We start from the raw sequence: 57303 nt of genomic DNA on the forward strand, positions 1-57303 counted from the left end.
CGCCGTGGTGCGGCTGCTCGGCGGAGGTGCGCCGTGAGGGCGGGCACGGTCCTGGTGGCCCGCCCGGACGGGATGGGCGACGTCCTGCTGTCCGGTCCGGCGGTGCGGGCCGTGGCCCGGCACGCGGACCGGGTCGTCTACCTGGCCGGGCCGCGCGGGGCCGGTGCGGCCCGGATGCTGCCCGGCGTGGACCGGGTGATCACCTGCACGGTGCCGTGGATCGCGGCCGACCCGCCGCCGGTGGACCCGGTGCGGGTGCGGCGCCTGGTGCGCCTGCTCGCCGGCCTGGGCATCGACCGCGCGGTCCTGCCCACCTCCTTCCACCAGTCGCCGCTGCCCCTGGCGCTGGTGCTGCGCATGGCCGGGGTGCCGTGGATCGGGGCCATCAGCGAGGACTACCCCGGGAGCCTGCTCGACGTCCGCCACCGGGTGGAGGAGGGGCTGCCCGAGACGGAGCGGATGCTCTCCCTGGTCCGGGCCTGCGGGATGGAGCCGGCGCCGGGCGACGACGGGCTGCCCGCGGTGCGCGGGCCCCTGCCCGACACCCGGGGGCTCACCGGGCCGGACGGGTACACGGTGGTGCACACCGGCTCCGACGCCCCCGCCCGGGCGATCCCCGCGTCCAAGGCGGGGGAGATCGTGGCTGCGCTGCGCGCCCGCGGCGGCCGCGTCGTCCTGACCGGTTCGGCCGAGGAGGCCGACCGGGTGCCCCGGGCGCACGGGGACCCGGGCGTGGTGGTCCTGGCCGGGCGCACCCGCCTGCCGGAACTGGCCGGGGTGCTGTCCCGGGCGGCGGCCGCGGTGTGCGGGAACACGGGGCCGGCCCACCTGGCCGCGGCGGTGCGCACCCCCGTGGTGTCCCTGTTCTCGCCGGTGGTCCCCGCGGCCGTGTGGGCGCCGCGCGGTTCCCGGGTCCGGGTCCTGGGGGACCAGGGCGCCCGGTGCGCGGGCAGCCGGGCGCGGGTGTGCCCGGTGCCGGGCCACCCCTGTCTGTCCGGTGTCTCCCCCGAGAGCGTTCTGGCCGCCGTCGACGAGATACGGGAGGACCGATGACCGTGACCGATGGGGAGGAGCGGACCTCCCCGGCGGGGGAGCGCGCGCCGGTGCGCGGGCGCCGCATCCTGCTCTGGCACGTCCACGGGTCGTGGACCACCGCCTTCGTGCAGGGGGCGCACACCTTCCTGCTGCCGGTGACGCCGGACCGGGGCCCCGACGGCCGGGGGCGTGCGCGCACCTGGGACTGGCCCGACCGGGCCCGCGAGGTGCCCTGGGAGGAGGTGGGCGCGAGCGAGCCGGACCTGGTGGTGCTCCAGCGCCCCCACGAGGTCGGGCTGGCCGAGCGGCTGCTGGGCCGTGTCCCGGGGCGGGACGTGCCCGCGGTGTACGTGGAGCACAACACGCCGCGCGGGGACGTGCCGCTGACCCGGCACCCCCTCGCCGACCGCGACGACATCCCGGTCGTGCACGTCACCGGGTTCAACGCCCTGATGTGGGACTGCGGGCGGGCGCCGGTGCGCGTGGTGGAGCACGGGGTCCCCGACCCCGGCCACCGGCGGGTCGCCCGGGAGCCGCGTGCGGGGGTGGTCGTCAACGAGCCGCTGCGCCGCTGGCGGTTCACGGGCACCGACCTCCTCGCCGGCCTGGCCGAGGAGGTCCCCCTGGACCTGTTCGGGATGGGGGTGGAGGGCGTCCCCGAGCACCTGGGGACCCCGCAGGGGCGCATCCGCGTCCGCGAGGACCTGCCCCAGGCGCTGATGCACGACGAGCTGTCCCGGACCAGCGTCTACGTCCACACGTCGAGGTGGACCTCGCTGGGGCTGTCCCTCATCGAGGCCATGATGCTCGGCCTGCCGGTGGTCGCGCTCGGCGCCACCGAGGCCTACGAGGCGGTGCCGGCCGGGGCGGGGGCGGTCTCCACCGACCCCCGTTTCCTGGCGGAGGCGGCCCGGTCCTTCGTCGAGGACCCCGGGCTGGCCGAACGGGTCGGCGCGCAGGCCCGGCGGGCCGCGCTGCGCCGCTACGGACTCACCAGGTTCCTGGACGACTGGGACCGGTTGATCGAGGAGGTGACGGGATGAGGATCGCCATGGTCTCCGAGCACGCCAGCCCTCTGGCCGCGATCGGGGGCGAGGACGCGGGAGGGCAGAACGTCCATGTGGCCGAGCTGGCCCTGGCGCTGGCCGAACGCGGGCACGAGGTGGTCGTCCACACGCGCCGCACCGACGTCCACAGACCCGACACGGTGTCGGTGGGGCCGGGCCTACGGGTCGAGCACGTGCGGGCGGGGCCCGAGCAGCCGGTGCCCAAGGACGAACTCCTCCCCTACATGGGCGAGTTCGCGCGGCGGCTGCGCGCCTCCTGGCGCGTGGACCGCCCCGACGTGGTCCACGCCCACTTCTGGATGAGCGGGCAGGCCTCGCTGGAGGCGGCCGGGCGGCTCGGCCTGCCGGTGGTGGAGACCTTCCACGCCCTGGGGGTGGTCAAGGCGCGCCACCAGGGCACGGCCGACACCAGCCCGCGGGAGAGGATCCCGGTCGAGCGGGCGGTGGCCGCCCGCAGCGAGCTGGTCGTGGCGACCTCGGCGGAGGAGAGGCGCGAACTCCTGTCCTGGGGGATCGCCCCGGGGCGGGTCGCGGTGGTGCCGTGCGGGGTGGACACGCACAGGTTCACCCCCGCGGGCCCGGCCGCCCCGCGCCCGCGGGGCGAGCGCGTGCGCCTGCTCAGCCTGGGCCGCCTGGTGCCCCGCAAGGGGGTGGACACGGTGATCCGCGCCCTGGCGAGGGTCCCCGGCGCCGAGCTGCTGGTGGCGGGCGGGCCCGCGCCGGGGCGTCTGGACCGGGACCCGGAGGTGGGGCGGCTGCGCGGGATCGCCGCCCGGGAGGGGGTCGCCGACCGGGTGCGCTTTCTGGGTGCGGTGGACCGGTCGGAGGTGCCGGCGCTGCTGCGCTCGTGCGACATCGCCGTGAACCTGCCCTGGTACGAGCCGTTCGGGATGTCCACGGTCGAGGCCATGGCCTGCGGCGTCCCGGTGGTCGCCTCCCGGGTCGGCGGCCACCTCGACACCGTGGTCCACGGGGAGACCGGCCTGCTGACGCCCGAGCGCGACCCGCGCACGGCGGCCGACGCGATCGCCTGGCTCGCCTCGGACCCGCAGACCCGCGCGGAGTTCGGGGCGGCCGCCGCCGAGCGCGCCCGGTCCCTGTACTCGTGGGCCGAGGTGGCCCGGGGCAGCGAGGAGTGCTACCGCGGGCTGCTGGGTCCGCGCACGGTCCCGCTCCCCGGCAGGGAGCGGCCCGAGCCGATCGCCGCCGTCCGGCGGGGGGAGGGGGAGTGATGCACGGCCACCTGCGGTCCCTGGCGGCGGCGCTGGAGCTGACCGACGCCGGGCGCGTGGAGGAGTGGGGCGTCCTGGCCGCCGGCAGGCTCGGTGCGGGGCACCGCCTGTTCGGCTGCGGCAACGGGGGCAGCGCCGCCGAGGCCCAGCACCTGACGGCGGAGCTGACCGGGCGCTTCGAGGGGGAGCGGGAGCCGCTGTCGGCGATCGCCCTGCACGCGGAGACCTCCAGTGTGACCGCCATCGCCAACGACTACGGCTACCGGCGGGTGTACGAGCGCCAGCTGCGCGCCCACGCCCGCAGCGGGGACCTGCTGGTGTGCATGTCCACCAGCGGGAGCAGCGCCAACGTGCTGGCCGCCGCGGAGGCGGCCCGGGAGCTGGGGGTGCTGTGCTGGTCGCTGACCGGGCCCGGCCCCACGGTGCTGGAATCGCTCAGCGACGAGACCGTGGCGGTGCCCGCGCCCGACACGTCCACGGTGCAGGAGGTGCACCTGGCCCTGGTGCACGTGTTCTGTTCGGGGGTGGAGCGGGGGCTGAGGGAGCGTGCGGCGTCGGTGCCCTCGCCCCGGGAGGCGGCGGCCGCACGGGAGAGGGGGGCGACGTGAACTCCGCAGCGGGAACGATCGCGGTGCTGGGGGACGCCCTGCTCGACGTCGACCTGCGGGGGACCTCCCACCGGGACTGCCCCGACGCGCCCGCGCCGGTCGTGGAGGACGCGGCCGCGCGCCACCGGCCCGGGGGCGCCGCCCTGGCCGCCCACCGCGCGGCCCGCGGCGGGCGGGCCGTCACCCTGGTCACGGGGCTCGGGCGGGACGCCGCCGCCGAGACCCTGGCCGGGGTGCTGGGGGCGCGGGTGCGCCTGGTGGGCCTGCCCATGGCCGCCGGCACCCCCACCAAGACGAGGATCATGGCGGACGGCCGCACCGTCGCCCGGGTGGACGGCGGGGGCGGCCGGATCGACGGGGCGGTGGACCTGGACGCCGTCGCGGGTGCGCTGGCGGGCGCCGACGCCGTGCTGGTCTCGGACTACGGCCGGGGGCTGACGTCGCGCCCGGAGGTGCGCGACCTGCTGGCCGCGTGCGCGGAGCGGGTCCCGCTGGTGTGGGACCCCCACCCCCGGGGGGCGCCGCCCGTGCCGGGGGCATGGGTGGTGACGCCCAACGCCGCCGAGGCCGGTGTGGAGGACGGCGACCCCGGCGCGGCCCTGGAGCGGGCCGCCCACCTGGCCCGCACCTGGCGGGCCCGCTGCGTGGCCGTCACCCTGGGGGAGGACGGCGCGGTCCGGGCCGATCCGCGGGGGGAGGGCGAGCGGGTGCGCGCCGTCCCCGCGGCAGGGGGGTCCGACCCCTGCGGCGCGGGCGACGCCTTCGCGGCGGCCTGCGCGGCGGCCCTGGCCGACGGGCGGGGCGAGGCCGCCGCCGTCCGGGTGGGGGTGGCCGCGGCGTCGGAGTTCGTCGCCGGCGGCGGGGCGGGGGCGTTCGCCCCGGAGGGGGAGCGCGGCCCCGAGGCGCTCGGCGCGCTCACGGGGGCGGCCGGAGCCCTCTCCCGCCGCGGCGGGGAGCGCCTGGTGGCGACCGGGGGCTGCTTCGACATCCTGCACGCCGGGCACGTGGAGCTGCTCCGGTACGCCCGCCGCCTGGGGGACCGGCTCGTGGTCCTGCTCAACAGCGACGCCTCCGTGCGGGCCCTCAAGGGGGAGGGCCGCCCCGTGGTGGGGGAGGCGGACCGGGCCCGGCTGCTGGCGGCGCTGGACTGCGTCGACGGGGTCCGGATCTTCGACGACCCCACCCCGGTGCGGGAGCTGGCGCGCCTGCGGCCCGACGTGTGGGTCAAGGGCGGCGACTACGAGGCGTCCCGGATGCCGGAGACGCCGGTGGTGCGCTCCTGGGGCGGGGACGTGGTCACGGTCCCGCTCATCCCGGGGCGGTCCACCACAGGGATCATCACGCGCATACGCGGCCGGGAGGCCGTGTCGTGAACCGCGCCCGGACCGGGTGCGGAGGACAGGGAGAGGAGGGGGACATGGTCTCCTTGGGGAACACCGTCATCACCGGAGGCGCGTCCGGGCTGGGCGCGGCGACGGTCCGCGCCGTACAGGACGCGGGCGGCAAGCCGATCGTGCTCGACCGCCGCCATCCCGGCGGGGACGTGCCGTTCGAGCAGGTCGACGTGGCCGAGCGCGAAGAGGTGGAGCTGGCGGTCCGGCGGGTGGTCGAGCGGCACGGCCGCATCGACGCCGTCGTCAACGCCGCGGGCATCGACGCCTGCGGTTCGCTGACCGACGTGCCCGCGGCCGACTGGGAGAAGGTCCTGGCGGTCAACCTGCTCGGGACCGCCGCCGTCACCCGGGCCGCCCTGCCCCACCTGCGCGACTCCGGGGGGAGGGTGGTCAACTGCGCCTCGACCCTGGGGGTGCGCGCGGTGGGGGACGCCACCGCCTACTGCGCGTCCAAGTTCGGGGTGGTGGGGTTCACCCGCGCGCTGGCGGCGGAGACCGCCGGGCAGGTGGGGGTCACCCTGCTGATCCCCGGGGGCATGAACACCGCCTTCTTCGACGGCAGGCCCGAGCAGTACCGGCCCGGGCCCGACGCCGCCCTCAACGACCCCGAGCACGTCGCCGAGGCCGTCCTGTTCGCCCTCACCCGCCCGGCCGGGTGCGAGGTGCGCGAGATGGTCGTGTGCCCCGCGCAGGAGGTCTCCTGGCCCTGACCGGACGTCCCAGGCCCGACGGCACGAGGAGGGAGACGCACGTGGAGACGGTGACGCACTGGGGGAGGACGGTGGTGACCGGCGGGGCGGGGTTCCTCGGCGGCCACCTGTGCGAACGGCTGCTGGAGCAGGGGGCGGAGGTGGTGTGCCTGGACAACTTCGCGACCGGGCGCCCGGGCAACGTGGAGCACCTGTTCGGGCACCCCCGCTTCCGGCTGAAGGAGGCCGACCTCGTCCGGCCGGTCGAGGTCGAGGGGCCGGTGGACACCGTGTTCCACCTGGCCTCGGCGGCCTCGCCGCCCGACTACCTGCGCCTGCCGGTGGAGACGCTGGAGGCGGGCAGCCTGGGCACCCGCAACGCCCTGGCGCTGGCGGAGGAGGGCGGGGCCCGGTTCGTCCTGGCCTCCACCAGCGAGGTGTACGGCGACCCGCTGGAGTATCCGCAGCGGGAGACGTACTGGGGCAACGTGAACCCGGTCGGGCCCCGCAGCGTGTACGACGAGGCCAAGAGGTACGCGGAGTCGCTGGTCATGGCCCACGGCCGGGCCCGGGGGGCCGACGTGGGGATCGCGCGCATCTTCAACAGCTACGGCCCGCGGATGAGGGCCGACGACGGGCGGCTGGTGCCCACCTTCGTCAACCAGGCGCTGGAGGGCAGGCCGCTGACCGTCGCCGGGGACGGGCGGCAGACGCGGTCGCTGTGCTACGTGGACGACACCGTCCGCGGGCTCATGGCGCTGGGCGCCCGGCGCGGGGTGCGCGGGCCGGTCAACATCGGCAGCGACGAGGAGCTGAGCGTGATCTCGCTCGTGGGGCTGGTGGCCTCCCTGACCGGGACGCGGTCGGGGGTCGTGTTCGTCGAACGCCCCGAGGACGACCCGCGGTTCCGCCGGCCCGACATCCGGCTCGCCCGGGAGCTCCTGGGGTGGGAGCCCAGGACGCGGGTGCGCGAGGGGATGCGGCGCACCATCGACCACTTCGTGGAGCTGCGGAACCGCTCGGGGAGGGCGGTCGCGTCGAACCCGTGAGCACCGCGCCGGGCGGGGACCGCGGGGCCGACGGAGGGGGCCGGGCCGCGGAAGGCGGGCGGGGGCCGCGGGTGACGGTGGTGATCGCCACCCGCGACCGGGTGCGCGAGCTGTGCCGGACGCTGGCCCGGCTGGAGGGGCTGGAGCCCCGGCCCCCGGTCGTGGTCGTGGACAACGGGTCCTCGGACGGCACCGCGGCGGCGGTGCGGGAGCGGTTCCCCGGGGTCCGGGTCCTGCGCCGGGAGCGCAACCTGGGCTGCGCGGCCCGCAACGCGGGGGCGGCCCGGGCGCGCACGCCCTACGTCGCCTTCTGCGACGACGACTCGTGGTGGGAGCCGGGCTCCCTGGAGGCGGCCGCCGACGCGTTGGACGCCCATCCCGGGTGGGGGCTGGTGACCGCGGCCGTCCGGGTGGGGCCGCAGGGGCGCCCGGACCCGGTCACCGAGGCCCAGCTGCGCGCGCCCCTGCCCGGGGGCGGGGCCGAGCCGCGGGTCATGGGGTTCCTGGCCTGCGCCGCGGTGGTGCGGCGCAGCGCGTTCGAGGAGGCCGGCGGGTTCGAGCCGCTGCTGTTCTTCGGCGGCGAGGAGGAGCTGCTGGCCCTGGACCTGGCGGCGGCCGGGTGGGAGCTGCGGCTCCTCCCCGGGGCCGTGGTCCGCCACCACCCCTCCCCGCACCGCCCGCCGGGGCTGCGGCGGGCGGTCCTCCAGGAGCGCAACGCCCTGCTCACGGTGTGGCTGCGCCGCAGGCCCGCGGTCGTCCGGGACCGGACGCTGCGGGTCGCCGCCCGGTGCCCGGCCGACCGGGTCCGGCGGCGCGCGCTGGCGGCGGCGCTGTACCGGCTCCCTGCCGTGCTGGCCCGGCGCCGGCGCCTGCCCGCCCGGGTGGAGGAGGAGCTGGAGGCGGCCCAGCGCGCCGCGTGACACGGGGCCGGACACCAAGGGCCGCGCGCCTCGGGGCCCATGTGGGTTACGGGGACCACGGAGGTCACGAGGGACGTGGGGAGCCTGGGGCCACGGGGGCGCGTGGGCCTCGGGGGTCGGGGGCGTGGGGAGCCTGGGGGTTCACGGAGCCCATGGGGATCACGGGGGACGTGGGGAATCCGGGGACACGGGGAACGCGTGGAGCACGGGAGACACGGGGAGGGGCCGCGCCGGCGGGTGGCGCGGCCCCTTGTGGCGGGTCGGGGCGCGGGGTCAGGCCGGGACCGCGTCGGTGGGCCGGTCCCAGACGCGGTGCAGCCCGATGAGCCGGGAGAACTCGGCGGCGCAGGTGCCGTCGGCCTCCGGGGCCACGACCACGCCCAGCTCCTCCCGGGTCCGCTGCGCCGGGGTGACCGCGTGCTCGGGCAGCGGCGGCGCGATCCCCAGCTCCGCGCCCGCGCCCACCAGGGCCAGCGGCTTGTGGTGCTTGTAGGCCTCCAGCACGAAGTGGCGGGCCATGCCGTCCCCGGACAGGGCCGTGACGGCGTCGGCGCCGTCGGGCACCGCCACCGCGTCGTAGAGCACCGAGGACATCGTGGGCAGCGCACGGTCCACGGCCAGGGTCCCCCCGTCGGAGGTGCGCACCGTCCCGTCGGTGACGGCCAGCAGTTCCACGACGGCGCCCTCGGCCGTCAGCGGTTCGCGCAGCCCCTCCACGCTCGCCGCGTCCACGCCGTCGGCGACCAGGATCGCGACCTTGCGGCCCACCACCGACCCGAAGGCCGTCTCGGCCTGGCTGAGCGCGGGCGAGGACCGCCCGTGGTTGGGCGAGGCCCCCTGCGCGGGCGCCTCCACGCCCACCCCCCGGGCCACGGCCACCGCCAGGTCGTGGTCGACGTTGGTGAGGTTGGCGACCACCCGCCGGCGCACCTCCGGCTCCTCGCACTTGCCCAGCTCGAAGCGGAACGCCGCGACGAGGTGCTCGCGCTCCCAGGACGCCAGGCTGTTGTAGAACAGGGTGGCCTGGGAGTAGTGGTCCTTGAAGCTCTCCGCCCGCTCGCGGATCTTGTGCCCCTCGACCTTCTCCGTGTAGTGCCGGTAGACGCCCTCGTCGGCCAGGGCGGGGCAGCCGCCGCCCAGCGAGTTGGGGAAGTAGGAGGTCCGGCCCCGGTGCACCCGGTGCTGGGCGAACCCGTCCCGCTGGTTGTGGTCGACGGGTGCCAGCGGCCGGTTGACCGGGATCTGCTGGAAGTTGGAGCCGCCCAGCCGCAGCAGCTGGGTGTCCAGGTAGGAGAAGTTGCGGGCCTGGAGCAGCGGGTCGTTGGTGAAGTCGATCCCCGGCACCACGTTGGCGGTGTGGAAGGCGACCTGCTCGGTCTCGGCGAAGAAGTTGTCGGGGTTGCGGTCCAGGGTGAGCCTCCCGACCGGCCGGACCGGCACCTGCTCCTCCGGGATGATCTTGGTGGCGTCCAGCAGGTCGAAGTCGAACGCGTGCTCGTCCTCCTCCGGGACCAGCTGCACGCCCAGCTCCCACTCGGGGAACTGCCCGCGCTCGATGGACTCCCACAGGTCGCGGCGGTTGAAGTCGGGGTCCTTGCCCTGGATGCGCTGCGCCTCGTCCCACACCAGGGAGTGGGTGCCCAGCAGCGGCTTCCAGTGGAACTTGACGAACGTGCCCCGCCCCGCGCGGTCGACGAACCGGAAGGTGTGCACCCCGAACCCCTGCATGGTCCGGTAGCTGCGCGGCAGCGCCCGGTCCGACATCAGCCACATGATCATGTGGGTGGTCTCCGGCTGGAGGCCGACGAAGTCCCACAGGGTGTCGTGCGCCGACTGCGCCTGCGGGATCTCGTTGTGCGGCTCGGGTTTGACCGCGTGCACGAAGTCGGGGAACTTGATCCCGTCCTGGATGAAGAACACGGGCATGTTGTTGCCGACCAGGTCGTAGTTGCCCTCTTCGGTGTAGAACTTCACCGCGAACCCGCGCACGTCGCGCACCGTGTCGGCCGAGCCGCGCGACCCGGCGACGGTGGAGAAGCGCACGAACACCGGGGTGACGACGTCCGGGCCGCTCAGGAAGTGGGCGGCGGTCACGTCCGACAGGCTCTCGTAGGGGCGGAAGTGCCCGTAGGCGCCCGCGCCGCGGGCGTGCACGACCCGTTCGGGGATGCGCTCGTGGTCGAAGTGGGTGATCTTCTCCCGGGCGTGGAAGTCCTCCAGCAGCGTCGGCCCGCGCGTGCCGGCGGAGAGCGAGTTGTCGGTGTCCTCCACCCGTACGCCGGTGTCGGTGGTCAGCGGACCCTCGGAATCGGTACGGGCGGCGTCCAGCGCCCGGTCCTTGGCGTCGCGCGTCTCGTCGTTCATCTGTACCCCCTGCTCACAGCCGTGGCCTCCGGCTCCGTCCGGGGGCCACTGACCGGTTCGGGCCCCGGGCAAACGCGTGACACGCCCGTACGCCCGGGCGGGCTCCCGGCGGCCCGGGCGGCCGCCCGGGCCATGTGTGAAGGCGGGGGAACCGGGCAGTGGCACGCGGGAAGAGGAGAGGGGGGATCGGTGATGACCGAGAAACGTCCGCCGGCGCAGAGCCAGCCCTATCCGGGGCGCACCGAGCCGATGGATCCCCGGCCGCGCGACGAGATGCGCGACTACCGGGGCAGCGGGCTGCTGGAGGGGAAGCGGGCCCTGATCACCGGAGCCGACTCGGGCATCGGCCGGGCCACCGCGGTGGCCTTCGCCAAGGAGGGGGCCGACGTGGTGTTCGGCTACCTCAGCGAGGACGCCGAGGCACAGCACACGGTGGGCCTGGTGCAGGAGCAGGGGCGGCGCGCCGTGGGGGTGCGCGGCGACCTCGCCGACGAGTCGTACTGCTCCCACCTGGTGGAGCGCGCGGTGGAGGAGCTCGGCGGGATCGACATCCTGGTCGAGCACGCCGCCACCCAGGCGCCGGTGGAGGACATCACCGACCTGACCACCGAACAGCTGCGCCGGACGTTCGACGTCAACGTCATGGGGGTGTTCTGGACGGTGCGCGAGGCCGTGCCGCACATCCCCGAGGGCGGGTCGATCATCATCACCGGGTCGATCAACGGGCTGCGCGGCAACGACACGCTCATCGACTACGCGGCGAGCAAGTCCGCGGTGATGAACCTGTCGCTGTCGCTCTCCCAGGCCCTCATGGACCGCGGTATCCGGGTGAACTGTGTGGCACCCGGGCCGGTGTGGACGCCGCTCATCCCCGCCACCCTCGGGGAGAAGGGGGCCGAGGGTTTCGGGGAGCAGGCGCCGATGGGCAGGGCGGCCGATCCGGACGAGATCGCGCCCTCCTACGTGTTCTTCGCCAGTGGGCGGCTGTCGTCGTACTACACGGGGGAGACGCTGGCGCCGACCGGCGGCGAGATCCAGGCCGGCTGACCGCGCGCGGGGGGCGGGGCGGACCCGGTCCGCCCCGCCCCTTCGTGTCCGGCGGTGCCCCCGTGCCGCCGGGCGGTGTGCCCGGCCGGCGCGGTCAGCCGCTGCCGGGGAAGAACTCCCGGGCCTTGGCGGCCAGGCCCCGGACCGCCACGCCGCGCCGGTCGGGGTCGCCCGACAGCAGGGCCTTGACGGTGTCCACGAGCTGCTCGCGGTCCACCTGGGGCGGGATGGGCGGCATGTCCGCGTCGCAGCGGACGTCGATCAGGGCCGGCCGGTCGGCGGCCAGGGCCCGGTCCCAGGCCGGGCCGACGCCGTCGGGGCCGTCCACGGTGATGCCTACCAGCCCGGCCTGCTCGGCGAAGGCCGCGTACGACAGCTCCGGCAGGTCCTGGGAGAACGGGGTCTTGGGCGATCCGCCCATGGCGCGCAGCTCCCAGGTGACCTGGTTGAGGTCGTTGTTGTGCAGGACGCACACCACCAGCCGGGGGTCGTCCCACAGCTCGTGGTAGCGGCGCGCGGTGAGCATCTCCATGAGCCCGTTCATCTGCATGGCGCCGTCGCCGACCAGGGCGATCGCGGGCCGGTCGGGGTGGGCGAACTTGGCCCCGATGGCGTAGGGGACGGCGCACCCCATGGTCGCCAGCGTGCCCGAGAGGGAGCCGCGCATCTCCGCGCGCATCTTGAGCAGGCGCGCGTACCAGTTGGTGACGGACCCGGAGTCGGCGGTGATCACCGCGTCGTCGGGCGCGCGCAGGGAGAGCTCGTGCACGATCAGCATCGGGTTGACGGGGTCGGCGGGGATGCGGGCCTGGGCGTCCAGGACGTCCCACCAGCGGGCGACGCCCTCCTCGATGGAGGTGCGCCAGCGGCGGCGCGGCCCGGTGAGCTCGTCGGGGCGGTCCAGGCGCTCCAGGAGCGCGAGCAGGGTGGCCTTGGCGTCGCCCACCAGGTTGACCTCGGTGGGGTAGCGCATGCCGATGGCGCCGGGGTCGGTGTCGATCTGCACGGCCCGGCGGCCGAACGGCGGCAGGAACTGGGTGTAGGGCATGTTGGAGCCGACGATGACCAGGGTGTCGCAGTCGCGCATCAGCTCCCAGGAGGGGCGGGTGCCCAGCAGGCCGATGCTGCCGGTGACCTCGGGCAGGTCGTCGGGGAGCACGTCCTTGCCCAGGAGCGCCTTGGCGATGCCGGCGCCGGTGGCGTCGGCCAGGTCCAGGACCTCCTGGCCGGCTCCCCGCGCGCCCTGGCCGATGAGGATCGCGATGCGCTCCCCGGCGTCGATGACCTGCGCGGCCCGGTCCAGCGCGTGGACGGGGGGCAGGGTCCGGGGGTGCTCGTGGAGGCGGTCGGGCGCGCTGGAGGGCACGTGCTTGAACGCGTGCTCGGGCGGCGTGTAGTCCAGTTCCTGGACGTCGCCGGGGATGATCAGGACGGTGGGCGCGGAGCGGCCCAGGGCGGTGCGCACGGCCCGGTCCAGGACGTTGGGCAGCTGTTCGGGGACGGTGACGGTGGCCAGGTAGGCGGCGACGTCCTTGAACAGGGAGTGCAGGTCCACCTCCTGCTGGTAGGAGCCGCCCAGTGCGGTGCGGTCGGCCTGGCCGACGATGGCGACGACCGGGACCCGGTCCAGCTTGGCGTCGTAGAGGCCGTTGAGCAGGTGGATGGCGCCGGGGCCGCCGGTGGCCAGGCACACGCCGGGCCCGTCGCCGAACTTGGCGTATCCGACGGCTTCGAAGGCCGACATCTCCTCGTGGCGGCTCTGGACGAAGCGGGGTCCCTCCGGCAGGCGGCCCATCTGGGCGACCAGGCCGTTGATCCCGTCACCGGGGTAGCCGAAGATCTTGGTGACGCCCCACTGCGACAGCCGGCGCAGCAGGTGGTCGGCGACGTTCTGCGTCATGTCTCCCCCTGGGGTGCGGGGGCCGCGGTCGGTGCGCGGCCCCCGCGGGTCGGTGCCGGTCAGCCGCGGGCGCGCTTGGTGCGGGTGCCGCTCTCCTTGCGCAGGGCGTCGACCAGCTCGGCCTTGGTCATCTTGGAGCGCCCCTGGACGCCCAGGCGGCGGGCCTGTTCGTACAGGTGGTCCTTGCTGGCGTTGGCGTCCACACCCCCGGCGGTGCCCTTGGACCCCTTGCGGTTCTTCGCGCCGGGGTCGGAGGCGCGGGAGTCGGAGGCACCCTTGCCGTCCTTGGCCTCCCAGTGGTCGCCGACCTTCTCGAAGGAGTGCTTGACGGCGGCCATGGCCACCCGGTGGGCGCGTTCGCCCTCGCCGTACTGGTCCACGGCCGAGTCGTGGGCCTTGATCCAGGTGCGCTGGGCCTTCTTGGAGGACCTGCGCAGCGTGTCGGGCAGTTCCCGGGTCCCGGGCATGGGACCCACCTCCCTCGTGTGCGTGTCGTGGTGCGGGTGTCGTGCGCGGGCGCGGTGTTCAGGGACGGAAGACGACCTTGACGGCCCCGTCCCGCTTGGCCTGGAACATGGCGTAGGCGTCGGCCGCGTCGTCCAGGGCGACGCGGTGGGTGGCGAAGTCCTCCACCCCCAGGACGTCCCTGTCGTCGAGCAGGGGGAGGATGTCGGGCGCCCAGCGGCGCACGTTGGCCTGCCCCATGCGGAGCTGGATCTGCTTGTCGAACATGGTGAGCATCGGCAGCGGGTCGGCGGTGCCGCCGTAGACCCCGATGACGGAGACGGTGCCGCCCCGGCGGACCAGTTCGATGGCGGTCTGGAGGGCCGCGAGCCGGTCCACGCCCGCGGTCTCCATCAGCTTGGCCGCGGCGCCCTTGGGCAGGAACGAGGTGAGCCGCTGGGCCAGGCGGGCCGAGCCGTGGCCCTGCGCCTCCAGGCCGACGGCGTCGATGACGGCGTCGGGCCCCTGGCCGCGCGTCCGTTCGCGGATCTCGCCGATGAGGCCGTCGGTGCCGTCGGAGGGGTCGAACACCTCGGCGCCGCGGGCGGCGGCGCGGGCGCGCCGCTCCGGCACCGGGTCCACCCCGAAGACCCGGCCCGCGCCCAGGTGGCGGGCCACCCGGCAGCACATGTCGCCGATGGGCCCCAGCCCCAGGACGGCCACGGAGCCGTCCGGCGGGACGTCGGCGTAGCGGACGGCCTGCCAGGCGGTGGGCAGCACGTCGGACAGGTACAGGTACCGCTCGTCGGGGCCCTGGGCCGGGACGGGGATGGCGTTGGCCTCGGCCCGGGGCACGCGCAGGTACTCGGCCTGGGCGCCCGGGACCGATCCGTACAGGGAGCTGTAGCCGTAGATGGGGGCGCCGGTGCCCTGGTCGTCGTCGCGCGTGGTCTCGCACTGGGTCTGGAGGCCGCTCTCGCACATGGCACAGTGGCCGCAGGAGATCTGGAAGGGGATCACCACGCGGTCGCCGGGCGCCAGCGAGGTCACCCCGGGGCCGGTCTCCTCGACGGTGCCCAGGGCCTCGTGCCCCAGGATGTCGCCCTCGTGCATGAAGGGGCCCAGGACCTCGTACAGGTGCAGGTCGGAGCCGCACAGCCCGGAGCTGCCGACCCGCAGGATCACGTCCGCGGGCTCCTCGATCCGCGGGTCGGGCACCGTCTCGGCGCGCACGTCGCGGGTGCCGTTCCAGACGACAGCCTTCATGCCCCCTCCTCGTGGCCGCAGGCGCTTCGTTCCGTCGTGGGCGGGCCACTACCCGGGCGCCCCGGGGGGAAACACCGGGACACCGGGGGGAACACCGGGGCGCCCGGGGCCGCGCGGGGCGGCCGGGGGCGTGTGCGGCGGAGCGCGGCGGGAGGGGGCGGCGCCCTCCCCGGCGGGGGTGCGGGGAGGGCGCCGGGTCCGGTCAGGCGGTGTGCTCGCGCAGGTACTCGGCGAACTTCTCCAGGCCGTCGATGTTGCGCGGCCCGGAGATGCCCTCGTTGTAGTCCAGGACGAAGAAGTTCTCCTCCGCGACGGCCGGGACGTCGGACAGCGCGGGCAGTTCCTTCAGGAACGCGATCTTGTCCTCGGCGGGCTGGTCGCCGTAGTCCAGGATGATGACCACCTCGGGCCGCGCCTCCACGACGGCCTCCCAGCCGACCTGGGTCCAGCGCTCGTCCAGGTCGCCGAAGACGTTCTCCCCGCCCGCGAAGCGGATGATGTCGTTGGGCGGGACCTGGGACCCGGCGGTGAACGCCTGGTCGGTGCCCGAGTCGTAGAGGAACACCGGCACCGGGTCGCCCTGGGGTGCCTGCTCCTGGACCGCCTCGACCCGGGCCCGGTAGTCGGCGACCAGCTCCGCCGCCCGGTCCTCCACGCCGAAGATGGCCCCGAGCCGCTCCAGGTCGGTGTACAGCCCCTCGAACGGGGTGACCCGCTCGGGGAAGCCGGGGTAGTTGAAGCACGACTCGGTGTGCATGAAGCTCTGGATGCCGAGCCCGTCCAGGATCTCCGGGGTGATCCCGCGCTGGTCGCTGAACCCGGAGTTCCACCCGGCGACCACGAAGTCGGCCTCGGCGTCCACGACCAGCTCGCGGTTGAGCAGGTCGTCGCTGAGGAACTCGACCCGCGCGTACTCGTCGGCCCAGGGCGACTCGGTGACCGGCGGGTTGGCCGGGGGCATCACGTAGCCGTGCACGTGGTCGGTCAGGCCCAGGGCGAACATCTTGTCGGCGCTGCCGCCCTCGTAGACCACGGCGCGCTGCGGGGTGGTGTACTCGACCTCCTCGCCGCAGCGGTTCACGGTGGCGGTCTCGGGCGCCGCGCCCGCCTGCGCGGGGTCCTCTTCGACCCGGGCGCCGCAGCCGGTGGCGGCCAGGGCCGCCAGGGCCAGGGACACGGCGGCCAGCGGCCGCAGGGGGAGGGGAGGGTGGTTCACGGGGTGCCTTCCTGATGGGTGAGCCGGTAGAGGAGCTGGGGCGCGCCGGTCAGCGGGTGGGGGACCACGGTCGCCTCCACGCCGAACACCTCGCGCACCAGGTCGGGGGTGAGCACCTCGGAGGGGGCGCCGGCGGCCACCAGCCGTCCCCCGCTCAGGACGCCGATCCGGTCGCAGGCCGCCGCGGCCAGGTTGAGGTCGTGCAGGACGACCAGGGTGGTGGCGCCGACCTCGCGCAGCAGGGACAGGAGGTGGATCTGGTGGCGCACGTCCAGGTGGTTGGTGGGCTCGTCGAGCACGAGCACCCGGGGCTCCTGCACCAGGGCGCGGGCCATCAGGACGCGCTGGCGCTCACCGCCGGACAGGGTCAGCACGCCCCGGTGGGCGAGGTGGGCGATGTCCATGGCGTCCATGGCGTTCGCACACAGCTCCCGTTCGCGGGCGGTGAGCGGCCCGTTGCCGTTCTGGTGCGGGACCCGGCCCAGGGCCACGACCTCGGCGACGGTGAAGTCGAGGTCGCTGCCGTTCTCCTGGGTCAGGGCGGCGACCCGGCGGGCGCCCTCGCGGGGCTTGAGCGAGGCCAGGTCGTCGCCGCCGACGCGGACGGTGCCGCCGGTGGGGCGCAGCGCCCTGTAGACGCAGCGCAGCGCGGTGGACTTGCCCGAGCCGTTGGGGCCGACCAGGCCGATCACGGAGCCGTCGGGGACGTCCAGGGACAGGGAGTGCACGAGGGTGGCGCCGTCGATGGCGACGGTGAGGCCGTCCAGGCTCAACCGCATCAGCGGCCTCCGAACAGGTAGCCGCGGCGGCGCATGAGGACGAGGAACACCGGGACGCCGATGAGGGCGGTGAGCACGCCCAGCGGGAGCTCGCGGGGCGCGGCGACGGTGCGCGAGACGAGGTCCACCCAGACCATGAGGACCGCCCCCGCCAGCGGGGCGACGGTGAGGACGCGCCGGTGGGCGGCGCCGACGAGGATGCGCACGACGTGCGGGACCACCAGGCCCACGAACCCGATGGCGCCGCTGACGGCGACCATCGCCCCGGTCATCAGGGCGGTGACCAGGAACAGGACGCGGCGCAGCCGGTCGGTGTCCACGCCCAGGCTGGCGGCGGTCTCGTCGCCCAGGGCGGTGGCGTCCAGGCGGCGGGCCAGGGAGTGCAGGACGGCCAGTCCGGCCAGGACCAGGACGGCGACCACGGGCAGGGAGCCCCAGGTGGCGGCGCCGAACCCGCCCATGGTCCAGAACAGGACGGTGGAGGTGGCCTCGTTGCCGGGGACGAGGTAGACGATGACGCTCATGACGGCCTGGAATCCGAAGGAGAGGGCGACGCCGGTCAGGACCAGGCGCAGCGGGGTGATCCCGGCCGCGGTGCGGGCGATGAGGTGCACCAGCAGGGTGGCGGCCAGCGCTCCGGCGAACGCCCCGGCCGAGACGGCGTAGGGGCCCAGAGCGGCCAGGGCGCCGAGCACGCCGACGGTGACCGCGCCGACGGAGGCGCCGGAGGAGACGCCGAGGATGTAGGGGTCGGCGAGGGGGTTGCGGACCAGGGCCTGGACGGCGACGCCGACGGCGCCCAGGCCGGCGCCGACGAGGGCGGCCAGCAGGACGCGCGGGGTGCGGATGTTCCAGATGATCTGGTAGCGGGTGACCTCGTCGGGGGTGATGGTGCCGCCGGTGAGGGCGGCCCACAGGTAGCGGGCGGTCTCGGCGGGCGGGACCAGGGCGGTGCCCAGGCCGATGGCGGGCAGGGTGGACGCGGCCAGGAGCAGGGCCAGGACGGCGGCGGCGGTGGCGGTGCCGGCGGGGGTGGTGAGCCAGCGCGGGCCGGCGGGGTGTGCGGGTGCCGTGGGCGGTGGTGCGGTCAGCGGGGGTGCTGGGGTCGGGGACACCCGTGCTCCTGGAGGGTCGGGGCGCGGTCGCGCCACGTTATGGAAATGACAACGGTTGTCATAGTAGAGGGCGTACGTCCCCGGTGGGAGGGGGACGCGGGAACAGGGTCCGGTGGGCGCCCCCGCCGCGAGGAGGAGGAGCGGACGGGGGCGCCCGGACCGCGGGGCGGCGGAGGCTACCAGCTGGACTTGGTCACGCCGGGCAGTTCGCCGCGGTGGGCCATCTCGCGGAAGCGGATGCGGGAGAGGCCGAACCTGCGCAGGTGGCCGCGGGGGCGGCCGTCGACGGAGTCGCGGTTGCGCACGCGGGTGGCGCTGGCGTCGCGCGGCTGGCGGCGCAGTTCGGCCGCGGCGGCGGCGCGGGTGTCCTCGTCGGTGTGCGGGCTCTTGATGAGGCGCTTGAGTTCGGCGCGGCGCTCGGCGTAGCGGGCGACGACGGCCCTGCGCTGCTCGTTGCGGGCGATCTTGCTCTTCTTGGCCATCAGACCTTCTCCCCCCGGGCGCGGATGTCGGCGACCACGCGCTCGATGCCCCGGGCGTCGATGACCTTCATGCCCTTGGTGCTCACCCTGAGCTTGACGAACCGCTGCTCGCTGGGAAGCCAGTACCGCTTGGTCTGGATGTTGGGGTCGAAGCGGCGCTTGGTGCGCCGGTGGGAGTGGGAGATCGTGTGGCCGAAGGCCGGCGCCTTGCCGGTGACCTGGCAGATACGGGACATGGTGGACTCCTTCGGGGTCAGCGGGCGGACTGCGGTCCGGGGTAGGGGAGCAGGGCCATCTCGCGGGCGTTCTTGACCGCGGCGGCGATGAGCCGCTGCTGGCGGGCGGTGACCCGGGTGACGCGGCGGCTGCGGATCTTGCCCTTCTCGGAGATGAACCGGCGCAGCAGGTCGACGTCCTTGTAGTCGACGTAGTCCAGGTCGCCCAGCGGGTTGGCGAACTTGCGGGGTGCCCTCTTCTTGTCGGGGCGGCGGTCGGCCACGGGGTGTCCTCTCAGTTCTCGGCGGCGGCGAACGGGTCGTCGGCGAAGGCGGTCTCGTCGTCGGTGGTCAGGCAGGAGTCGAGCAGGGCGGTGAGCCGGCCGGCGTCCAGGTCCACGCCGGTGAACGCCAGGTGCTGGCCCCGGTCGCCCACCGCCGGGTCCCAGTCCAGGAGGGCGGCGGTGCGCCGGGCCTCGGGCACCATCTCCAGGGCGGCCTCGGGCAGTGCCGCCAGCCAGGGGCCCGCGGCGGCCACGGTGGCCAGGTCGCGGTGGGAGTCCCACACCAGGACGGTGTCGGGGCGGCTGCCCAGCCACAGGCGGCCGCGGCCGCGCAGGGTCATCGACACCAGGTCGTCCATGGCCTCGTGCAGACGGGCGGGGTGCAGCGGTCGGCGCCGCGACCACACCACGGTGCTCACCCGCCCGGTGGTGCGGCCGCAGTGGTGGGCGCCCAGCGGGTCGCAGCGGTTGTGCGCGGCGGCGGTGTCGAACCGGCCCGCGGTGAGGGCGGAGGTGTCGTCGGGGTCCAGGACGGCGGCGGCCGGGTTGAGGTGCTCGACCAGGGCGCGGGCCTCGGCCAGGTGGCGGCGGCCGTGCAGGGCGATCGCGGTGGGGTACTCGATCTGGGCGGTGAGCACCTCGCTGACGGCGCGCTCGTCGTTCTCGGCGATGTCCAGGCCGCGGTCGACGAGGTCGTCGTGGCAGGCCAGGTCGGGCAGCAGCCGGTCGGCGTCCACGGCGGTGACGACGGCGGTGAGGGTCAGCTCGGGCTGCGCGGCCACGGCCTCGGAGACCGTGCGGGGTTCGACGCCGTCCCAGGCGTCCACCACGCACAGGTCGTACTCGCCGATGGCGGCCGTGGCCAGCAGGAAGGGGACGAGGTCCTCGCGCAGGGTGCACGAGGCGCAGGCGTGGACCAGGTGGACGGGGTCGCGGCCGAGCTCGCCGCGGTGGTCGCGGGTGACCCGGGTGACGGCTCCCTCGCCGATCTCCGACAGGTCGTGGTGGACCACGAGGGTGCGGGGCAGGCCCAGGGCCGCCTCGACGGCGCGCTCGCGCGCACGGCGGTGCAGGCCGGTGATCACGGCCACGCGCATGGTCGCCTCCTCTCATTGAAAATGAAAACCGTTTTCAAAACATACACGACACCGCCCGGGGCCGTGACCTCGGGGGCGCGAGCCGCCTCCCGCCCGGCCGCCCGGGGGCGCCGACGCGCCCGCGGGTGCGGCCCGAGGCCGACGGGTGTGCTCCGGGCTCCGGGAGTTCGTGCGGGCACGGCCCGGCACCCGGAGGGCGGGCCGGGCGGGCGGGTCAGCCTGTGGCGGGTTCGGCGGCGGGGTCCGCGGTGCTCCGGGCCGGGGCGGGTCGGGGCGAGGAGAAGGTGCGCCCGCCCGGGGCCAGCGCCGCCAGGGCCGGGGCGGTCGCGCAGGCCAGGGCGCAGGCGACCAGGACCGGGCCGGCGCCCCAGGCGGCGGCCGCCGGGCCGATCAGCGCCAGGCCCACCGGGGCCAGCCCGTAGGAGAACAGGAAGTCCAGGGAGGACACCCGGGCCAGCTTGTCCGGGGCGACCTCGCGCTGCACGGCCGTGAACCAGGGCACGTTGAACAGCTCGATGCCCACCCCCACCACCGCGTACGCGGCCATGACCACGACCGGGCCCACCGGGGCGACCAGGCTCAGCGGGGCCAGGGCGTACAGGCCCAGGCCCGCCAGGGCCGTCCACCCCTGGGCGCGGGGCTTGAAGCGGGACACGATGACCGCGCCCAGCAGCGCGCCGGCGGTGTAGGCGGTCAGCGCCCCGGCCAGGACGGCCTCGCTGCCGTAGTGGTCGCGGCCGGCCACCGGCAGCAGGACGCCGGTGGCGGAGTAGCCGGTGGCGATGACGACGGTGAGCGCGCCCAGCCCGGCCAGGAACCAGGGGTGGCGGCGGGCCTCGGCCAGGCCGTCCAGGAACTCGGTGTGGAAGGGCGCGCGGGCGCGGGCGGGCGGGGCGGAGGCGCCGCGGGCGGGGGCCAGGGCGGCGACCAGCCACAGCACGGCGGTGCCCAGCAGCAGCACCCACAGCCCGGTGACCAGCGCCAGCAGGGCGGTCAGCCCCGGGGCCACCAGGGTGCTGACCCGGGTGGAGAACGTCAGGGCGGCGTTGGCCTGCTGCCGGTGGTGCTCGGGGACGACCTCGGCGGTCAGCGCCTGGAAGGCGGGGCGGCAGGCGCCCTGGCCGGCGCCCACCACGGTGGCGGCCGCCGCCATGAGGGCGGTGGAGGAGCCCATCCCCAGGACGATGACGGGGGTGGCCAGGGCGGCGGCCAGCCCCGACCAGAGCACGACCGCGCGCCGGGAGTACCGGTCGGCGAGCAGGCCGCCCGCCGGGACGGCCGCCAGGAAGCCCGCGGTGCGCAGGGCCAGGACCAGGCCCAGGTCGATGGCGGTGAGGGAGCCGTCCAGGACGGCCAGGCCCAGGATGAAGGGGAGCGCCCAGGTCGCCAGCCCCGAGGCCGTGGTGGCGCTCCACAGGCGCCAGAAGGCGGGGTCGCGCAGCGGGCCGCCCGGGCGGGCGGCGGGTTCGGTGTTCGGCGCCGTTGTCGAGGACACGCGGTGGTTCTCACTCTCCGGAAGGCGGTGATGGCTGCTCGTCCACTGTAGTGAAAACGATTATCAGTAGCGACCTTGTCGGGGACATCTGCTCCCGCGGCGGGCCTGCGGCGGCTCCGGTGGGCCGGAAGTGGCCCGCTTTCGCGGGGGGAGAAGTGGGAATGTCCGTTCCGGGCGCGGCACCCCGCGCCGGTGGGTGCGGGGCGGATCACGTTCCGTGTTCTCACGATTCGATGACAACGATTTTCATTTCCTCTATAGTGCCGCTCAGGACGACCCCCTTCCCGAAAGGAACCGCGTGGACCGTTCGCTCATCGCCACGCTGCCGCCCCCGCTCCCGGCCGCGCAGATCATCGACCTCAACCGGCCCCGCGCCGACCTGGCCACCCACCGGACCCACGAGTGGAACGGGTGGGCCCTGGACGTTCCCCCCGGTGTCTTCCTGCCCGGCGCCACCAGCCGCATGATCCACCAGAGGATCCTGGAGGACGCCATCGACGTGCGCGGCCGCCGCTACGCCGCCATGGGCTGCGGCCTGGGCGTGGAGGCCGCCGTGGCCGCCCTGCGCGGCGCCCGCGCCGTCCACGCCCTGGACGTGCACCCCGCCAGCGTCGCCGCCGCCGAGGCCGTGTACCGGACCGTCGTGGGCGACACCGCGCCCGGCACGGAGTTCACCGCCCTGGTGTCCGACCAGTTCTCCGCCGTGCCCCCCGGCACCGTGTTCGACGTCGTCACCTTCAACCCGCCCGCCGTCAGCCAGGTGGTGAGCACCGACCCCGACGTGGTGCGCAACGTGTGCGTGGGCGCGCCGGTGACCGACGCGTTCTTCACCCAGATCGCCGAACGCGGCCTGCTCGCCCCGGGCGGGGAGGTCCACCTCATCGTCTCCAACACCGCCGACCTGCGCGCCATCATCGGACGCGCCGCCGACCTGGGGTTCACCGCCGAGGTCGCCCACCTGCACGACTGGGAGGACGGCGTGCTCACCTACCTGTTCCGCCTGACCCGGGAAGGGAACGCGTGAAGACCCTCAGCGACCTGTTCGAGGCGGCCCGCACCTCCCCGGCCCCGCTGCCGGTGGCCACCAGCGTGTTCTGGGTCCACCACGGCACCCGCCTGGCCGGGGGCGACGTCACCTACCTCAACCGGTACGTGCTGGTCCGGGTCGGCCCCGCCTTCGGCGCCTGCGCCTTCGAGGACGGCGAACTCGACCCGGCGGTGTGCGCCGAGGCGTCCGGGCGGCCCCTGGGCGAGCTGCTCGCCGACGACCTCCCGCAGCCGCTGCGCCTGGCGGCCCTGGACGCCCACCTGGCCGCGGCCCTGCCCCACCACCGCGACCCGCGCGCCGAGGCCGTCACCCTGCCCGAGGGCACCCCCGAGCAGCGCGCCGTCGCCCGCGACGCCGCCATCGCCGGGCTGCTGCCCGACCCCGAGGGCCGCCGGATCGGGCTGATCGGGGTGGTCGACCCGCTGGTGGCCGCCATCCGCGAACGGGGTGGCGAGTGCCTACCCTGCGACCTCAACCTGCGCCGCACCCGGTGGGGGGACGAGGTCGCCCCGTCCATGGACGGGGTGCTGGAGGAGGCCGACGCCGTGGTCGCCACCGGCATGACCCTGGGCAACGGCAGCTTCGACACCATCCTCGCGCGCTGCCGCGAGCGCGGGATCCCGCTGGTGGTGTACGCCCAGAGCGGTGCCGCCGCCGCCCGCGCCCTGCTCGGCGAGGGGGTCACCGCCCTGTCCGCCGAACCCTTCCCGTTCTCCCAGTTCAGCGCGGTCCCCACCGCCCTGTACCGGTACCGCGCCGACGGGGCGGGGGCCGGTTCGTGACCACCGGCACCGGCCGCGCCGCCTGCCACCACGGAGAGATCGTCCAGGGGGTGTTCCTGGACCGGGGCGGCCGCCCCCGCCGGGGCCTGGTCACCCTGCCCATGGCCGACCCCGTCACCGAGGCGGTGTTCACCCCCCGGCCCGGCACCCCCGCGCACCGCATGAGGGTGTACCCGCCGGGCCGGGTCAAGGCGGCCCGCGCCGCCGCACTGGCCGCCGCCGAGTGCGCGGCCCGCCGCGCCCGGGTGTGCGGGGGGACGCTGCGGCTGCGCGGCGGGGCCCCCACCGGGCTGGGCCTGGGCTCCTCCACCAGCGACGTCACCGCGGCGGTGCGCGCGGTGTGCGCCGCGTTCGGGGTGGACCCCGCCCCCGCCACCGTGGCCCGGATCGCCGTCGCCGCCGAGGGGGCCAGCGACCCCATCATGTGGGAGGGCGGCCGGGCGCTGCTGTTCGCCCAGCGCGAGGGCCGGGTCCTGGAGGACCTGGGCGCCCCGCTGCCGCCCCTGGTCGTGGTGGGCTGCCTCACCGGCGGGGGCGCACCGGTGAACACCCTGGGCCTGCGCGCCCGGGTGGACCGGGGCGAGGCCGCGGTCCACGAGCGCCTGCGCGCCGCCCTGCGCGCGGCGGTGGCGGCCCAGGACGCCGCCGAGGTGGGGCGGATCAGCACCGAGAGCGCCGTCCTGAACCAACGGGTTCTGCCCAAGCCGGAACTGGGGACGCTCAAGGGCGTCGCCCGCCTGTGCGGGGCGGTCGGCGTCCAGGTCGCGCACAGCGGCAACGTCGCCGGTGTGCTCTTCGACGCCCGAGCCGACGACCTGGGGGCCCGGATCGACACCGCCCTGGAACGGTTGCGCGGGGCGGGCCTCGTCCCCACCCGGGTCTTTCCCACCAGCCCCCCGACCCCTGGAGAGACGACGTGGACGACCACGTGTGCGAGACCCTTGGCAGACCGGACCTGATCGACCTCGGCGGCGGGCTGGTGTGCCTGCGGTTCGAATCCATGAAGGTGGCCTCGGCCGCGGCGGCCGTGCGCCACCTGCTCGACACCGGGGTCGTGCGCCCCGGCGACACCCTGATGGACAGCTCCAGCGGTATCTACGCCTACGGCCTGGCCCTGGCCTGCCACCGGTACGGGCTGCGCTGCCACATCGTGGGGTCCACCACCATCGACCGGACCACCCGGGTGCAGCTGGAGATCCTGGGCGCCACCCTGGAGCAGGTGCCGCCCTCCGACGACCTGCGGTTCGACCAGAGCCGGCGGGTCGCCCGGGTGCGGGAGCTGCTGGCCGAGCACCCCGACTACCACTGGATGCGCCAGTACCACGACTCGGTGCACTACCTGGGGTACCGGGCGGTGGCCGACCAGATAGCCAAGGAGCTGGACCCCGCCCCGCTGACGGTGGTCGGCGGGGTGGGGTCGGGCGCCTCCACCGGGGCGCTGGCGACGTTCCTGCGCGAGCGGGCGCCCGACACCGAGCTGGTGGGGGTGCAGCCCTTCGGCAGCGTCACCTTCGGCGGGGAGGCGGTGCGCGACAAGGAGATCATCATCGCGGGGATCGGCAGCTCCATCCCCTTCGGGAACGTGGACCACACCCTGTACGACGTCGTGCACTGGGTGGGGTTCGACGCCGCCCTGGCCGGGAGCGTGGCGCTGCTGCGCGAGCACGCGGTGTTCGCCGGGCTGTCCGGCGGGGCCGCGCACCTGGTGGCCCGCTGGGAGGCGCGGCGGGCGCCGGAGCGGCGGGTGGTGTTCGTGGCCGCCGACACCGGGCACCGGTACGTGGAGTCGGTGTTCGCCCGCCACGGCGAGGCGCCGGACGCGAGCACACTGGAGCCGGTGGCCGTCCGCGACACCGCCGGGCTGACGGCGCCCTGGTCGCGTATGGAGTGGGGACGGGCGCCCGCCCCGGCCCGCGCCGTGCACGCCGAGGAGTGAACGGCCCCGCCCGCGGCCGGGGCCGGACCGCGCCCGGCCGCGGGCGGCCGCCGCACCCGCGTGCGGCCGGCGGTGGGTCCGGGGATGCGCGCACCGTCGCGAGTCAAGGTCCGGGCAACGGAAATCTGTTCGGATTTTGCTTTGAAAAGCGGAGATGGTTGTAAGATTTGTTGGAGGCAACGGATTCGGTTGCCGGGTGAGGGGGCTCCATCAGGTTGGGGAACGGCGCCGCGCGCGTCCTCCCCGGGCGGGGCCGGACGGTGTCTCCTCACCACACAGGCCCCTCCCCCTCTCCTCTCTTCCCTCTTCCGTCCCCGGACACGGGTGCGCCCCCGCCGCGACGCGGCGGGGGCGCACCGCCGGGCGCTACTCCAGGACGGCCAGGAGGTCGCCGCCGTCCACGCGCTGGACGCGGTCGACCGCCACCCGCGCGACGGTGCCCGCCACCGGCGCGGTGATCGCCGCCTCCATCTTCATCGCCTCGATCGTGGCGACCGTGGCACCGGCCTCGACCGCCTCACCGGCGCCCACCACCAGCGTCACCACGCCCGCGAAGGGCGCCGCCACGTGCCCGGGCACGTTCTTGTCGGCCTTCTCGGCGGCGCGCACCGCCGAGGCCAGCGACCGGTCCTGGATCTGCAGCGGCCGCAGCTGGTCGTTGAGCCGGGCCAGCACGGTGCGCACCCCGCGCTCGTCCGGCTCGCCCACCGCCTCCAGCTCGATGAGCAGCCGCACCCCCGGGTCCAGGTCCACCGTGCACTCCCGGCCCTGGCGCAGGCCGTAGAAGAAGTCGGCACTGGAGACCACGCTCGTGTCGCCGTAGGCCGAACGGTGCTTCTGGAACTCCTCCGTCGGCCCCGGGAACAGCAGCCGGTTCAGCGTGGCGCGCCGGTCCTTCTCCAGGCCCTCGCGCTGCTCCTCGTCCAGTTCCACCACCGGGCGGGCCGCCGGCCGCCCCTGGAGGGCGCGGGTGCGGAACGGCTCGGGCCAGCCGCCCGGGGGCACCCCCAGCTCGCCGCGGAGGAACCCCACCACCGAGTCGGGGATGTCGAACCGGGACGGGTCGGCCTCGAAGTCGGCCGGGGACACCCCCGCACCGACCAGGTGCAGCGCCAGGTCGCCCACCACCTTGGAGGAGGGGGTGACCTTGACCAGCCGGCCCAGCATCCGGTCGGCGGCGGCGTACATCGCCTCGATCTCCTCGAAGTGGTCGCCCAGCCCCAGCGAGATCGCCTGGGTCCGCAGGTTGGACAGCTGGCCGCCGGGGATCTCGTGGTCGTACACCCGGCCGGTCGGCGAGGACAGGCCCGCCTCGAACGGGGCGTAGACGCGCCGTACCGCCTCCCAGTACGGCTCCAGGTCGCCCGCGGCCGCCAGGCTCAGCCCGGTGCTCCTGTCGGTGTGGTCGAAGGCCGCGATGATCGCCGACAGCGACGGCTGGGAGGTGGTCCCGGCCATGGACGCCACCGCGCCGTCCACGGCGTCGGCGCCCGCGTCCACGGCGGCCAGGTAGGCGGCCAGCTGGCCGCCCGCGGTGTCGTGGGTGTGGACGTGCACCGGCAGGTCGAACTCCCGGCGCAGCGCCGCCACCAGAGTGGCCGCCGCCGGGGGCCGCAGCAGGCCCGCCATGTCCTTGACCGCCAGGATGTGCGCTCCGGCCTCCACCGTCTTCTCGGCCAGGCGCAGGTAGTAGTCGAGGGTGTACAGCTCCTCGGCCGGATCCGACAGGTCGCCGGTGTAGCACAGGGCGACCTCGGCGACGGAGGTGCCGGTGGCGCGGACCGCTTCGATGGCCGGGCGCATCTGCTCCACGTCGTTCAGGGCGTCGAAGATCCGGAAGATGTCGACGCCGGTGGCGGCGGCCTCCTCCACGAACGCCGCGGTGACCTCGGTGGGGTAGGGGGTGTAGCCGACGGTGTTGCGCCCGCGCAGCAGCATCTGGAGGCAGATGTTGGGGACGGCCTCGCGCAGCGCGGCCAGCCGCTCCCAGGGGTCCTCGGCCAGGAACCGCAGCGCCACGTCGTAGGTGGCACCGCCCCACGCCTCCAGGGACAGCAGCTCGGGCAGGGTGCGCGCCACCACCGGGGCGACCGCCAGCAGGTCCTTGGTGCGCACCCGGGTGGCCAGCAGCGACTGGTGGGCGTCGCGGAAGGTGGTGTCGGTGACCGCGACGCGCGGCGACTCGCGCAGCCACCGGGCGAACCCCTCCGGGCCCAGGTCGGCCAGCCTCTGCCGCGACCCGGCGGGCGGCGACCCGGCCGGGAGCTCCGGCAGCTTCACCGACGGGTCGATGAGGTGCGGGCGCTCCCCGTGCGGCTTGTTGACGGTGACGTCGGCCAGGTAGGTGAGCAGCCGGGTGCCGCGGTCGGCGGAGGGCCGCGCCGTCAGCAGGTGCGGGCGCTCCTCGATGAAGGACGTGGTGACCCGGCCCGCCTGGAAGTCCGGGTCGTCCAGCACCGCCTGGAGGAACGGGATGTTCGTGGCCACGCTGCGGATGCGGAACTCCGCCACCGCCCGGCGGGCCCGGTTGACGGCGGTGGTCAGGTCCCGGCCCCGGCAGGTGAGCTTGACCAGCAGCGAGTCGAAGTGCGGGCTGATCTCGGTGCCGGCCGCCGCGGTGCCGCCGTCCAGGCGGATGCCCGAGCCGCCGGGGGAGCGGTAGGCGCTGATGATGCCGGTGTCGGGGCGGAACCCGTTGGCGGGGTCCTCGGTGGTGATGCGGCACTGGAGCGCGGCCCCGCGCACCACGATGGTGTCCTGGGAGATGCCCAGGTCGGCGAGGGTCTCGCCGGAGGCGATGCGCATCTGGGACTGCACCAGGTCGATGTCGGTGACCTCCTCGGTCACCGTGTGCTCGACCTGGATGCGCGGGTTCATCTCGATGAACACGTGGGAGCCGTCCGCGCCCACCAGGAACTCCACGGTCCCGGCGTTGCGGTAGCCGATGCGCCGGGCGAACCGGACGGCGTCGTCGCAGATCCGCGCGCGCAGCTCCGGGTCCAGGCCCGGCGCGGGGGCCAGCTCGATCACCTTCTGGTGGCGGCGCTGGAGGGAGCAGTCCCGCTCGTACAGGTGCACCACGTTCCCCTCGCCGTCGGCGAGGATCTGCACCTCGATGTGGCGCGGGTCGACGACCGCCTTCTCCAGGAAGACGGTGGGGTCGCCGAACGCCGACTCGGCCTCGCGCATGGCCGCGGCCAGGGCCTCGGGCAGCCGGTCGGGGCGGTCCACCCGGCGCATGCCGCGGCCGCCGCCCCCGGCGACCGCCTTGACGAACAGCGGGAACCCGATCTCCGCGGCGGCCCCGACCAGGGCGTCGGCGTCGGCGGAGGGGGCGGAGGAGGCCAGGACCGGCACGCCCGCCTCGCGGGCGGCGGCCACCGCGGTGGCCTTGTTGCCGGTCAGCTCCAGGACGTCGGCGGGCGGGCCCACGAACGTGATCCCGGCCTCGGCGCAGGCGCGGGCCAGCTGCGGGTTCTCCGACAGGAACCCGTACCCGGGGTAGACGGCGTCGGCCCCGGACTCGCGGGCCGCGCGGACGATCTCGTCGACGGAAAGGTAGGCGCGGACCGGGTGGCCCGGTTCACCGATCTGGTAGGCCTCGTCGGCCTTGAGCCGGTGCAGTGAGTTGCGGTCCTCATGGGGGAAGACCGCGATGGTCCGGGCGCCCAGTTCGTAGGCGGCGCGCAGGGCCCGGATGGCGATCTCGCCCCGGTTGGCCACAAGCACTGTACGGAACATGGTGTCCTTCTGGTCGGTGGGAACGGCACGGGCCGCATCGCGCGTGCGCCACCGGCCCCGTCGACGGTGGGCGCATCCCGTGTACGCCCCGCACGTTTGCAGGGGTAACCTAACCGGCGCGGTCCCCGGGGCCGGCGACCGGCCCCCGGCGGCGGGGCGGGGGCGCGGTGCGTTCCCAGGGTCCTGCCCGCCGCGGGGCCCGGCCGAACCCCGCCGCGGCGCGGGGTCAGTCCCCGAACGCCGCGCTGTCGAAGGAGGCCAGGTCCTCGCGTCCGTCGGTGACCCACCAGCGGGCCGGGGAGGGCGTCCGGGGCCCGGGCGAGTAGGAGAGCAGGAGTTCGTCGGAGCCGTTCGCGTCGTGGTCGGCGCAGCCCTCCAGGCCCGCCACGCGTTCGGTCCCGGAGCCGCCGGCCAGCGGGCCCTCCTCGGGGCCCGAGCGCACCAGGGGCGGGGTGTCGGCGATCCGCAGGGCCCCGTCGGCCCAGTGCACGGTGTCGACCCCGTGCCCGGCGCGGCCCACGGCGGCCTCCCGGGTGCCGTCGCCGTCGGTGTCGCACAGGGCCAGGGCGCGGGTGCCGCCGTAGGCGGCGGTCGCCTCCCCGGGCAGGTCGAGGCCGACCGGGTCGCCCGGGTCCGCGGTGAGGGGGCCGGGGTAGAGGTTGAGGCGGTGGTGGACCTCAGGGGGCTCGGTCTCGTACCCGGGCTCGTTGTTGCGGTTGCCGTCGTCGCCCACGACGAGGTCGGCGGCGCCGTCCCCGTCCAGGTCCCCGAAGGCGGCCATGGACCCGCCCACCGTGTCGGCCTGCGCCCAGCCGGCCGGGTCGCCGGGGCCGGTCAGGAGCAGGGTGTTGCTCGTCTGCTCGCCGTCGCTGGAGTGCTGCACCAGCAGCGGGGAGCCGCCGGTTCCGCCGGTTCCGGCGGGGCCGGCGACCAGGGAGCCGATCCAGGACGGGAAGGGGCGCGAGCCGGTGCGGGCCGGGGCCCCGTCCGGGCCGATCGGGCCGTACAGCACGGTGATCTCCTCCTGCCCGCCGGTGCCGTCCTCGCGGACCAGCGCCAGGTCGGCCGCCCCGTCGGCGTCGAAGTCGCCGACCGCGGCCGGGGGCCACCCCGACGGCGACCTACCGTCCTCGGGCAGGGCCAGCGGGACCGGGTCGGCGCCGGGCCCGGTGGGGCCGCCCCGGTACACCGCGTGCACCGCGGGGCCGTCCTCCCCCTCCGGGTGGTGGACCAGGGGGATGTCGGCGAACCCGTCCCCGTCCAGGTCGGCGGCCTCCCCGCGGGTGCCGTCGCCGCCGGTGCCGGGAACGGCCACCGCGCGGACCGGCCCCGGGTCCAGCACGGTGCGCGTGGCGGGGTCCAGGCCCCGGGCGGAGCCGTACACGACGATGACGCGGTCGGCCGTGTCGGTCAGCCTCTCGGTGTCCATGCCGGCGGCGAAGACCAGGTCGGGGTACCCGTCGCCGTTGACGTCCCCGGCCGTCCGCGACCCGGTGCCCTCGGGGACGGGGGCCGACGGGTGGTCGCGCACCTGCTCCGCCCCCTCCCCCCGGTCGCCGTCGGCGGCGGGGCCGCTCCCGCAGGCGGTCGCGAGCAGGGCGCACAGCAGCAGGGGGAGGGGGCGGTGGCGGCGGGGCATGGGACTCCGATCGAGGGGGTGTGCGGGGAGGATACCCGCCGCCCCGCCGGACACACGGCGGTTCAGGCGCGCCCGGCCTCGTACACCCGCAGGTGCAGGTCGGCCAGCGCGAACATCGGCGTGGGCACGCCCAGGGCGCGGCCGCGCGCCACCAGGTCGCCGATGATGTGGTCGGCCTCCACCGGGTTGCCGTGGGTGAGGTCCCAGTACAGGGAGGTGGTGGTCCCGGCGGTGGTGTCGCCCAGCATCCGGTCGGCGCGCTCGCGCACCTTCGGCCGGACCGGGTACCCGGACGCGGCGGCGACGGCGGCGGCCTCCTCGAACACGGCCCGGGAGAACTCCCGGCCGCCCTCGGCGGAGTTGATGCGGCCGATGGGGCCGCGCATCAGGCAGTTGCAGGCGCCCATGCTCGCCAGGAACACCCACTTGTCCCACAGCTCCTGCACCGCGTCCTCGGCGGCGGTCGCGGAGAACGTCCCGGTGTCCAGGGCGGCGTGCACCGCGTCCAGGGGGACGACGGGGGTGTCGGAGACCGGGCCGTAGATGAGCTGGGCCATCCGGCCGACCTCGACGATCTCGCCGTTCTCGCCCAGGCGGGTCTGCACCATGGCCACTCCGCCGTACACGCGGTCGGCGCCGAACCGGTCGATGAGGGCGTCCATGTGCCGCATGCCGTTGAGGAAGGGCAGCACGGCGGTGCCGGGGCCCACGGCGGGGGCGATGTCCTTGAGCGCCGCGTCGAACCCGTAGGACTTCACGGCCAGGACCACCAGGTCGTAGTCGGGGGCGAGGGTGTCGGCGGTGACCGCGGTGACGGGGACCGTCTCCACGGAGCCGTCCAGGTCGCGCACCTGCAGGCCGTGCTCGTTCAGGAGGTCGGCCCGGGCCGGGCGGACCAGGAAGTCGACGTCCCGGCCCGCCTGGACCAGGCGGGCCCCGAAGTAGCCGCCGACGGCGCCCGCGCCCACGACAAGGATTCTCACTGTTGCTCCCATGGAGTGGTTCGTTGAACATCGAACAACGTAGGGCCATGGGATGGCTCGCGGCAAGGCCGGGGCGGGTCCCGCCGTCCCGCGCGGGCGGGGCCGGGGCGGCCCCGCCCGCGCCGCCGGTCAGAAGTAGCGGGGGGTGAGGTCCTCGGACGGCCAGGTGCCGACCGCGTTGACCGCCGACCACAGCTTGGGGTCGATCTCGCCCCAGTTCAGCCCGTCGCCCTCGCCGCGCCGGTTGAACAGCGCCGCGATCGTGTACCCGTTGGACCGGGCCAGGAACGTGTACGTGCCGGGCATGCTGCCGAAGTGCCAGGTGTTGCGCCCGTTCGCGGTCGGCCGCACGTACCAGCCCAGCCCGTAGTGGGTGGCCCCGCCGCCGGTCTCCGGGACCGCCATCACCTCGTCGATGGACGCGGGGGTCAGCACCCCGGCCGCGCCGGGGGTGTCGTAGACGGTGCAGTACCGCACGAGGTCGACAGCGGAGGCCACCCACCCGCCGTTGCCCAGCTGGTTCTCCAGGTTGAACCCGCCGTAGGGGGTGGGGACCTTCGCGCCGGAGGCGTCCAGGACGGTGGTCGCGGTGTACTTCGACTCGTAGCGCACCTCGCCCGCCTGGCCCTGCGCGAGCGAGCGCCCGGCGCGCATGCGCGCCACGTCCACCGGCCCCAGGACGTCCGAGACCGTGAAGTCCTCGAAGGTCGAGCCGGACACCGCGGCGATCACCCGCGACACCAGGAGGTAGCCGTAGTTGCTGTAGGAGTACGCCGTCCCCGGGGCGGCGTCGAGCGGGAGGCCGCTGACGTGGGCCACCACGTCCTCCTCCGAGAGCGGCAGACCGAACCCCGACTCGGCGGCCAGGGCGTGGTCGCGCCACAGGGGGTCCCCGGAGACGTCCCGGTTCCAGCCGCCGAGGTGCTGGAGGGCGCGCCGGACGGTGACCTGTCCCAGGCGGGGGTCCGCGGTCCGGCCCGGCAGCGGCGACAGGTCGACGAAGTCGCCGACCGGGGCGTCCAGGTCCAGGTCGCCGCGCTGGGCCAGGAGCATCGCGGCGGTCCCGGCGATGTTCTTGCTCAGGCTGGCGATGCGGAACACGTCGGTCTCCCGGGTGGTCGCCACCGCGGGGTCGGCCCAGGTGTAGCCGCGCGCCAGGGCGATCCTGCCCTGGCGGGACACGGCCAGCGACCCGGCGCTGATCCCGCGCGCCTGCATGTAGTCGCGCATGACGGTGTCGAAGTGCGCCATGGCGGGGACGTTCGGGCCCGAGGTGCGCCAGGTCCGCTCGGCGGCGTGCGCGGGCAGGGCGTCGGCGGCGAGGACCGCCGCGCCGAGCCCGGCGGCCAGGGCCAGGGCCCTGCGGCGGGAGGGGGCGGGGGCCTGCTGCTCGTGGGTGCCGTACGGCAAGGAGGGGCCTTTCAAAGAAGGTGGGGCTGCGGGGCCTTCTCTGGCGGGGGCACGGGGAGAAGCGGGGGAACCCGGAGAAGGTACCGACCCCGGCGCGCCGGGTCAACGCCGTTCCCCCGGGTCCGTGCGGCGGCGCCCCGGGACCGGGGGATACCGTGGCCGGGACCGTACCGGGCCCGGTCGTGGAGCGGCCGCTCCGCGGCCCGACCGCGCGCCCGCCGCGGCCGCCGCGGGGGCGGCCGGCCCCGACCGACCGAGGAGCAGTGAATGGGATTCCCGAAGGCGCTCGACCACCTGGTGTACGCGGTGCCCGACCTGGCGGAGGGGGTCGACGCGTTCGAGGAGCTGACCGGGGTGCGGCCGGCCCCGGGCGGGCGGCACCCGGTGGGGAGCGCGAACGCGCTGGTGGCGCTCACCGTGGGCGGCGAGCGGGCGCCGCACTACCTGGAGGTCATCGGGCCCGACCCCGAGCGGGCCGATCCGGGGCCGGTGCGGGTGTTCGGGCTGGCGTCGCTGGAGCGGCCGCACCTGGCCACGTTCGCGGTGGGGGTCGCGGACCTGGCCGCCGCGGTGGCGCGGGCCCGCGCCGCGGGCCACGACCCGGGCGACGCCGAGCCGTGGTCGCGGGCCACTCCGGACGGGCGCGAGCTGCGGTGGTCGCTGGCGAAGAAGGAGAGCGAGCGGTATCCGGAGCCGGTGCCGTTCCTCATCGACTGGGGCGGCACCCCGCAGCCGGGGCTGGGCGACCTGCCCGCGCTGGAGCTGGTGTCGCTGCGCGCCGAGCACCCGGACCCGGGCGCGGCGGGCCGGGCGCTGGCGGCGCTGGGCGTGGACCTGGACCTGGCACAGGGCCCGGAGCCCCTGTTGGAGGCCGTCCTGCGCGGCCCGAAGGGGGAGTTCGCCCTGCGGTGAACCGCGACCCGCTGTGAGGCGGTGACGGGGCGGACCCGCCCCCGTCCGGACCGGTGCCCTGAGGCGGGTGTGGTCACGCTCCCATATACGGGAACGGCCGTCAGGTCACGCCTCGGCGTCGGATCCCTACAGCCCTTGACCCGTTGTGCGCGGACTGCAAAGGATGGCACGGCAGACGGCTTTTGTGATCCACGACACGATGGGCGGGCGCCTTCGTGAGACGGCCCCGCCGCTCCGGGAGGAGAGATCATGCGTGCACGGCGGTGGTCGGTCGCGGCGGGAGCGCTCGGGTTGGCGCTCGTGGCCTCGGGGTGCGGGGGCGGCGGGGACGGGGGCGGCGACCAGGTCGAGGTGTTCTCCTGGTGGACCGGCGGCGGCGAGGAGGCCGGCCTGAACGCGCTCATCGAGCGCTTCGAGGACGAGAACCCCGACATCGAGTTCGTCAACGCCGCCGTCGCCGGCGGCTCGGGCACCAACGCCCAGGCGGTCCTGGAGGGGCGCCTGCAGAGCCAGGACCCGCCGGACTCCTTCCAGGGGCACGCCGGGGCCGAGCTCCAGGACTACATCGAGGCGGGCTACCTCAGCCCGCTGGACGACTTCTTCGAGGAGCAGGGCCTGCACGACGCCCTGCCCGACCAGCTGGTGGAGCAGATCACCTACGACGGCAGCGTCTACTCCGTCCCCGTGAACATCCACCGCTCCAACGTGATGTGGTACAGCCCCGCGGTGCTGGAGGAGGCCGGGATCGAGGCCCCGCCGCAGACCCCCGAGGAGCTGGTGGAGGCGCTGGAGACCGTCGCCGAGGAGACCGACGCCATCCCCATGGCGGTGGGCGCCCAGTGGACGGTCGACCACCTGCTGGAGTCGGTGCTGCTGGGCTCGCTGGGCACCGACGCCTACAACGCCCTGTGGGAGCCCGGCGCCGACTGGGACACCCCCGAGGTCGCCGCGGCGCTGGCCACGTTCGACCGGATCATGGAGCACACCCAGGAGGAGTCGGCCGCCGAGGACTGGCAGGAGGCCGCGCGCCGGGTCGCCGACGGCGAGGCCGCCTTCAACATCATGGGCGACTGGGCCGCCGGGTACTTCGACGAACTGGGAGCGGTCCCGGGCGAGGACTACGACTGGGCCGCCTCCCCCGGCACCGAGGGCACCTACATGTGGCTCTCCGACAGCTTCACCCTCCCCGTGGGCGCGCCCAACGAGGAGGCGGCGCTGACCTGGCTCGCGCTGGTCGGCAGCCGGGAGGGCCAGGACATCTTCAACCCCCTCAAGGGCTCCATCCCCGCCCGCGAGGACGCCGACCCCGCCAACTACGCCGACAGCCCCTACCTGGAGTCGGCCCTGGCCGAGTGGCAGGCCGGGCCGGAGCTGGCGGGCTCGTTCTGGCACGGGGTCACGGTCGGCAACCGGTGGAAGAACGACGTCGACACCGCAGTCGGCCTCTACCTGGGCGACGGCGACGTCGAGGCGCTCCAGGACGCGCTGGTCACGGCCGCGCGGGCCGAATGAGCACGTCGCCGAACCGGTCCGGGGCCGCCGTCGGCGGCGGCCCCGGCCGCACCTCCGGCGGAGGCCCGCGCCCGGCGCCGCGCCGCGCGCTGCACCGGGCCCGCGCCTGGCTGCCCGGGCTGCTGCTGGTCTCCCCGTCGATCCTGCTCATCGGCGTCTTCGTCTACGGCATGATCGGCTGGAACCTCCGGTTGGCGCTCAGCGACAAGCACGCGCCGATCCAGGAGGGCGAGTTCGTCGGCCTCGCCAACTTCGTCGCGCTGTGGCAGGAGGCCCGCTGGCCGGCCGCGGTGGGCAACGCGGTCGTGTTCACGGTGGTGTTCGTCGGCGGCGCCCTGGTGCTGGGCTGGCTGCTGGGGCTGCTGCTGGACAAGGGCATCCGCGGCGAGCCGGTCTTCCGCACCCTGTTCCTGGCGCCGATGGCCGTGTCCTTCATCGCCACCGGTGTGGTGTGGCGGTGGCTGATGAACCCGGCCCCCGCCGAGCGCGCCACCGGCCTGAACGCCCTGTTCGTCCACTTCAACCTGGACTTCCTGGTCAACGACTGGTGGACCGCGCCGGACCTGGGGATGGCGGCGATGGCGCTGCCCGCGATCTGGCAGCTGGCCGGGTACATCATGGCGCTGTTCCTGGCCGGGTTCCGCGGGGTGCCCGAGGAGCTGCGCGAGGCGGCCCGGGTGGACGGCTGCTCGGAGTGGGGCGTGTACCGGCACGTGGTCATGCCGCAGCTGCGGCCTGTCCTGCTCAGCGCGGTGATCATCCTGGGCCACATGTCGCTGAAGGTGTTCGACCTGATCATCGCCATCGCCGGACAGCAGATCGTCGCGGACGTGCCCGCCGTGTACATGTGGGCGATGGTGTTCGAGGTCCGCGACCCGGCCAAGGGCGCGACCATCGCCTCCTACCTGCTGTTCGCGGTGGCGCTGTTCGTCGTCCCCTACCTGGTGTGGACGGTGCGCAAGGAACGGAGCGAGGGCCGTTGAGTGTTCAGAGCGCGCCCGACCGGGTGACCGCGCCCGGCGGCCGGGCGGCGGGGACCACCCGCCGCGGGCAGGCGGTCAAGTTCGCCGTCCTGTTCGCGCTGGCGGTGCTGTTCCTGCTGCCGATGTACGTGCTGCTGGTGACCGGGTTCAAGCCCTTCGCCGAGGCCACCGCGGCCCGGGCGTGGTCGCCGCCCCAGACCTGGAGCACGGAGGGCTGGGCGGCGGCCTGGGAGGCCCTGTCCTCGGGGCTGCGCAACAGCGTGGCGGTGGCGGTGCCCAGCGCGGCGGTCTCCGCGGTGCTGGGGTCGATGAACGGCTTCGTGATGGCGCGCTGGCGGTTCCCCGGCGCGGACACGGTGTTCACGCTGTTCCTGTTCGGGATGTTCATCCCCTACCAGGCGGTGATGATCCCGCTCCAGCAGATGCTGGTGGGCGCGAACCTGATGGGCGGGGTGTTCCCGCTGATCCTGGCGCACACCGTGTACGGGATCCCGATCTGCACGCTCATCTTCCGCAACTACTACGCGGGCATCCCGCGGACCCTGATCGAGGCGGCGCGCGTGGACGGGGCGGGCATGCTGCGGACCTACGCGTCGGTGGTGCTGCCGGTGTCGGCGCCGGCGTTCGCGGTGACGCTCATCTGGCAGTTCACCTCGGCGTGGAACGACTTCCTGTTCGCGGTCTTCCTCACCGGCCCCGGCAGTTGGCCGGTGACGGTGCAGCTGAACAACGTCGCCGGGTCGATGGTGGTGCCCTACAACCAGCAGATGGCCGCGGCGGTGCTGGCGTCGCTGCCCACGCTGGTGGTCTACCTGGTGCTGGGCCGCTACTTCATGCGCGGCCTGATGGCCGGGGCCCTCAAGGGCTGACGCCCGGCCGGCGGGGCCCGGGCGCGGAGCCGCCCCGCCGACCGGGCGGCCCTTGTCCGAGTGGCCCCGGTCACACCAGGATGGGGGTGTCCGCGCCCCGCGGAGGGGCGCACCGGCGAACAGGGAGAGGCGACTTGAGCCCCACCACCTCCAGCACCGTCGACGGCGTCCTGCACCGCAGCGCGGCGCGCACCCCCGACCGCACCGCGCTGGTCTTCGGCGACCGCACCTGGACCTACGCCGGGCTCGATGCGGCCGTCACCCGGGCCGCCGCCCGGCTGCTGGCCCTGGGGGCGGCCAGGGGGGACCGGGTCGCCGCCTACGGCCGCAACTCCGACGCCTACCTCATCGGGTTCCTGGCCTGCGCGCGGGCCGGACTGGTCCACGTCCCCGTCAACCACGCCCTCCAGGGCGAGGAGCTCCTCTACCTGCTGGAGCAGTCCGGCAGCACCATGGTGCTCGCCGACCCCGCGCTGCGCTCGGCGGTCGACGCGGTCCGCGACGGCGCCGGGGTGGAACAGGTCGTGGAGCTGCGCGACACCCCCGGCAGCCTGCTGGCCGCGGCCTCCGAGGGACCCGTCCCCGACCTGGGGGTGGAGACCGCCGACACCGATCTGGTGCAGCTGCTGTACACCTCCGGGACCACCTCCCGGCCCAAGGGCGCGATGATGACCCACCGGGCGCTCGTGCACGAGTACCTGTCGTGCGTGGTGGGCCTGGACCTGCGCGCCGACGACGAGCCCCTGCACGCCATGCCGCTCTACCACAGCGCCCAGATGCACGTCTTCCTCATGCCGTGGCTGGCGGTGGGCGCGCGCAACACCCTGGTGGAGGCGCCCGACCCCGCCGACCTGCTGCGCCGCATCGAGGCGGGCCGGCACGGGGCGTTCTTCGCCGCGCCCACCCTGTGGGTGGCGCTGGCCAACCACCCCGAGTTCGCCGAACGCGACCTGGGCAGCCTGCGCAAGGCCTACTACGGGGCGTCGATCATGCCCGGACCGGTCCTGGAGAAGCTCCGCGGAGCCCTGCCCGACCTGGGGTTCTACAACTGCTTCGGGCAGAGCGAGATCGGCCCGCTGGCCACCGTGCTGCGCCCGGAGGAGCACGCCGACCGGCCCGCGTCGGCGGGGCGGGCCGCCCTGTTCGTGGAGCTGCGGGTGGTCGACGACAAGGGAGAGGACGTCCCGCCGGGGGAGCCGGGCGAGGTGGTGTACCGGTCGCCGCAACTGTGCCAGGGGTACTGGGACAAGCCGGAGGAGACCGAGGAGGCGTTCCGCGGCGGCTGGTTCCACTCCGGCGACCTGGTCCGCGCCGACGCCGAGGGCTACATCGAGGTGGTGGACCGGATCAAGGACGTCATCAACACCGGCGGGGTGCTGGTGGCCTCCCGCGAGGTGGAGGACGCCCTGTACACCCATCCGGCGGTGGCGGAGGCGGCCGTGGTGGGCACGCCGGACGAGAAGTGGATCGAGGCGGTGACGGCGTTCGTGGTGCCCGCCGCCGGGGCGGACACCGAGGGGCTGGAGGAGGCGCTGGCCGAGCACGTGCGCGGGCGCCTGGCGGCGTTCAAGGCGCCCAAGGAGGTCCGGCTGGTCGACGACCTGCCCCGCAACGCCTCCGGCAAGATCCTCAAGCGCGAACTGCGCGGCACCTGAGCCGCCCCGCACCGGCCGCGGGCGTCAGGCGGAGCTCAGGGACAGCTTCACCGCGAAGCCCAGGAACAGGGCGCCCGCCAGGGACGCGGCCCCGGCCGAGAGCCTGCGCCGCCGCCGGAAGGCGGCGGCCAGGCGGGTGCCGCTGAAGATCAGCGCCGACAGGTACAGGAAGCTGACCAGCTGCAGCAGCAGGCCCAGGACCAGGAAGGACACCGCGGGGTAGGGGTAGGCGGGGTCGACGAACTGGACGAAGAAGGAGATCAGGAAGACGATCACCTTCGGGTTGAACAGCGACACCACCAGGGCCCGCCGGTAGGGGCGCTCGGCGGCCTCGGCCCCGGAGGCGTCGGCGGCCTGCTGCTCCAGGCTGCGCCGGTGCCGGGTGGTCCACATGGCGTAGGCGGAGCGCAGCATCCCGAAGGCCATCCAGACCAGGTAGGCGGCGCCCGCGAACTTCACGACCGCGAACACGACCGGGTTCGTCTTCAGGAGCGTGGCGGCCCCGGCCGCGGCGAGCAGCATGAGCACGGCGTCGCCGGTGAAGACCCCGGCGGCGGCCGTGTACCCGGAACGGGTCCCGCCGCGCGCGGCGACGGAGAGCACGTACAGGGAGTTGGGGCCGGGCAGGAGCACGATGAGGACGAGACCCGCCAGGTAGGTGGGCAGGTCGGTGATGCCGAGCATGGTGGAAGTCTGTCATCCCACCTTTCCCGGCGGGAGCCCGGGCGCCCCGTGACGCCCCTCACCCGTGCCGCGGGCCGGTGCCGGGACCGGGCTCCGGGGCGGCGGCGAAGCGGCGGGCCAGGAGGTGGAAGGCCTCCTTGGGTTCCCAGTGCCCGTCGTCGGGGGACAGGCCCGACTCCAGGGAGGGCGGGCGCACGATCCCGAAGGACGCCTTGTCCTGGTCGCGCTCGGGGTCCTCGGAGTACCGGCAGTCGCCCTCGATGAACATGCACACGAACGCCCCGTGCACCTCCTCGGTCTCGAACACGTCCAGCAGCTCGTCCAGGGTGTCGGCCTGCACCTTCTCGCTGCGCGGGTACCCCGGCCGCACCCTGCGGTCGTCCGGGTCGCTCCAGTCGAGGATGTCGGAGCCCGACCCGCCCGCCTCGCGGGCGCCCTCGTAGGCGCAGCAGCCGAACTCGGTGACCAGCACCGGCCTGCCCCAGCCGTGCAGCGCCCGCAGCCCGTCGCGGTAGGCGCGCAGGCCCCTGCCGTCGAGGTAGTGGTCCACGCCGACGAGGTCGAACGGGGACCAGTCCACGTTCTCCCAGCCGCCCGACCCGTAGGTGAGGGGGCCCGCGAACCCGGCCCGGGCGGTGCGGGCGAGCCGCCGCAGCAGCCGGTCCAGCCTCCGGTCGAACAGCGGCGACAGCGGGAAGAGCCAGGCCAGCCGGGCGGTGCGCACCGCGAACGTGTCCCCGGGGACGATGCCCTGGGCGAAGACCGACAGCTCGCAGCCGACGTTGAGCCCCACCCGGTCCGGGTGGTCGGCGCGCAGCCGCTCGCAGAAGGCGGCGGCGCGGCCGAGCCGCTCCGTGATCTCGTCCTGGGTCCCGTCCACCAGGCGCGGCTGCACCCACACGAACAGCCCGTGGTCCAGGGCCGACCGGGCGGCCTCCTCCAGCCGGCCCAGGTCGTGGCCGAACACGGTGACGGCGTTGCAGTGCAGGTCCTGGGCGATGACCCGCATCTCCCCGGCCACCACGTCGGGCCGCCACCGCTCCCGCGAGTGCTGCCCCGGCAGGTAGGAGGAGCCGACGTCGTACAGCACGCCCCTCTGGGCCAGGGCGCGGCGCGGGGGCGGGTCCCCGGCCGCCGCGGAACGGGCCGGGGCCGCCGGGCGGACGGCCGCCAGGGCGGCCAGGCCCGCGGCGGCCGACAGCGCCGCCGCCCAGCCGGGGGACAGGCCGGCGGCCCAGACCCCGGCCAGGAGCAGGCCGGCGCGCACCCCCAGGGCGGTCCACAGCCGGCCCGAGCGCAGCCGCAGGTACCCCAGCAGGAACCCGAAGGCGAAACCCGTGGCGAGCGCGCCCGGGTCCCCCTGCACCAGCGCGGCGGCCGGGGCGAACAGGGCGGCCTGCGCCGCCACCGCGCCGAGTCCCCGCCGGCGGGTGCCCAGGGCGTACTGGACGTAGCCCCGGAACACCGCCTCCTCGGGCAGCACCACCGCGACCAGCGCCAGCGCGGCCGCGCCCCAGGCCGCCGCGGGCGGTGCGGCCGGGGTCCAGGCGCCCAGGGCCAGCGCCGCGCCCAGGACCGGGACCGCCCCGGCCAGCACCGCGGCCAGCCCGGTCCCGGCGGCCGCCAGTGCGGACCGGGCTCCGCCGGTCAGGCCCAGGGCCGGGAGCGGCGTCCCGGTGGCGCGCAGCAGCACCCACAGCAGCAGCGCCGCGCCGGGCGGGACCGCGGGCGGGGGCGCGAAGGCGGCGAGGAGGGCGAACCCGGCGGCCGCGGCCACCGCTCCGGCCCGGGCCCGGCCGGGGGAGGGGGGTGGTGGCGGGGTGGTCATGGGGCCTCCCGGCTATACTCCGTACAACGTTCGGAGTTTCAATGTACGTCGGGGGGACGGGAGGCGCCAGTGGCGACCGAGGACGACCCGCGGCCGATCCTCGACCTGCTGTGGAACGGCATCGAGCCGCCCCGGCGCGGGCCCCGGCACCGGCTCACCGTCCGGGGCGTGGTCGACGCCGCCACCGCGGTCGCGGAGGAGGAGGGCCTGGCCGCCCTGTCCATGCGCCGCGTCGCCGCCGCCCTGGGCGTGGGCGCGGCCACCCTGTACACCTACATCCCGGACAAGGCGGCCCTGCTGGCCCTGATGGTGGACACGGTGATCGCGGAGGCGCCGCTGCCGCACACCCTGCCCGGGACCTGGCGGGACAAGGTGGCGGCCTGGGCCCGCGCCGACCTGGCGGGCTACCGCGCCCACCCCTGGCTGGTGGACCTCATGGGCACGGAGCGCCCCGTCGGCCCGGGCGCGCTGGCCTGGACCGACTCGGCGCTGCGGGTGTTCGGGGGCACCGGCCTGGCCGACCGGGAGGCCCTCGCGGTGATCGGGGCCGTGGACGGCTACGTGCGCGGCCACGCCGCCCGGGCGGTGGACGCCGACCGCACCGCCCGCCGGGTCGCCCCGGGCGGCCGCGCCTGGTCGGACGCCCAGCTGGAGTACCTGGCCGACCGCGCGCCCTCCGGCCGGTTCCCCGCGGTCGAGCGCCTCACCGAACCGGGCCCGGGGACGGAGGAGGTCTTCGAGGAGGGCCTGTCCTGGCTGCTCGACGGCGTCGAACGCCGTATCGCCGACGGCCGGTCCGCCGACCGCTGAGCGGCCGCGCCCGCCGCCCGGCCCGCCCGCCGCCCGGCCTGCCTGTCGCCATCGCACGTCGGCCTGTCTGCCGCCGCCCGCCGCCGCACGTCGGTCTGCCTCTCGCCGCCGCACGCCGGCGGGCCGGTCGGCCGCGCCCGCGCCCGCGTCAGCGGCGCCGGGCCGCGCGGCGGCGTTCGGTGCGGTGGGCCTGCAGCAGGCCCGGGGCGAGCAGGTGGCCCAGCCCCGCGCGGTCCAGCCGGTCGACGAGCGCCGGCTCCGTGATCCCGAGGTCGGCGGCGGCCTGCTTCAGCCGCCACTGCGCCGCGCCCAGCGCGTACAGCAGGCGGGCCTGCCGCGCCTGGGCGGCCGACAGCCGCAGTGTCTTGAGGTAGGCGGTCCGGCCGTGCCGGTCCTGGATCACCTCGCCGACGTGGAGGTCGTCCCCGCGGGTCGGCTCCGGGGCCAGCCACCCCGTGCGGAACCGGGGCCGGCGGTCCCCGCCGTCCGGCCCGGCGTGCTCCCATCCGCCGAAGTCCACACCGCGCCCGCTCCGGTACAGCCCGTCGGTCAGCGCCGACAGCATCAGGGAGTCGTGGCCCTCCCGCGTCCGGTCGCGGCTGCGCGCGACCTCCCGGCGCAGGTCCGCCAGGGAGCGCACCCGCGACTCCCGCAACGGCGTGTACAGCGGGGGGACCGTCGCCCGCAGCATCCCGTAGGTGTACAGGGTCTCGCCGAACAGGTCCATCAGCATGCTCGTGTGCAGCGCCCGGTAGTCGTCCGGGTGCGGGTACAGGTGCACCGACGCCAGGGCGTCGGCCACGTACACCGCCACACCGCACTGGTCCCGGTGGATCTCGAAGACCCGCAGCGCCGCGGCCAGGCCGTGGATCTCCGCACCGATGTAGGTGTCCATCGCGGGGGCGGACAGCCCCTGGAGGAGCAGGTGCCGCGACCACTCCGCCCAGGCGATCTCGGGTCCGCCGGAGAACAGCGACAGCAGCCCGTCCACGGCCAGGCGCATCGGCAGGAACCGGCCCCGCCCCCGGTAGGCCGTGCGCACGCCGCGGCCGCGCGGGTCCAGGTGCATGCGCCGGGGCGCCGACGAGCGCCCGGGAGGAACGATCCGGGTCCCGTAGGCGGCGCTGGGCGCGTCGTCCTCCTGCCAGGTCAGCACGTAGGCGTGCGGGACGTAGCAGCACGCGTCCGCGTACTCCCGGGCCAGGGGCGGGTCGTCGCGCAGGTCGTCGGCGGCCAGCGGGTGCAGCCGCAGCCCCGGGACCGGCGCGGCGCGCAGCAGCGGCACCAGGCGGACGGCGCCCCACTGCTGGGCGGTGCCGGTGGTGACCCCGGTCAGGTCCAGGCCCTGGGCGTCGCTCACGCCGCCCCCTTCCGCCGGTCGGCGGCCAGCAGGGTGTCGGCGGTGGCCACCAGGTGCGCGCGCAGGTCGGACAGGCCCAGCCGCCCTTCGCCGAACCGGGCCAGCTCCACCAGGGAGGGCAGCACCGCGGGGTCGTGCAGGCCGATGGTGGGCACGGCCGGGGACAGCCGGTGCGGGGACCAGGAGTCGTCCAGTACCGGGGACAGGTGCACCATCGTCACCGAACGGTCGGGGTCGACGCGCCGCCGCCACAGCAGGAGGGCGTCGGAGAGCAGCGGCGGGGTGTCGTCGTACCCGTCGGAGACCACGACCACCCGGGCGGGCCCGGTGTCCAGGGCGTCCAGGACGGGCTCGGCGAGCCGGGTGGGGCCCTGGGGGCGGACGGTGAGCGGGTCGGTGTGCCCCGACACCCAGTGCGAGGTCCCCTGCGGGGACAGCACCCGCAGCAGGTGGTGGCAGGCCAGGGCCAGGGCGAGCGGGCGGTTGCGGCGCGCCGTCGAGCCGATGGAGGAGTAGCTGTCGTCCAGGACGGCGGCGGTCCGGGGCCAGGTGCCGGCCAGCGGGCCGGCGGTGCGCCGGGCGGCCCGCTCCAGCGCCGACTCCAGCTCCGCGCGCCGCTCGCGGCGTTCGGCGACCGGCAGGGCCAGCACGTGGGAGCACAGCCGCAGGAGCGGGGCCGAGCCCGGGTCGGCCAATGGGGAGTCCAGTCCGTGCCGTCGCGCGGTGCGGTCCAGGCGCAGCCGCTCGGCGGCGGTGGCGTGTTCGGCGATGCCCTCCAGGAACACGGCCCGGGGCACCCGGTGGTGGGCGGCGAACCCCTCGGCGACGGTGAAGGGCAGGCCGTACAGGGCCCGGGCCGAGTAGTGGGCGCGGCGGTGGGCCTCCAGCAGCGGGGCGGTGTAGGGCAGGGAGCGCCGGACGGCGGGGGAGGAGAACAGGAACCGGGCCACCTCGCCGGGCAGCCGCACGCGGGCGTGGCGGACGGCGGCGCGCAGGCCGTCGCGGTACTTCAGGGCGTCGAGTTCCAGGGGGCGCCGTGCGATCCAGGCGCGGATGACCGCGCGGGTGCGGCGGTTGTTGACGCGTTCGGCGGCCAGGGCCCGGAACAGGCGGTACACGCGCTGGGGCGGCATGAGCGCCAGCCGACGGCGGATCAGGGAGTTCTCCCGGTCCCGGGCATCCGGGTCCTGCCCGGGGCGCGGGTGCGCGAGCAGGGTGTGCACGATCCGGGCGGCGTTGTGGTCGTTGACGTGCAGCGTGAGCATGAGCGCGTACAGGTCGGGCAGGGTGCCGTGCACGTACTCGTGCAGGAAGTCCAGGGACAGGCGCTGGCCCTCCGCGTCGACGTGGAACTCGTGCTGACCGGTGGAGGAGATCGCCGCGGCCGCGAAGAGCAGCAGGTCCTCGCAGGCCAGCAGGTCGGTGTAGGTGTCGGTCATCGTTCGGGGAGGGTCCGGGAGGGAGAAGAAGGGGTGCGGACCGGGGTGATGTAGGCGTGACCGGCGTGAATGGTGCGTACAAGGCAGTTCTCGGAAGTCACGGCCGAAGTCCCACGGCCCGCGGGTCGAACGTAGCAAAACAGCCGCGCGCGAGAGAACCGATTTATAACCGGGAAGTCGATAACGTCTCCGTTGTCCGAATGTCGTCGCCGGAAGGAGTATCGCGTGCCCCTGCGCATGCTCGTCCGCTCGGTGCTGGTGCTCGCCCTGGCGGCCCTGGCCGTGGCCGCCCCCGGCGCGGCGGTCCCGCACGACCCGGACCCGGGGTACCGCTCCACGGGCTGCGGGCTGCCCGCGCCCCAGGAGCCGGGGGAGGCGGTGCGGTACTCCCTGGTCAGCGGTGGTGTGGAGCGCGAGTACCTGGTCCACCTGCCCCGGGGGTACACCCCCGGCCGCGCCTGGCCGGTGCTGCTGGCCTACCACGGGCGCGGAGGCAGCGCCGAGGGCATGGCCGGGTACTCGGGGCTGACCGGGCTGCCCGCGGTGGTGGTGCTGCCCGACGCGTTGACCGGCGAGGACGACCGGTCGGCCTGGCAGGGCGCCCCCTACTCCCCGCCCGGGGCCGACGACGTCGCCTTCACCCACGCGCTCCTGGACACGGTGGAGTCGCTGACCTGCGTGGACCGCACCCGGGTCTACGCCGCGGGCATGTCCAACGGGGGCGGCTTCACCGCCGTGCTGGCCTGCGCGGCGCCGCGGCGGATCGCGGCGATCGCGCCGGTGGCGGCGGCCTTCTACCCGCACGGCCTGGAGTGCGACACCTCCCGGGCGGTGCCGGTGGTCTCCTTCCACGGCACGGCGGACGAGACCATCCCCTACACCGGGGACCCCGGGCGCGGGCTGCCCGACGTCGCCCGGTGGAACGCCGACCGGGCCGCGGCCAACGGCTGCCTCCGGGGTCCGCGGGCGGAGCGGCTGGGACCCGACGTGACCGCGCTGGAGTGGACGGGCTGCGCCGGGGGCGCCGACGTCCGGCACCTGGTGGTGGCCCGGGGCGGGCACACCTGGCCGGGGGCGGCCTCCGCCAGCGGTCCGGGCCGCACCACCGACACCGTCCCGGCGTACCGGGAGCTGTGGCTGTTCGCGGCCCGCCACCGCCTGCCCGCCGCCTGACCCCGCGGCTGCTAGCCTTCCGGAGATCCTTCACGGGGACCGAGGCGACGAGGGGGACGATGGGCGGGGAACGCGCCGCGGCGTGGCGGCGGGAGCTGGAGGCGGTCCACCGCAGGCTGCGCGACGCGATCGGCGTCGCACGGGCCGCCGTCGACCGCGGTGAGGACACCGGGAGCGCGGCACAGGACCTGCTGCTGTACTGCCACGGGTTCTGCCGAGCCCTCACCGGCCACCACCGCAGCGAGGACACCACCCTCTTCCCCCTGCTGGTCGCCGCCGACCCGGGGCTGGCCCCGGTCGTCGCGCAGCTCAAGCAGGACCACTCCATGCTCGACCACCTCATCGGCGCCCTGGAGAAGGCCCTGGAGCGGGGCGGGGACGCCGAGGAGCTGCACCGCCACCTCGACGGCATCGAGGCGGTCATGGAGACCCACTTCGGGTACGAGGAGCGCAGGATCGGCGCCGCCCTGGACGCCCTGGACACCGGGGACCTGGACCGCACCGACCTGTTCGGACCGATCGCCTGAGCCCGGCCCCTCTCGGAGCGCGCGGCCGGGCCTGTGGGGAGCGGGCTTCCGGACGCCGGGACGGGGGTGCGCGGCCGGCGAGGGGATGACGCGTCCCCGCCCCCTCGTCCCATGGCCCGATGTCGTAGCGTAGACGCCGTGGGATCGCTCCCATGCCTGTCCGTGACCGACCGCTACAATCCGCCACCGCAGGAGGAACCCCTGGTGAACGCCCCGCACCCCTACCTCGACCCCGCGCTGAGCGTCGCCGAACGGGTCGCCGACCTGGTCGCGCGGATGACCCTGCCGGAGAAGGTCGGCCAGATGCTCCAGCTGGACGCCCGGGGCGGGGTGCGCCCCCTGGTCGAGGACATGCACGCCGGCTCCCTGCTGCACACCTCCCCGGAGCTCGTCCTGGAGGCCGCCGCCCTCACCGAGCGGACCCGGCTGCGCATCCCCCTGCTCATCGCCGAGGACTGCATCCACGGCCACTCCTTCTGGGAGGGAGCCACCGTCTTCCCCACCCAGCTCGGCATGGCCGCCACCTGGGACCCCGGGCTCATCGAGCGCGCCGCCCGCGCCACCGCCGTCGAGGTCGCCGCCACCGGCATCCACTGGACCTTCTCCCCGGTCCTGTGCATCACCCGCGACCTGCGCTGGGGCCGGGTCGGCGAGACCTTCGGCGAGGACCCCCACCTGATCGGCGAGTTCGCCTCGGCCATGGTCCGCGGCTACCAGGGCGACGGCCTCGACGACCCCACCGCGATCCTGGCCTGCGCCAAGCACTTCGCCGGGTACTCCGAGACCCAGGGCGGCCGTGACGCCACCGAGGCCGACATCTCCCGGCGCAAGCTGCGCTCCTGGTTCCTGCCCCCGTTCGAGCGGGTCGCCCGCGAGGGCTGCCGCACCTTCATGCTCGGCTACCAGTCCATGGACGGGGTGCCGATCACGGTCAACTCCTGGCTGCTCGACGAGGTGCTGCGCGGCGAGTGGGGCTACACCGGCACCCTCGTCACCGACTGGGACAACGTCGGCCGCATGGTGTGGGAGCAGAAGATCCAGCCCGACCACACCCACGCCGCGGCCGCCGCCGTCAGGGCCGGGAACGACATGGTCATGACCACCCCGGGCTTCTTCGAGGGCGCCCAGGACGCCGTCGCCCGGGGCATGCTCGCCGAGGAGGAGATCGACGCCGCCGTCGCTCGCATCCTCGCGCTCAAGTTCGAGCTGGGCCTGTTCGAGAACCCCCGCCACCCCGATCCCGCCCGCCAGCGGGCCGTCATCGGCCGCCGGGAGCACACCGACCTCAACCTGGAGGTCGCCCGCCGCTCCCTGGTCCTGCTCGCCAACGACGGAACGCTGCCGCTCACCGACGAGCGCGCCCCCGGCCCCGACGGCCGCGCCGTGGCCCGCACCGGCGAGGCCGCCCGCACCATCGCCGTCGTCGGCCCCAACGCCGACGACCCCCACACCCAGCTCGGCGACTGGGCGGGCGCCTCCGGCCAGGTGGACTGGCTGCCCGAGGGCCACCCCCGGGAACTGACCCGCACCGTCCTGGACGGCCTGCGCGACCACGCGCCCGAGGGCTGGAAGGTCGTGCACGCCCGCGGGGCCGACATCTGCAGCCTGGGACCGGACCCCGCCGGGGCCGCCTTCCCCGACGGCCAGCCCCGGCCGCCCGTGGTCCACCCCGCCGAACCGGACGAGGCGATGATCGCCGAGGCGGTCGCCGCCGCCGAGGCCGCCGACCACGTCGTGGCGGTCGTGGGCGACCGCATCGAGCTGGTCGGGGAGGGGCGCTCCACCGCCACCCTGGAGTTGGTCGGCGCCCAGACCGCCCTGCTGGACGCGCTCGCCGCCACCGGCACGCCGATGACGGTCGTGGTCGTCTCCTCCAAGCCGCTGGTGCTGCCGGAGTCGGCCCTGAACGCCGCCGCCCTGGTGCACGCCGCCAACCCCGGCATGCAGGGCGGCCGGGCGGTCGCCGAACTGCTGCTCGGGCTGATCGAGCCGTCCGGCCGGCTGCCCGTCTCCTACGCCCGCCACGCCGGGCAGCAGCCGACCTTCTACAACCAGGTGCGCGGCCAGCACGGGGACCGGTACGCCGACCTCACCCAGCGGCCCGCGTTCGCGTTCGGCGAGGGGCTGTCCTACACCCGGGTGGAGTACTCCGACCTGGTGGTCGCCGAGGCCGACCTGGGCCCGGGCGACACCGTGCGCGCCGAGGTCACCGTCGCCAACACCGGCGGCCGGCCGGTGCTGGAGACCGTGCAGGTGTACGTCTCCGACACCGTCACCTCGGTCACCTGGGCCGACCGGGAGCTCAAGGCCTTCCGGCAGGTGGAGCTGGCCCCGGGGGAGGTCCGGCGGGTGGCGCTGGAGGTGCCGGTGGCCGACTGCACCCTGGTGGACGCCGCAGGGGTGCGGCGGGTGGAGCCGGGCGGCTTCGAGCTGCGGGTCGGCCCGTCCTCCCGCGAGGAGGACCTGCTGCGGGCCCCCTTCACCGTTCGCGCCTGACGGTAGGGCGGGTACCGGGGGCGGGCCCGCGGGACCGCCCCCGGCGGGCCGCCCCGCGCTCACCCCGCGGCGAGCGCGCGGCCCGTGTCGCGGAGCGCCGGGTACGGCGCGCGGTGCGGCGGCGCGCCGGGGCTCTGGAGGGGCCCCGGCCGCCGTCCCGCCGGGTCCGGGCGCCCGCCACCCGCCGGCGGACAGCCGGCGGGCACTCGTCGAGCGCCTGCCGGACTGAGGGGGCGCGGCGCCGTGCCGGGGAGGTGATCCCCCGGCACGGCCGGGGACCCGCGGGTCACTCCGAGGGTTCGGGCAGGGGCGGGCACTCGATGGTCGGGTTCACGCCCATGTAGTTCAGCGGCCCGACGAATACGGTGCCCAGGGTGTAGCCGACGTTGGAACACGAGGGCTCGTCGCTGAACAGTCCGCGCTGGAACACGGCGATCACGCCGATGACCAGCCAGACGACGACGAGGGTGGAGATGACGATCTTCGTTCGCATGGGTCCGCCTCCACAAGGGGGGTCGAGGCTGTACCGTCCTTTGTCTTCAGCGAACCCTTACCCCTGAGATCGGGCGTTTCACCTCACGGTGATCACGGCCACACGTCGAACCGCCACCGGGTGGGCGCCGGGCCGTCCTCGTCGGTGGGGAACGCGTACACGTCGGAGGGCACCACCGTGTACACCCCGTACGGGGGCGGCCCCGCCGTCGGGGCGCCCTCCGGGCCGGTCAGCTCCCCCTCGCCCGGGACCGGGGCCCAGCCGTGGTGCTCGGCGTAGGCGGCCGCCACCCAGGTGAGGCGGTCGCGGTCGCGGACCGGTTCGGCCGTGCCCTCCACGACCGCGTCCATGCCCGCCACCGTGCACGCCAGGCTCACCCGCGGGGCCCCGGCCAGCAGCCGTGACTTGGCGGTGCCCGCGCCCGAGGCGAAGAACGGCTGGCCGTCCACCCACACCGCCAGCACCGGCCGGGTGTGCGGGGACCCGTCCGGGCGCACCGCCGTCAGCCACGCGGCCCCCGTCCCCCGGGACAACCGGGCCAGCGCCTCCTGCCAGTCGGCCGGTCCCCGCCCGGTCAGCGGACGGGCCTGCGGGTTCGGAAAGGTGGACATGCCGCTTCCCCCCTGGTCGCCTTGCACGAACCGCCCAGGTTAACGGCCCGTGCCGACATCCACCCGGTATTCACGCGGCGCGCGTCCGGGCGCGTCGCGCGCCGACCGCCGTCAGGGAGAACACCGCGGCGGCGCCCACCGCGGAGGCGAGCATCACCGTGCTCATGCCCGCCAGGGTCACCGCGCCGCCCCAGCCGGCCAGCGCCGCCACCGCCGAGCCCAGGCCGAACTGGAGGGTCCCCAGCAGCGCCGAGCCGCTCCCGGCCCGGTCGGCGGGCAGGTGGGCCAGCGCCAGCGCCGTGGCGTTGGGCGAGACCAGCCCGGTGAACAGCATCATCACGAACAGGGCCGCGGTCACCGACGGCAGCGACGCCGCGCCGGCGGCGTCCAGCGCGACCAGCGCCCCCACCGACGCGATCGAACCGGCCAGGCCCAGCAGCAGCCGCCGGTGGATCTCCACGTGCCGCACCAGCAGGGCGTTGACCTGGTTGCCCAGGATCATCCCGAGCGTGGTCACCGCGAACACCAGGGCGAACCGCTGGGCGTCGGCGCCCAGCTCGTTGTGGGACACGAACGAGAACGCGGAGATGTAGGTGAACGACATGCCGAAGCCCAGCGCCAGGGTCAGGGTCGGCAGCAGGAACCGCGCGTCGCGCAGCAGCGCGCCGAACACCCGCAGCTGGCCGCGCGGGTCCACCGCGGTGCGGCGCTCCCGGGGCAGGCTCTCGGGCAGCGCCCACCAGACCAGGGCGGTGGTGAGCAGGCCGACCGCGCCCAGGGCGCCGAACAGCACCGGCCAGGGGCCCAGGAGCAGCAGCTGCCCGCCCAGGATCGGCCCGAGCATGGGGGCCAGCCCCGACAGCAGCACGAGCCGGGAGAAGAACACGGCGGCGGCCTCGCCGTCGAAGACGTCGCTCACGATCGCGCGGGACACGACCAGCCCCGCGGCCGCCGACAGCCCCTGGAGGAACCGCAGGACGGTGAAGACCTCCACGGTGGGCGAGAAGGCGATGGCGACCGTGGCCGCGGTGAACACGGCGGTGCCGACGAGCAGCGGGAGGCGGCGCCCCCAGCGGTCGCTGAGCGGGCCCACCACCAGCTGGCCCAGGGCCATGCCGGCCATGACCGAGGTCAGGGTGAGCTTGACGGCCGACTCGCTCGTGCCCAGGTCGGCGGCGATGGCCGGGAGCGCGGGCAGGTACAGGTCGGTGGCCAGCGGGCCGATGGCGGACAGGGCGCCCAGCACGATGACGAGCAGCAGGGCGCGGGCCCGGCCCGGCGCGGGGCGGGCCGCCGGAGCGGTCGGGGCCGCGGCGGTCGGGGTCGGCGCGGGGGCCGTGGCGGTCGGGGCCGGGGGCGCGGGCGCGGGAACGGTTGTCGGGGTCGCCGCGTGGCGGCGATCGGGGCGCACGGAGGCAAGGGTCACCGGGGAATCTCCATTACCGGATCGGGATGGTCAGGGGTGCGCTGAACGCGCGGTGCGCGGGCGCCGTGAACCGTCTTCGGACGGGGCGCCGTGGACTGACCCCGAAGGGCCGCACTCCCGGCTCCAACAAGGGTCGGGGGCCGGGAAAATCCCCGCTTTCCCCGAGGAATTCCGTGATCCGGATTACGTCGGCGCGATCCCCTACAGGACAGGGGATCCGGGGGAGCGTGGCGACCCCCACGGCGGATCCGTACCGACCGGACCCCAGGAGCGGGTAAACGGCGGCCCATGCCGGCGCCGGGCCCGCCCCAAGGGGCGGTCATCCGGCGGAACGCCGCACGCAACACGGTTTTCACGGCGGACCGCCTTGTCCCACCGGCCACTCGGGGGTAGGAAGCAGGGAAGCCCCCAGGAAGGACCCCCGTGTACCCACCCCCGCCCCTCCGCCGGAGGGCCGCCCTGACGGCCGTGGCCGCAGTGGTCGCCGCCGGCGTGCTCAGCGCCCCCGCCCCGGTCCTGGCCGACCCCGCCCTGCGCGAGCACGGCAACGGGCCCGAACGCAACGACGTCGCGGCCGTCCCGCTCCAGGACCCCGCCCGGACCCTCACCGCCCCCGCCCCGCCGCAGGTGCCCGGGGTGGACCCCGACACCCCCTACCCGCGCCAGAGCGAACTGCCGGTCCACCCCGAGGACCCCGGCGACCACTCCGTCAAACTGGGCCTGACCCCGTACCACGACCTCGCCCCGGCCCTCAACGAGCTGATGGACGACTCCGACCGGGTCAGCGCCGAGATCATCGGCACCAGCACCCGCGGCCGGGACCTGTACCTGGTCACCCTCACCGAGCCGGAGAACCGGGCCCGCGCCGACCAGCAGCGGCGGATGCGCGAGCTCATCGCCGACGACCCCGCCCGGGCCGCCCGCGACCGCACCCTGTCCGACCGGTACAAGACCCCGGTGCTCGTCAACGCCAACATCCACGGCAACGAGTGGGAGGGCACCGACGCCTCGCTGCGCGTCATCGAGGAGCTGGCCCACAGCGAGGAGCCCGCCACCGAGGAGCTGCTGGAGGGCGCGCGGCTGTACTTCGTGCTCACCGCCAACCCCGACGGGCGGGTCGCCGGGACCCGGGCCAACGCGGCCGGGTTCGACCTCAACCGGGACTTCGTGACGGTGTCCCAGCCGGAGACCGCGGCGGTGCGCCAGGTCATGATCGACACCCAGCCGCTGGTCATGGTCGACCAGCACGGGTACGTGAACGGCACCCTCATCGAGCCGTGCACGCCCCCGCACGGCCAGAACTACGAGTACGACCTGTTCATCAAGAACACCTACGCCAACGCCCTGGCCATGGAGGAGGCGATCCTGGAGCTGGGCTACACGCCCGAGGACGACGGGGTGCGGCCGCCGCAGATCCCGTTCCGGGACAGCGCCGACGGCTGGGACGACTGGCCGCCGATCTTCACGCCCATGTACGCGCCCTACCAGGGCGCGGTCGCCTCGGCCACGGTCGAGTTCCCGATGCGGGTCAACAACGCCGACTACAGGGACCTGCCGGAGGAGGAGCTGCGGCGGCGCTCGTCCATCAACACCGACATCTCCGCCGCCACCATCGAGGCGACCATCGAGTTCGCCCGGGAGAACCGGGAGGAGCTGATCGCCGACCAGATCGAGGTGTTCCGCCGCGGCGCGGCCGGCGAGGAGCAGGTGGTCCCGCCCCAGGGGTGGGTGCCCGGGTTCGGCCCCGAGGACGTGTACACCACCGAGTTCCCGCGGGCCTACGTGCTCCCGGGACGGGACCGCGCCACCGCGCGGCTGGTCGACTTCCTCATCGCCAACGACGTGCGGGTGGACCGCGCGGAGGAGGGGTTCACCGCTGGGGGGAGCACCTACCCGGCGGGGTCCTACGTGATCGACATGCACCAGCCCAAACGCGGCATGGCCAACGTGCTGCTGGAGGCGGGCCGCGACATCAGCGGCGACGTGGAGGCGATGTACGACATCTCCGGATGGAGCCACGGCCTGCTGTGGGGCGCCCGGGTCGACCCCGTCCAGGAGGCGGTGGCGGCGCCGACCGGGCCGGTGGCCGCGGCCGCGCCCACCGGCCGGGTGGAGGAGCCCGGCGCGGCCGGGTGGCGGCTGGAGGTGGCCGACGGCTCCGACGCCGCGGCCCTCAACGGCCTGCTCGCGGCCGGGGCCGCGGTGACCTGGGACGGGGGCGGCGCGGTGGTCGCGCCGGAGGCGGCCGGGGCGGTCGCCGAGGCCGCCGACCGGCACGGGGCGGTGTTCGCGGCCGCCGACGAGCCGGGCGGGACCGCCCTGGAACCGGTGACCGTGGCGGTGGCGGGCGCCGCCGACGAGGTGTTCACGCTCCAGGCGCTCGGCTTCGACCTGGTGCCGGTGTCCACCGCGGTGCTCAACGGCGGGTTCGACTGGTCGGACGTGGACGTGCTGTACGCGGGCTCGGGCCTGGTGTACGCCGACCTGGACGCCGGCGCCCGGGCGGCCCTGGACGGGTTCCTCGCCGGAGGCGGGGGCCTGGTCGGTCGCGGCGCGACGGGCGCCCGGCTCAACGACCAGGCGGGGCTGCTGGACGTGACCCGCGCCGCGGGCCGTTCCGACGCCAACGGCGTGGTGGCCGCGGAGGCGGGCGAGGGCGTGCTCACCGGCACGGGCGGGCACACGTTCGTGTACTCGCCGGGCTGGTTCACCGACCTCGGCGCCGGGGTCTCGGTGGAGCAGACCTACGCCGACGACCCGCTGGTGGCGGGGCACTGGCGGGCCGACGCGAACGGCGCGGGCGGCCCGGACGCGGCCGCCGGGCGGGCCGCGGTCGTCAGCGGCACGGCGGACGGCGCCGCGGTGGTGCTCTTCGGCACCGAGCCGATGTTCCGCCACCACCCCAAGGGCCTCTTCGCCCAGGTGGCCCAGGCCCTGTACTGGACGGCCTCGGCCCCGCCGGCCTGACCCGCACCCCACCGTCCGCCCCGGGAACCCCCGGGGCGGACGGTGCGGCGGTGATAGGGCAGAGGCGTCCGTGGATCAGCGCGAGGCATTGCCGCGAGGACCGTCTCCCGGCCCTGGAGGTCATCGGGGACGAGCCCATGGTCGAGCACGTTCGAAAAAGCCGAGACGGCGCCCAGGACCTGTTGGACCCTACTTCTGCCCCGCGCGATCGCGTGCTCTCCTGGATCATGCGCGGCGTCGGGCATCCGAAACCGATCGATTCCGAATTCTGTTCGGATGGGGGTTGCGCGGGGTCTGCTCTGAAAAACCGAGTCGACCCTGCCGGGTGGTCTGGAGAAATGCTGGGAGGGTCGGGCCGCCCTGGGGTGGTATATGAATAGGCGTTTTCCTGGCCTTGGAGACCCTTCAATGAATCTTTGGAGGGGATTGCCGATTTTTCTTCTTCGGATGGAGGATCCTTGAATGAGGATTGAGCGGTCGGTGGAGAGTCGATTCCGCCGTCTTTCGGTAAGGGGCGTCCATGTACGAGCAACCCCCCGGCGAGCCACAGCAACCGTGGCGGCGACCCCCGCCGTCCCAGGGGAACTGGCCCTGGGTCCTGCTCGGCTGTGGGATCGCCGCTCTGCTGGTCCTCATCCTGATGGTCGCTTGCACGGCCTCGTTCTTCGGTACCGTCCTGAGTCCCTCGGGGAGCGGCGAGGGCGGGGCCGGGACCTCCGAGGACACCTCGGGAGGTCCTGATGCCCCCGGCGATGGTGACGGTGGTACCAGTGCCGAAGGCGAGAGTCAGGACATAGGCATCGGGGAGCCCGGGGTCATGGCCGACTGGCGCATCACCGTCGATTCGGTGGAGACCTCTCCCACCTACGGTGACGGGTACTCCCTGGAGGAAGCCCAAGGAGAGTTCCACCTCGTCGGCCTGACCGTCGAGAACATCGGGCGCGAGGTCGGTCACTTCTCCGAGGAGGATCTGACCCTGATCGATGCGGAAGGCAACAGACACGAGGCCGACACTTCGATCCTCGCCGACGATGCCCTGTCTTCGGAGCAGGTGAACCCCGGGAACCGGGTGACGGGCACGGTCGCCTTCGACCTTCCCGAGGGGGCGCAGTCCACTGTTCTGGAGGTCTCCGGGGCCGGCGCCCCGCTGGAAATCCTGTTGGACTAGGGTTGTCGTCTCGGGAGGAGTGAAGACCCGCAGGTCTTTTTCCGAGGAATCCGTCCAGGGGTGGGCGAGTCGGTTTTTCGGGAAAGTCGTCGCCCTTTGCGGTTGAGAGAATGCGGTCTGTTGTGGTTGTTCCTGTGGATGAGATATTCACAGGAATTTCCGCTGATCTGTGATCTCCTTCGGTGGTTTTTGGGGCTTTTATTCCATTTTTCGGCTGTCGCTGGGCGATCCTTGTGTGAAGGCTGGAGGAATCGATGGCCGGTCGATCCCTTCGTTCTCGAAGGAGTACGCCCATGTACGAGCAACCACCGAGCGGAGCGCAGCCGCCGAGCGGGCCACAGCCACCCTGGCAGCAGGGACCGCCCCCTCCGCGAAAGAAGAAGTGGCCCTGGGTGCTGCTCGGTTGCGGGATCGCGGCCCTGCTGGTCATCATTCTGGCGGTCGCGTGCACGGGGGCGTTCTTCTCCGCGTTCACGGGGCCTGCGGAGGACACGTCCGGCGACGGGGCCCAGGAGACCTCTGTCGGTCTCGGGGAGCCCGCCGACCTGGGGCAGTGGCGCGTCACGATCGAATCGATCGAAACGGCGTCGAGCTACGAAGAGACGAGCCCTCAGGGCGAGTTCAAACTCGTGGCGCTGACCGTCGAGAACATCGGCACCGAGTCGACGACCTTCGACAGCAGCGCGTTGTCCCTCATCGACGCCGACGGCAACACGCACTCGGCGTCGACCACGGGAAGTGAGGACTCCCTGTTCCTGGAGCAGATCAATCCCGGGAACCAGAAGTCCGGGACCGCTGTCTTCGACGTTCCCGAGGGGACCGAGATCACGGCCGTCGAGATCCAGGACACGTTCTCAATGGAGGAGCCCGTCACGGTCCAGGTCGACTGAATCGGCCGGTGTTCTCCACAAAGGCTTCGGAGGGCGCCGATCAGGGGCCGCCCCGGGTGACCGGGCGGCCCCTGGAGACGTTCCGGCCGGGGTCGACCTGTAGTGCGGATCGCGGTGGTGTCGGGCGCCTGCCCCGGATTCCTTGCCCCCATTCCGGATTCGGTACCGCCGGCTCCAACGGCCGCTTTCCGGGGAGGCCGGCCTGGACCGCACCGGCGGCTCGGCCGCCATGCCGAAGCACACGGGGGCCGACGATGAGGCCT

At 75.0% G+C, this 57303-nt stretch carries 49 protein-coding genes (1 of these 49 only partly in view); 26 read left to right on the forward strand and 23 right to left on the reverse strand.

The window, feature by feature from the left end:
- The 9 genes from ABZ249_RS09105 to ABZ249_RS09145 all read left to right on the forward strand — a co-directional run.
- A protein-coding gene (locus tag ABZ249_RS09105; RefSeq protein WP_355259450.1) for an HAD-IIIA family hydrolase crosses the window boundary here: on the forward strand, positions 1 to 37 show its final stretch. It extends 1463 nt beyond the left edge of the window; only the last 37 of its 1500 coding nucleotides appear in the window; its start codon lies beyond the left edge, outside the window; its stop codon occupies positions 35 to 37.
- Positions 34 to 1053 (forward strand): glycosyltransferase family 9 protein, encoded by a 1020-nt coding sequence (locus tag ABZ249_RS09110; protein WP_355259453.1) that lies wholly within the window; start codon positions 34 to 36, stop codon positions 1051 to 1053. The genes ABZ249_RS09105 and ABZ249_RS09110 overlap by 4 nt, the downstream gene beginning before the upstream one ends.
- Positions 1050 to 2078, forward strand: a complete 1029-nt coding sequence (locus ABZ249_RS09115) for a glycosyltransferase (protein WP_355259456.1) — start codon at positions 1050 to 1052, stop codon at positions 2076 to 2078. The genes ABZ249_RS09110 and ABZ249_RS09115 overlap by 4 nt, the downstream gene beginning before the upstream one ends.
- Positions 2075 to 3334: a glycosyltransferase gene (locus tag ABZ249_RS09120; protein WP_355259459.1), complete on the forward strand. Its 1260-nt coding sequence runs from the start codon at positions 2075 to 2077 to the stop codon at positions 3332 to 3334. Before ABZ249_RS09115 ends, ABZ249_RS09120 begins: the two co-directional genes overlap by 4 nt.
- Positions 3334 to 3942, forward strand: coding sequence for an SIS domain-containing protein (locus ABZ249_RS09125; RefSeq protein WP_355259462.1), 609 nt, complete (start codon positions 3334 to 3336; stop codon positions 3940 to 3942). Before ABZ249_RS09120 ends, ABZ249_RS09125 begins: the two co-directional genes overlap by 1 nt.
- A complete protein-coding gene (locus tag ABZ249_RS09130) occupies positions 3939 to 5315 on the forward strand; it encodes a PfkB family carbohydrate kinase (protein WP_355259465.1) in 1377 nt (458 codons plus the stop codon). Before ABZ249_RS09125 ends, ABZ249_RS09130 begins: the two co-directional genes overlap by 4 nt.
- Positions 5316 to 5359: 44 nt before the next feature.
- Positions 5360 to 6046 carry an SDR family oxidoreductase gene (locus ABZ249_RS09135; protein WP_355259468.1) on the forward strand — a complete coding sequence of 229 codons (687 nt, stop codon included), beginning with the start codon at positions 5360 to 5362 and terminating at the stop codon, positions 6044 to 6046.
- A gap of 50 nt (positions 6047 to 6096) precedes the next feature.
- Entirely contained in the window at positions 6097 to 7074 is a 978-nt protein-coding gene (locus tag ABZ249_RS09140; RefSeq protein WP_355259606.1) for an NAD-dependent epimerase/dehydratase family protein, read from the forward strand.
- A gap of 71 nt (positions 7075 to 7145) precedes the next feature.
- A complete protein-coding gene (locus ABZ249_RS09145; protein ID WP_355259609.1) occupies positions 7146 to 7994 on the forward strand; it encodes a glycosyltransferase in 849 nt (282 codons plus the stop codon).
- A gap of 273 nt (positions 7995 to 8267) precedes the next feature.
- Here the strand turns inward: ABZ249_RS09145 and ABZ249_RS09150 are convergent, their stop codons facing one another.
- Positions 8268 to 10358: a catalase gene (locus tag ABZ249_RS09150; RefSeq protein WP_355259471.1), complete on the reverse strand. Its 2091-nt coding sequence runs from the start codon at positions 10356 to 10358 to the stop codon at positions 8268 to 8270.
- A 192-nt stretch (positions 10359 to 10550) separates the two neighbouring features.
- On the opposite strand from ABZ249_RS09150, the gene ABZ249_RS09155 reads away from it, so the two are divergent.
- On the forward strand, positions 10551 to 11405 hold the full coding sequence (locus ABZ249_RS09155; RefSeq protein WP_355259474.1) for an SDR family oxidoreductase: 855 nt from the start codon (positions 10551 to 10553) through the stop codon (positions 11403 to 11405).
- 94 nt (positions 11406 to 11499) lie between these two features.
- Here ABZ249_RS09155 and ABZ249_RS09160 read toward each other — a convergent pair whose 3' ends face one another.
- From ABZ249_RS09160 to ABZ249_RS09210, 11 genes are all read right to left on the reverse strand, one after another.
- Complete coding sequence (locus ABZ249_RS09160; protein ID WP_355259477.1) at positions 11500 to 13305, reverse strand: thiamine pyrophosphate-requiring protein; 1806 nt, start codon at positions 13303 to 13305, stop codon at positions 11500 to 11502.
- A gap of 59 nt (positions 13306 to 13364) precedes the next feature.
- Positions 13365 to 13772 (reverse strand): ChaB family protein, encoded by a 408-nt coding sequence (locus ABZ249_RS09165; protein WP_355259480.1) that lies wholly within the window; start codon positions 13770 to 13772, stop codon positions 13365 to 13367.
- 58 nt (positions 13773 to 13830) lie between these two features.
- On the reverse strand, positions 13831 to 15015 hold the full coding sequence (locus tag ABZ249_RS09170) for an alcohol dehydrogenase catalytic domain-containing protein (protein WP_355259483.1): 1185 nt from the start codon (positions 15013 to 15015) through the stop codon (positions 13831 to 13833).
- 202 nt (positions 15016 to 15217) lie between these two features.
- Positions 15218 to 16210: an ABC transporter substrate-binding protein gene (locus tag ABZ249_RS09175; protein WP_355259612.1), complete on the reverse strand. Its 993-nt coding sequence runs from the start codon at positions 16208 to 16210 to the stop codon at positions 15218 to 15220.
- A gap of 17 nt (positions 16211 to 16227) precedes the next feature.
- Positions 16228 to 17010, reverse strand: a complete 783-nt coding sequence (locus ABZ249_RS09180) for an ABC transporter ATP-binding protein (protein WP_355259486.1) — start codon at positions 17008 to 17010, stop codon at positions 16228 to 16230.
- Positions 17010 to 18101: an iron ABC transporter permease gene (locus ABZ249_RS09185; RefSeq protein ID WP_355259615.1), complete on the reverse strand. Its 1092-nt coding sequence runs from the start codon at positions 18099 to 18101 to the stop codon at positions 17010 to 17012. Before ABZ249_RS09185 ends, ABZ249_RS09180 begins: the two co-directional genes overlap by 1 nt.
- 200 nt (positions 18102 to 18301) lie before the next feature.
- The gene (gene rpsN, locus ABZ249_RS09190) at positions 18302 to 18607 is read right to left on the reverse strand and encodes a 30S ribosomal protein S14 (protein WP_220561468.1); all 306 of its coding nucleotides are present in this window, start codon (positions 18605 to 18607) and stop codon (positions 18302 to 18304) included.
- Positions 18607 to 18843, reverse strand: coding sequence for a 50S ribosomal protein L28 (gene rpmB / locus ABZ249_RS09195; protein WP_220561467.1), 237 nt, complete (start codon positions 18841 to 18843; stop codon positions 18607 to 18609). The genes rpsN and rpmB overlap by 1 nt, the downstream gene beginning before the upstream one ends.
- Before the next feature lie 17 nt (positions 18844 to 18860).
- A complete protein-coding gene (gene rpsR, locus ABZ249_RS09200) occupies positions 18861 to 19106 on the reverse strand; it encodes a 30S ribosomal protein S18 (RefSeq protein WP_355259490.1) in 246 nt (81 codons plus the stop codon).
- An 11-nt stretch (positions 19107 to 19117) separates the two neighbouring features.
- Positions 19118 to 20203: a GTP-binding protein gene (locus ABZ249_RS09205; RefSeq protein ID WP_355259493.1), complete on the reverse strand. Its 1086-nt coding sequence runs from the start codon at positions 20201 to 20203 to the stop codon at positions 19118 to 19120.
- A 214-nt stretch (positions 20204 to 20417) separates the two neighbouring features.
- Positions 20418 to 21698: an MFS transporter gene (locus tag ABZ249_RS09210; RefSeq protein WP_355259496.1), complete on the reverse strand. Its 1281-nt coding sequence runs from the start codon at positions 21696 to 21698 to the stop codon at positions 20418 to 20420.
- A gap of 298 nt (positions 21699 to 21996) precedes the next feature.
- Between ABZ249_RS09210 and ABZ249_RS09215 the strand changes: the two genes are divergently transcribed.
- The 4 genes from ABZ249_RS09215 to ABZ249_RS09230 are packed head-to-tail and all read left to right on the forward strand — an operon-like array spanning position 21997 to position 25464.
- Complete coding sequence (locus tag ABZ249_RS09215; protein WP_355259499.1) at positions 21997 to 22722, forward strand: methyltransferase; 726 nt, start codon at positions 21997 to 21999, stop codon at positions 22720 to 22722.
- Positions 22719 to 23528: a DUF364 domain-containing protein gene (locus tag ABZ249_RS09220; protein ID WP_355259502.1), complete on the forward strand. Its 810-nt coding sequence runs from the start codon at positions 22719 to 22721 to the stop codon at positions 23526 to 23528. The genes ABZ249_RS09215 and ABZ249_RS09220 overlap by 4 nt, the downstream gene beginning before the upstream one ends.
- Positions 23525 to 24487, forward strand: coding sequence for a GHMP kinase (locus tag ABZ249_RS09225; RefSeq protein WP_220561462.1), 963 nt, complete (start codon positions 23525 to 23527; stop codon positions 24485 to 24487). Before ABZ249_RS09220 ends, ABZ249_RS09225 begins: the two co-directional genes overlap by 4 nt.
- Positions 24445 to 25464, forward strand: a complete 1020-nt coding sequence (locus ABZ249_RS09230) for a pyridoxal-phosphate dependent enzyme (protein ID WP_355259505.1) — start codon at positions 24445 to 24447, stop codon at positions 25462 to 25464. Before ABZ249_RS09225 ends, ABZ249_RS09230 begins: the two co-directional genes overlap by 43 nt.
- A 366-nt stretch (positions 25465 to 25830) precedes the next feature.
- Here ABZ249_RS09230 and ABZ249_RS09235 read toward each other — a convergent pair whose 3' ends face one another.
- The 4 genes from ABZ249_RS09235 to ABZ249_RS09250 all read right to left on the reverse strand — a co-directional run bounded on the left by ABZ249_RS09235 (position 25831) and on the right by ABZ249_RS09250 (position 33237).
- Positions 25831 to 29205 (reverse strand): pyruvate carboxylase, encoded by a 3375-nt coding sequence (locus tag ABZ249_RS09235; RefSeq protein WP_220561460.1) that lies wholly within the window; start codon positions 29203 to 29205, stop codon positions 25831 to 25833.
- A gap of 226 nt (positions 29206 to 29431) precedes the next feature.
- The gene (locus ABZ249_RS09240) at positions 29432 to 30844 is read right to left on the reverse strand and encodes a VCBS repeat-containing protein (RefSeq protein ID WP_355259509.1); all 1413 of its coding nucleotides are present in this window, start codon (positions 30842 to 30844) and stop codon (positions 29432 to 29434) included.
- A gap of 62 nt (positions 30845 to 30906) precedes the next feature.
- Positions 30907 to 31827, reverse strand: a complete 921-nt coding sequence (locus ABZ249_RS09245) for a ketopantoate reductase family protein (RefSeq protein WP_355259512.1) — start codon at positions 31825 to 31827, stop codon at positions 30907 to 30909.
- Positions 31828 to 31956: 129 nt separating this feature from the next.
- On the reverse strand, positions 31957 to 33237 hold the full coding sequence (locus ABZ249_RS09250; protein WP_355259515.1) for a serine hydrolase domain-containing protein: 1281 nt from the start codon (positions 33235 to 33237) through the stop codon (positions 31957 to 31959).
- Between the two features lie 267 nt (positions 33238 to 33504).
- Here ABZ249_RS09250 and ABZ249_RS09255 point away from each other — a divergent pair, with 267 nt between their 5' ends.
- The 5 genes from ABZ249_RS09255 to ABZ249_RS09275 all read left to right on the forward strand — a co-directional run bounded on the left by ABZ249_RS09255 (position 33505) and on the right by ABZ249_RS09275 (position 39168).
- Entirely contained in the window at positions 33505 to 34149 is a 645-nt protein-coding gene (locus tag ABZ249_RS09255) for a VOC family protein (RefSeq protein WP_355259517.1), read from the forward strand.
- 249 nt (positions 34150 to 34398) lie between these two features.
- On the forward strand, positions 34399 to 35661 hold the full coding sequence (locus ABZ249_RS09260) for an ABC transporter substrate-binding protein (RefSeq protein WP_355259520.1): 1263 nt from the start codon (positions 34399 to 34401) through the stop codon (positions 35659 to 35661).
- Positions 35658 to 36644, forward strand: coding sequence for a sugar ABC transporter permease (locus ABZ249_RS09265; protein WP_355259523.1), 987 nt, complete (start codon positions 35658 to 35660; stop codon positions 36642 to 36644). Before ABZ249_RS09260 ends, ABZ249_RS09265 begins: the two co-directional genes overlap by 4 nt.
- Positions 36641 to 37513, forward strand: a complete 873-nt coding sequence (locus ABZ249_RS09270) for a carbohydrate ABC transporter permease (protein WP_355259526.1) — start codon at positions 36641 to 36643, stop codon at positions 37511 to 37513. The genes ABZ249_RS09265 and ABZ249_RS09270 overlap by 4 nt, the downstream gene beginning before the upstream one ends.
- 134 nt (positions 37514 to 37647) lie before the next feature.
- The gene (locus ABZ249_RS09275) at positions 37648 to 39168 is read left to right on the forward strand and encodes a fatty acyl-CoA synthetase (protein WP_355259529.1); all 1521 of its coding nucleotides are present in this window, start codon (positions 37648 to 37650) and stop codon (positions 39166 to 39168) included.
- 24 nt (positions 39169 to 39192) lie between these two features.
- Here ABZ249_RS09275 and leuE read toward each other — a convergent pair whose 3' ends face one another.
- Positions 39193 to 39852 (reverse strand): leucine efflux protein LeuE, encoded by a 660-nt coding sequence (leuE, locus tag ABZ249_RS09280; RefSeq protein ID WP_355259532.1) that lies wholly within the window; start codon positions 39850 to 39852, stop codon positions 39193 to 39195.
- Positions 39853 to 39910: 58 nt separating this feature from the next.
- Positions 39911 to 41680, reverse strand: a complete 1770-nt coding sequence (locus ABZ249_RS09285; RefSeq protein WP_355259535.1) for a CPBP family glutamic-type intramembrane protease — start codon at positions 41678 to 41680, stop codon at positions 39911 to 39913.
- 69 nt (positions 41681 to 41749) lie between these two features.
- Here ABZ249_RS09285 and ABZ249_RS09290 point away from each other — a divergent pair, with 69 nt between their 5' ends.
- Entirely contained in the window at positions 41750 to 42490 is a 741-nt protein-coding gene (locus ABZ249_RS09290) for a TetR/AcrR family transcriptional regulator C-terminal domain-containing protein (protein ID WP_355259542.1), read from the forward strand.
- A 148-nt stretch (positions 42491 to 42638) separates the two neighbouring features.
- On the opposite strand, the gene ABZ249_RS09295 is transcribed toward ABZ249_RS09290, so the two are convergent.
- Entirely contained in the window at positions 42639 to 43850 is a 1212-nt protein-coding gene (locus tag ABZ249_RS09295; protein ID WP_355259545.1) for a hypothetical protein, read from the reverse strand.
- On the reverse strand, positions 43847 to 45289 hold the full coding sequence (locus tag ABZ249_RS09300; protein WP_355259548.1) for a hypothetical protein: 1443 nt from the start codon (positions 45287 to 45289) through the stop codon (positions 43847 to 43849). The genes ABZ249_RS09295 and ABZ249_RS09300 overlap by 4 nt, the downstream gene beginning before the upstream one ends.
- Before the next feature lie 225 nt (positions 45290 to 45514).
- On the opposite strand from ABZ249_RS09300, the gene ABZ249_RS09305 reads away from it, so the two are divergent.
- From ABZ249_RS09305 to ABZ249_RS09315, 3 genes are all read left to right on the forward strand, one after another.
- The gene (locus ABZ249_RS09305) at positions 45515 to 46462 is read left to right on the forward strand and encodes a PHB depolymerase family esterase (RefSeq protein WP_355259551.1); all 948 of its coding nucleotides are present in this window, start codon (positions 45515 to 45517) and stop codon (positions 46460 to 46462) included.
- Positions 46463 to 46521: 59 nt separating this feature from the next.
- Positions 46522 to 46989, forward strand: coding sequence for a hemerythrin domain-containing protein (locus ABZ249_RS09310; RefSeq protein WP_355259554.1), 468 nt, complete (start codon positions 46522 to 46524; stop codon positions 46987 to 46989).
- Between the two features lie 138 nt (positions 46990 to 47127).
- Complete coding sequence (locus ABZ249_RS09315; RefSeq protein WP_355259557.1) at positions 47128 to 49485, forward strand: glycoside hydrolase family 3 N-terminal domain-containing protein; 2358 nt, start codon at positions 47128 to 47130, stop codon at positions 49483 to 49485.
- A gap of 286 nt (positions 49486 to 49771) precedes the next feature.
- On the opposite strand, the gene ABZ249_RS09320 is transcribed toward ABZ249_RS09315, so the two are convergent.
- The 3 genes from ABZ249_RS09320 to ABZ249_RS09330 form a co-directional block, all read right to left on the reverse strand.
- The gene (locus tag ABZ249_RS09320; RefSeq protein WP_220561443.1) at positions 49772 to 49978 is read right to left on the reverse strand and encodes a hypothetical protein; all 207 of its coding nucleotides are present in this window, start codon (positions 49976 to 49978) and stop codon (positions 49772 to 49774) included.
- A 92-nt stretch (positions 49979 to 50070) separates the two neighbouring features.
- Positions 50071 to 50589 (reverse strand): pyridoxamine 5'-phosphate oxidase family protein, encoded by a 519-nt coding sequence (locus ABZ249_RS09325; protein WP_355259561.1) that lies wholly within the window; start codon positions 50587 to 50589, stop codon positions 50071 to 50073.
- A 70-nt stretch (positions 50590 to 50659) separates the two neighbouring features.
- Positions 50660 to 52015, reverse strand: coding sequence for a multidrug effflux MFS transporter (locus ABZ249_RS09330; RefSeq protein WP_355259564.1), 1356 nt, complete (start codon positions 52013 to 52015; stop codon positions 50660 to 50662).
- Between the two features lie 423 nt (positions 52016 to 52438).
- Here ABZ249_RS09330 and ABZ249_RS09335 point away from each other — a divergent pair, with 423 nt between their 5' ends.
- From ABZ249_RS09335 to ABZ249_RS09345, 3 genes are all read left to right on the forward strand, one after another.
- Entirely contained in the window at positions 52439 to 54982 is a 2544-nt protein-coding gene (locus ABZ249_RS09335) for a M14 family zinc carboxypeptidase (protein WP_355259567.1), read from the forward strand.
- A 520-nt stretch (positions 54983 to 55502) separates the two neighbouring features.
- Entirely contained in the window at positions 55503 to 56150 is a 648-nt protein-coding gene (locus ABZ249_RS09340) for a DUF4352 domain-containing protein (protein WP_355259570.1), read from the forward strand.
- A 392-nt stretch (positions 56151 to 56542) separates the two neighbouring features.
- The gene (locus tag ABZ249_RS09345; protein ID WP_355259573.1) at positions 56543 to 57040 is read left to right on the forward strand and encodes a DUF4352 domain-containing protein; all 498 of its coding nucleotides are present in this window, start codon (positions 56543 to 56545) and stop codon (positions 57038 to 57040) included.
- The last annotated feature ends 263 nt before the right edge of the window (positions 57041 to 57303 follow it).

The organism is Nocardiopsis sp. NPDC006139 (assembly GCF_040614155.1).
GTDB lineage: Bacteria > Actinomycetota > Actinomycetes > Streptosporangiales > Streptosporangiaceae > Nocardiopsis > Nocardiopsis changdeensis.

Excerpts from the sequence above, each read along its gene's own strand:
- ABZ249_RS09325 (WP_355259561.1), bottom strand. The coding sequence starts at position 50,589 with ATGTCCACCTTTCCGAACCCGCAGGCCCGTCCGCTGACCGGGCGGGGA.
- ABZ249_RS09235 (WP_220561460.1), bottom strand. The coding sequence starts at position 29,205 with ATGTTCCGTACAGTGCTTGTGGCCAACCGGGGCGAGATCGCCATCCGG.
- ABZ249_RS09340 (WP_355259570.1), top strand. The coding sequence starts at position 55,503 with ATGTACGAGCAACCCCCCGGCGAGCCACAGCAACCGTGGCGGCGACCC.
- rpsN (WP_220561468.1), bottom strand. The coding sequence starts at position 18,607 with ATGGCCAAGAAGAGCAAGATCGCCCGCAACGAGCAGCGCAGGGCCGTC.
- ABZ249_RS09135 (WP_355259468.1), top strand. The coding sequence starts at position 5,360 with ATGGTCTCCTTGGGGAACACCGTCATCACCGGAGGCGCGTCCGGGCTG.
- ABZ249_RS09125 (WP_355259462.1), top strand. The coding sequence starts at position 3,334 with ATGCACGGCCACCTGCGGTCCCTGGCGGCGGCGCTGGAGCTGACCGAC.
- ABZ249_RS09150 (WP_355259471.1), bottom strand. The coding sequence starts at position 10,358 with ATGAACGACGAGACGCGCGACGCCAAGGACCGGGCGCTGGACGCCGCC.
- ABZ249_RS09115 (WP_355259456.1), top strand. The coding sequence starts at position 1,050 with ATGACCGTGACCGATGGGGAGGAGCGGACCTCCCCGGCGGGGGAGCGC.
- ABZ249_RS09165 (WP_355259480.1), bottom strand. The coding sequence starts at position 13,772 with ATGCCCGGGACCCGGGAACTGCCCGACACGCTGCGCAGGTCCTCCAAG.
- ABZ249_RS09180 (WP_355259486.1), bottom strand. The coding sequence starts at position 17,010 with ATGCGGTTGAGCCTGGACGGCCTCACCGTCGCCATCGACGGCGCCACC.
- ABZ249_RS09260 (WP_355259520.1), top strand. The coding sequence starts at position 34,399 with ATGCGTGCACGGCGGTGGTCGGTCGCGGCGGGAGCGCTCGGGTTGGCG.
- ABZ249_RS09310 (WP_355259554.1), top strand. The coding sequence starts at position 46,522 with ATGGGCGGGGAACGCGCCGCGGCGTGGCGGCGGGAGCTGGAGGCGGTC.
- leuE (WP_355259532.1), bottom strand. The coding sequence starts at position 39,852 with ATGCTCGGCATCACCGACCTGCCCACCTACCTGGCGGGTCTCGTCCTC.
- ABZ249_RS09320 (WP_220561443.1), bottom strand. The coding sequence starts at position 49,978 with ATGCGAACGAAGATCGTCATCTCCACCCTCGTCGTCGTCTGGCTGGTC.
- ABZ249_RS09265 (WP_355259523.1), top strand. The coding sequence starts at position 35,658 with ATGAGCACGTCGCCGAACCGGTCCGGGGCCGCCGTCGGCGGCGGCCCC.
- rpmB (WP_220561467.1), bottom strand. The coding sequence starts at position 18,843 with ATGTCCCGTATCTGCCAGGTCACCGGCAAGGCGCCGGCCTTCGGCCAC.
- ABZ249_RS09285 (WP_355259535.1), bottom strand. The coding sequence starts at position 41,680 with ATGACCACCCCGCCACCACCCCCCTCCCCCGGCCGGGCCCGGGCCGGA.
- ABZ249_RS09205 (WP_355259493.1), bottom strand. The coding sequence starts at position 20,203 with ATGCGCGTGGCCGTGATCACCGGCCTGCACCGCCGTGCGCGCGAGCGC.
- ABZ249_RS09255 (WP_355259517.1), top strand. The coding sequence starts at position 33,505 with ATGGGATTCCCGAAGGCGCTCGACCACCTGGTGTACGCGGTGCCCGAC.
- ABZ249_RS09240 (WP_355259509.1), bottom strand. The coding sequence starts at position 30,844 with ATGCCCCGCCGCCACCGCCCCCTCCCCCTGCTGCTGTGCGCCCTGCTC.
- ABZ249_RS09170 (WP_355259483.1), bottom strand. The coding sequence starts at position 15,015 with ATGAAGGCTGTCGTCTGGAACGGCACCCGCGACGTGCGCGCCGAGACG.
- ABZ249_RS09155 (WP_355259474.1), top strand. The coding sequence starts at position 10,551 with ATGACCGAGAAACGTCCGCCGGCGCAGAGCCAGCCCTATCCGGGGCGC.
- ABZ249_RS09160 (WP_355259477.1), bottom strand. The coding sequence starts at position 13,305 with ATGACGCAGAACGTCGCCGACCACCTGCTGCGCCGGCTGTCGCAGTGG.
- ABZ249_RS09300 (WP_355259548.1), bottom strand. The coding sequence starts at position 45,289 with ATGACCGACACCTACACCGACCTGCTGGCCTGCGAGGACCTGCTGCTC.
- ABZ249_RS09120 (WP_355259459.1), top strand. The coding sequence starts at position 2,075 with ATGAGGATCGCCATGGTCTCCGAGCACGCCAGCCCTCTGGCCGCGATC.